The sequence below is a fragment of the Acinetobacter sp. YK3 genome, assembly GCF_001729365.1.
GTDB lineage: Bacteria > Pseudomonadota > Gammaproteobacteria > Pseudomonadales > Moraxellaceae > Acinetobacter > Acinetobacter vivianii.
The window spans coordinates 1-56,404 of sequence record NZ_LZPJ01000068.1 but is presented as its reverse complement, the minus strand read 5'-3'; the positions used below and the strand labels follow the sequence as shown (position 1 = coordinate 56,404).

Sequence of the window (56,404 nt, the reverse complement as noted above, 5' to 3'; positions counted from 1 at the left end):
TTCATTTTAATGCATCATCTGTGAACCTTCATTTTGTAACTTTATGACAGCCTTCCACTCTCTTCATTATTTTTGGTTTTTTAATATTTAGTAAAAATATGAAAAGCTTATATATAAAAACTAAAACACTTTTACATAATTTATTCTACATTAAGCGAAATCTAAAAATAGGGCTTGGCACAGGTCTTGCTAAAACGGATTTATCTAATTTTAGAGTGGCAAACCATCTAGGGGTTCAATAAACAATGAAAAAAGCCAACTTCGCTGCACCAGACTTTACACAAAAATCGGGTAAAACCCTGCTTAAACTCAGTACATTGAGCTTAAGTATGCTATGCCTGACCATGGCACATGCGGCCGATACGGAAACCACCACTGAGGAAAAACCAACCAAGGTTGTTAAGGTCGCCGTAACAGGATCTTCGATCAAAGGCGTTGCGGCACAAAGCGCCTCGCCTATTACAATTATTAAAGCCGACGACCTTGCCAAGCAAGGGGTGACCACTGTTGAAGAAGCTTTAACCAAAGTCAGTGCTAACCAAGCTGGTTTCGCAACCGCCCAGAATGTGGGGGCAAGTAACACCGAAGGTTCATCGGCCAATTTACGTGCCTTAGGGACTGATAAGACCTTGATTTTATTGAATGGTCGCCGTTTAGCGTATAGCCCATTTAGTACATCAACGACTAACCTGAATATTATTCCAATGGCGATGGTTGATCGTATTGAAATCCTCCGTGATGGAGCTTCTGCAATTTATGGAGCAGATGCGATTGCAGGTGTAATCAACTTCATTACCAAAAAGTCCTTTGAAGGATTAAATATCAGCGCAGGTTTAATCCAGCCTGAAGAAAGTGGCGGTGATAAACAAGATGTCTCAATATTTGGTGGCTATGGGGATTTGGAGGAGCAGGGTTTTAATGTGATGGGCGTTATTGATTACCGCCGTTCAAATGACATCATGGCAAGTGATCGTAAAGCCAGTAAACGAGGCGGACTTCTTCCTGAATTAGGAATTGATGCAAGTTCAGCCAATGGTTTTCCAGCCAATTTTCGTGATCCAAAAACAGGAAAACTAGGCAATCCTTATGCAAATACTCAATGTAATAACGCTCCAAATACCGTTTCAGATGGTGAGCTGTGCTATCTAAATACGCAAGCATTGATCGGTATCGTTCCAAAATCAGAAACAATTTCTGCACTCGGACGCGGCACATTCAAATTAAATGATAATTTTAATGCCATTGGCGAATATATTTATTCACGTAACGAAGTGACCACTTCTATTGCTCCTGATGTTTATAGTCGTTCGGTTACACTTCCCTCAACAAGTCCTTATTACCCAGGAAATGGTATTACTCCTGCTGTCAGTGGTTTAAGTGGAGAACCTTTAGAACTTTATTTACGTTCACAAGCGGGCAATCGTATATCCAATCCTGTCAATGAATCACACCGAGCGCTACTTGCTTTAGAAGGTGAAGCGTATGGATGGGATATCAACACAGGTATTTCTTATGCCCGCAGTGAAGCAACAGATGGTTTTGCTGGTGGTTATCTCAATCAAAGCCAAGTACAAGCTGCTTTAAATGCAGGGAAACTGAACCCATTTGGTCCAAGTGCAGATCAAAATATATGGCAATCATTCGAAGTTAAGGGAGATACCAATAAAGGTACCCTAACTGCAACGACATTTGACTTTAATGTCAGTCGTCCAATTTATACCCTTCCCGCTGGCGATGTTGGTTTTGCATTGGGGGGAAGCTTTAGTTCTCAGGACTGGAAAGCAAATGTTAACTCAGAGATTGTGAGACAAGTTCCTGGAAGTGGTATTGATCCAGATAAACCAGAAAGTAAGGGTAAACGCGATATCACCGCCCTCTTTACTGAGCTACATATCCCTGTTACCAAAACACTAGAAGCCCAACTTGCTGCTCGTTATGACAAATACAGTGATTTTGGTGATACTTTCAATCCCAAAGTAGCTTTCCGTTGGGAACCTTTAAAACAATTAATGTTCCGCACCTCCTACAGTACAGGTTTCCGTGCACCAAGTTTGTATGACATCAATGCACCTCAAAGTAAAACCTATACAGGAGCAAAATACGATGATCCTGTGCTTTGCCCAAATGGACAAGCAATCTCAGACCAATATAAGACTGAATGTAATACGCAATTTTATCGTACTCAGGGCGGAACCAAAGGCTTACAACCCGAAGAATCTACCTCGATCACGGCTGGTTTTGTAGTAGAGCCGATTAAGAATCTGGTTTTCTCTGCCGACTATTACAACATCAAAATTGACGGTCTGATTAATAGTATTGGTGAAGCCATGATTTTTGGTGATCCAGAAAAATATGCAGATCGCTTCATTCGTGGAGAAGATGGCCGTCTCCAATATATCAATAGTGCATTAACCAATATGGGTGGGGTTAAAACCCAAGGGATTGACCTTGCCCTAAATTACCTCACTCCAATGACGGTAACAGGCCGCTTTGGCTTCGGAATCGATGGTACTTATATTATTAAATATGACCGACAAGAAGAAAAAGGTGGCGTTTGGGACAGCTATGCAGGCAAGTACGATGACCCTGCGATTTTACGCTGGAAGCATGTTGCAAATATAAATTGGAGCTATGAAAACTGGAAAATGGTATTCGAGCAAGAATTCTATCGAGGTTATAAAGACCAGAATGAAACGGGTGATGATAAATATGACAACCACCGTGTCAGTGACTATACCTTGTACAACGTTTCAGGAACCTATAAAGGCTTTAAAAATCTAGAGCTTACCGCAGGTATAAAAAATATATTTGATGCAGAACCATCAGCATCGAATGTATTAGACAACTTCCAATATGGTTATGACCCTCGCTATAGCGATGTAACAGGTCGAGCATATTTCCTGAGAGGCACCTACAAATTTTAATAAGTTTCTCCACTGCAACATAAATTGCTTATGTCGCAGTGGTTCACCGTAATCCTCTGATTCATCAAAAATTAAAGTGGTCTGCATCAGTTTTTGAATTGATGCTCTCCTCCAAACAACGATGAATCCATGATTGCAATTTCAGGAGTAATTATGGGCATCCCCTTTTCTGAGAATGAAAATCAACCTACCAAACGCCTGGTTGGCATTGGTCTGGTGTTATTTCTACATCTCATTATCGCCTATATTCTGATGACAAGTTTAGCGACCGACTTTACCAAGCCTGTCGATAAGCCTGTAGAACTACAGATTATTCAGGACATCAAACCACCACCCCCTCCAAAACCAGAGGAACCAAAACCAAAAGAAAAGCCACCTGAACCACCGAAAATGGTAGAGAAAGTGGCAAAAATGCCAGACCCACCAAAGCAGGTGGAGAAAGCCGCGCCTGTGCAAAAGCCGGCACCAGCGCAACCTACCCAACAAACAGCAGTTGCAACACCAACGCCTGCCCCCGCAGCAACAAGCCCGAGTCCAGTTGCAGCGCCTGTAGCATCAGCCGCGCCTACAGCTCCTGCCAAACCCACAGGGATTTCACGTGGTGTTTCCGAAGGTGAAGCGGGTTGTCAAAAACCTGAATATCCGCGTGAAGCCTTGATGAATGAGGAAGAAGGCACCGTACGTATTCGTGTATTGGTCGATGCCTCTGGCAAGGTGATTGACTCAAAAGTGAAAAAATCGAGTGGCAGTAAAAGTTTAGATAAAGCAGCGATTAAAGCCTATAGCCTGTGTACTTTTAAAGCAGCGATGAAAGACGGTGTACCACAACAAGAATGGTACGAAATCGAATATCCATTCACGATTTCCTAAATAAATGCATTGAATAAACAAATTTTTGGAGAATTTTAAGATGAAAAACACAGCAAAACGTATCTCACGAATCGCAGCAATTGGCCTCATCGCAGGTACCACCTTACTTCCAGTTACAACAGTGTGGGCAGATGAAACCACGCAAACCACAGCCGTCACCAGCGTCAGTACAGATGCTACAAACCAAGCGGCACCGACACCACCGCCATTACCAGCAACAGCTGAAAAAGTACACAACCCTTATGGTTTAGAAGCACTTTGGCGTGAAGGTGATTTAGTTGCAAAAACGACTTTATTTATCTTGGTACTGATGTCGATTGGCACGTGGTACATCATTCTGTCTAAAGTCTTTCAGCAAAGTAAAATCAAACGTCATGCCACGGAAGCGGAACGTAACTTTTGGGAAGCGGAATCGTTAAATAGTGCGGCCGACAGCTTAAATGCAAACAGTAGCTATCGATATATTGCAGAAAAAGGTATTCGCTCGACCAAACACCATGACGGCACTTTATTAGAACGTATTGATTTCAATACATGGGTGACCATTTCAATTCAACGCGCCATTGAAAAGGTGCAAAGTCATCTCAGTAATGGCCTAGCTTTCCTTGCAACAGTAGGTTCAACAGCGCCATTTGTTGGCTTATTCGGAACGGTTTGGGGAATTTATCACGCCCTTACTGCCATCGGTATTTCAGGCCAAGCGTCCATTGATAAAGTGGCTGGCCCTGTGGGTGAAGCATTAATTATGACTGCGATTGGTCTTGCAGTCGCGGTTCCTGCTGTACTGGGCTATAACTGGTTAACCCGTCGCAATAAAGCAGTCATGGACAATGTCCGTTCATTTGGATCAGACCTACACGCCGTCTTACTCAGCGGTGACTTAAACGGCAATCACCCAAACCGTGATTCTAAATAAGGAACATCATTATGGGCATGATGATAAATTCAGATCAAAGTGATGATGATGTTATTGGGACAATTAACACGACACCATTAGTCGACATCATGCTGGTGCTGCTGATTATCTTTTTAATCACAGTGCCAGTGGTCACACACACTGTTCCGGTAAAACTACCTGAAGAGAAAAATACGCCTTATGCCACGACACCACAAAATATTCAGCTTTCAGTGAATAAAACAGGCGATATTTTCTGGAATGAACAACATGTTGCAAATAAAGAAACTTTACTTGCTCGTTTACAGGCTGAAGCGCAAAAACGTCCACAGCCTGAAGTTCATATTCGTGGCGATCAACTGACCCATTACGAAGCGATTGATCAGGTAATTAGTACAACTCAGCAAGCGGGTATTGGCAAAATTGCATTTGTCACTACCCCACCTGCAACTTCGCCATAACAGGAGCAATCACACATGGGTATGAATGTGGGTTCAAAAAATGATGAAGAAGATGTGATGCTCGACGTCAACATGACACCTTTGATTGATGTCATGTTGGTGCTGTTGATTATGTTCATTATCACCATCCCGATTCCGAACAATGCCATTAACATCAACTTGCCAAATGGTACACCGCCGCCGCCAACAGATCAGAAACCACCAGAAACCATTAACCTACGTGTCGACGCACAAGGGCATATTTTCTGGAATGATCAAGCGGTGGCTGATCATCAGGCACTTAAGGTTTTATTCGAATCTGTGGCTCAAAAAGCCGATCAGGATCAAATTAAATTTAAACCTGATGCTCAAGCAGAATATAAAAATATTGCGATGGTGATGGCATTAGCTCAACAAACCAATGTCACTAAAATCGGCATTGTCAGTAATAACTAAAAAACGAGAACAATAAATTAAATCCAATAACCACAAACTTACTCCTACGCTAACAAGTTCGCTTGTTGGCTTTTTTTATTTTATTTCACTGATCACAATAGGAATCAACTTGCTGCTGACTTTATAGCCTTGTGGTTTGTTATTACAGGCATTGCCTGTGACTGTAGTCTGAACAACATAAGGCGAATAAGGCATCACATTTAAATAGCCTGAATTATCCCGACCAGTTCGGCAATCCTCTGCACCTAACTTGTCATCATAACGTCCTTCATAGGAAGATTCTTCGACCTCTGCAATCAGCTTACTCGCCCATTGATTTAAATAAACCAGACTTTTACTCGATTCAACTGTCCCCTGACCTGAACCTGCACTTTCAATTTCCACCAACTGAATCGGTTTACCTTTATACACGGTGGAATATACTGTGAAGCTATTCGATTGACCACCAAACGCTTTTAAGATTCGCGCCTGCTTGAATTTCGGACGGGTTAATACATAACCTCCCCAAAAGTTACGCCCTGCATTTTCAAAACTTACACCAGATAAATAAGCTTCTTCTCCTGAGATCAACTTCACTGCTTCAGTAGAATCAATTTGAATGGCTTGAGGTGGACTGGCATTTGAATCTTGTAAATTAGTAATCCAACTAATAATAGTTTTATCACTAGGTACAGCAGCATGGGATGCTGAGACTGTCATCAAAAAACCAAATAGAATAGATAGAGCAAATTTATTTTTCTTTTTCATTTGAGGCCTTACTTTTATTTAATCGAAACTCTCACATAAAATATGATACTCGGAAACGTCATCCACAACCTGCGTGAATTTTGCAATATATTATTTCTGCGAGATAATAAAAACAAAACCAAAAAGAGAACAGGTTTTGTGGATGACAATGCCTTTGCCTACTTTGGGCGAAACCAAAGTAGGGCGAACCTGAACGAAGTTGAAATATATTTCAACTGAAGCGCAAGACACAGTGGTTTATCCCTAACCTTAGCTTGAACTCGGCATGACTCCGTGAAGAGCCACTATTTTGATTCGAAGTGAAATTTAAGTTATTTAAACTTTTCCAATTCAATCCATTGAGCATCAGGAAAATGCTTTGCCAAATAAGCTTTTAGATAATCAGCCGTATCTTTTGAAATAATCGGGTCTTTCGACTCATCCTTTAAGTTATACACCAAAGCATGCAAACTCAAACCACGCTGCTTTAAAGCCTCTAAACTCAGTAAAGTATGATTGATACTTCCTAAACGCCCAGAAGTCACCAAAATCACAGGAAATTGATGCTGCACAATATAATCAATGGTCAACAGTTCAGTGGTTAAAGGCACCATCAAACCACCCGCACCTTCCAAAAGTACCACATCAAAACGCTGAGCAAGTTGTTTAGTCGCAGCTTCAATCTTGGCAAAATCTAAATCTCGCCCATCCAGACGCGTCGCTAAATGGGGCGAGGCTGGATACGTAAAAATTTCAGGCATGGTCAACTTTTCATGGTCTTCCTGAAACCAGCCACTGCCCATAATTTCACGATGTTTTTCGATATCTTCCGAGATCTCGATATTACCCGTTTGCACCAACTTTTGGGTAATAACGCGCTGCCCCTGTTCTGTCCAGAGCTTGGCGAGATAGCCTGTGGCATAAGTTTTACCAATCTCAGTATCAATACCACTGACAAAATAAATTGCTGCACTCATGCTGCTCTCCGCGCGATCACATAAATCGGATGATAAGTCAGGTGAAAACCCTGCTCATCATGAAACTGTTCATAATCTAAATAAAATTGTTGTAAGGATCGCTTGGTCCAGCGATGCGACTTTGCGGTTGCCGTTACACCTGTTGCCTTTAAATGCTGCAATATGGATTTGGGATGATCAAAATAACGCTGCTTATGATCTTGGTGCATGAACAGCACTTCAAAACCTTGTTGTTCAAGCTGCTGTTGCAAAGTATCCAAATCGTCATAATTTAACCCCTGTCCTGTTAATTGCTTAATTTCGGTTAAATTGTCAGGGCCGAAGGTAGAAAAACAAAAATAGGCATTCGGTTTTAACGCAGCATGAATCCGTTGTAATAAAGCAGGTAAATCAATCATCCATTGCAAAGCAGAACTTGAGATCACCGCATCTAATCCACTAGGTAATTCAAGCTGTTCAATATCACCGATTAACCAATTGATCTTGTCGACGCTTGAAAAATGCTGCTCAACATCGTCATACAAGTCATTTAAAAACAGTTGTTCAACTTGAAAATGAGACTGAAACAGATGGGTTAAATTGCCTGAACCACAGCCAATCTCAAGTACAGAAGCTAAAGATTGCGGACAATAGACTTTGAGATATTCAAATAGCTGTGCACTAATCTGCTTTTGTATGACCGCATGCTCAACATAGCTTTGTCCTGCTTTGGCAAAACGCTGCGCAACCAGTGCTTTATTGATGCTCACAAACACTCCACCAATTGTTCCAATTCATTTTTTTGTACCATAGACGTTAACGAGATACGTAAACGTGAACTATTCTGCGGTACGGTTGGTGGTCGTACTGGCATGGCATAAAAACCCTGTTGCTGCACATAGCGAGCTTTTTCAATTGCAGCTTGGCTTTCCCCGACAATAATCGGAATGATATGGCTGCTGGATGGACTTGAGAAACCTTTTGCAATCACTGCCTGCTGCAAATACTGACTGATTTCAGCCAAGTGCTGACGCTGTTGTTGCATGTTCAGCACTTTATTAAAGATAAAATCAGACCACGCCATTGAAATTGGCGGCAATGCGGTACTAAAAATCAGTGGACGCATTTTATTGATGAGATAGTCACGGATAATTGGATCACAAATAAGATAACCACCCACCGAAGCAATCGCTTTACCGAAAGTTCCCACCAGAAAATCAATCTGATCCAGTACGCCATATTGTTCGGCACAGCCAAGTCCTTGCTCACCTCTTACGCCGATGGCATGCGCCTCATCCACATACAACATGGTTTTAGCAAAGCGTTGTTTTAGCTGAGCCAATGCCGCTAAATCAGTCTCGTCACCATCCATACTAAAGATACTTTCAGTCACCACAATAATGCGTTCAATTTGCTCATCTTGATGATACTTCTGCAATAATTGTTCCAGATGCTGCAAATCATTATGTCGGTAACGTACATATTGAGCGGTTGATAATCGAATCCCATCAATCATACTGGCATGCACTAATTTATCAGCCAGAATCAAAGTTTTACTATCCGCCAAAGCAGGTAGGATGCCGATATTCATGTGATAGCCACTGTTGAATAATAAGGCAGCACGACCAAATGCTTTGCTTAGGCTATTTTCAAATTGTTCATATTCTGCAAAATTGCCAGTCAGTAAGCGCGACGAAGATGAACTAAATAGCGCTCGTTCGATTTTCAATGTATCGAGAAATTCTTCTCTTAAACTTAAATCTGCGGCCAAGCCCAAATAATCATTGGATGCCAAATTCAACATGGTCCGATCTTGGATGGTAATCCACTTTCCCTGCTGTTGATTTGAAGTAAATTGACGAAAATTCCCTTGTTGTTTGAGCTGGTCAAGCTGCTCGGCATAATGATCAAGCAAGGACATTGGCATTATCTCCCTGCATGCTTTTCACTACTTCAATCAGCTGTGCTAATAAATAGTGTAGTTCATCATTGCTAATCACATACGGCGGCATCACATAGACCAATTTTCCAAATGGTCGTACCCAAATGCCACGTTCTACAAACTGTTGCTGTAAGGTTTTCATATCAACATTGGCGGTTAACTCCACCACCCCAATCGCACCTAAAACCCGTACATCTGCAACATGGTCAAGCTGAGCTAAATCCGTTAATTGTTCAGCCAGAATCTTTTCAATCCGTTGAATATTCGCTTGCCAATCTTGCTCTACCAATAGTTGAGTACTTCTTAAAGCAACCGCACAGGCCAGTGGATTTGCCATAAAGGTTGGGCCGTGCATAAATACACCCGCTTCACCACGACTGATGGTTTCAGCTACCTGCTTGGTGGTTAATGTTGCGGATAATGTCATATAGCCACCAGTCAAACCTTTACCGATACACATAATATCGGGTTCAACTTGTGCATGTTCCCAAGCAAACATTTTACCTGTACGCCCAAAGCCTGTTGCGATCTCATCAAAGATCAACAATAAATTATATTGCTCACATAAAGCTTTGGCTTGACGTAAATATTCAGGATGATAAAAACGCATGCCGCCCGCACCTTGTACAATCGGCTCAATAATCAGTGCAGCAATGCTATGATGATGCTGTTCAATCTGTTGTTTCAGTTCCTGAATATCTTGAGGATTCCATTCTCCATCAAATCGGCTTTGTGGCGCAGGCACAAAAATTCGATTCGGTAAACTTGTACCAAAAATCTGATGCATCCCTGTGACTGGATCACACACCGACATCGCATTCCATGTATCGCCATGATAACCAGAACGCGTGGTAATAAAGTTAGTTTTGGCTGGTTGATTCAGTGCTGTCCAGTATTGAACTGCCATTTTTAAAGCGACTTCAACTGAAACCGAGCCTGAATCTGCGTAAAAAATCTTATCTAAACTTGGTGGCGTAATCTTTAATAATAATTTGCCTAATTCAATCGCTGGTTCATGAGTCAGACCACCGAACATGATATGCGCCATTTTCTGTAATTGATCTGAAACCGCTTGGTTCAGTTCAGGATGGTTATAGCCATGAATCGCACACCACCATGATGACATGCCATCAATCAAGGTTTTTCCATCCTCTAGTTCGATGGTCGCACCATAGGCACGTTTGACTTTAAAGGTTGGCAGTGGATTTAACATCGAAGTATAAGGATGCCATATATGTTCTAAATCAAATAAATCGGTCATCCTTTACCTCATTTGCTGCTATTTCAAAATTTACCATTTGCCTGATCACACTTTTCGATACTCGGAAATGTCATCTGCAACCTGAGCAAGCCAAAGCGATTAAAGCTTTGGCATAGCGCAAGACAAACGATGTGCATAGTTCACACTTAAGCAAAGCTTTCGCCTTGCGGTACTGCAAAGATTCTTAATCTTTGCAGTACCTCAGGTTTTGCCTACTTTTCCCAAAAGAAAAGTGGGTCGCCGAAGGCATATCCTGAAAATGGATGAGGACTCGGCACGATTCCGTTAGATCTATAAAATAGGTTTTATCTTAAACTTGTCAAAATCTAAAATAAATTGCGAGAACTCTCAATTCAAACAAGATTAAACCTTCTCATTCAGAAAATCCTCAATTATTTGCACAGTCCGCTCAACCATAAAGCATGGAAAACCATGCGAAGCCCCTTCAATAGAAACAACAGATAAATTCTTTGCAGCTAAATTATCAACATTCTGCACAACTTGGTAAGGAACTAATGCATCATGCTCAGCAAACACATGCAACTGTCTACCCTGATTATTTTTATACATTTCAACCAGATTTAATTGCTCCAGCAACTGTAACCCATCCCGAAGCGATGCAATCGGTTGTGGATGAATCAATTTTTGCATTGCCAAGAAATCTTTTTTTGCCGAACTTGCGCCTTGACACACCAATAAGCCAAATCGTTTTAAAGTGCTAATCGCATCCTGTTCAAATGACTGCTTGAACTGCATAAAGGTTTCTACAGGCATGGCTGCCGACCAATCCGGTTGAGCAACAAAACATGGATTCGAGGCTAAAGTGATTAAAACTTTCTGTTGAGCATATTGTTGTTGTATCTGATTGACCAAGATGGTTGCCAGTTGCCCGCCCAGTGACCATCCAATAATCACATCAAATTTCACTGCAAGTTCGACATGCTGTTGCAACATGTCATCATCCAGCGCATTAAAGATATTAATCCGCCCAACCACATGTCCCTGTTTCTCTAAAGCCTCATGTAACGGTTTTAATAATTCGGCACCACCGCCCCATCCTGTAATCAGTAAAATCTTTTGTTCCACACTGTTGCCTAATTATTCAAACTTGCTCCGAAGTATAACCTGTTTCTTTCTCATCATTATTTTCCAAATCGATCAATAATCTTGTTGGAATGACTTGTTCCCAATGCTGTTTAAATTGCTGATGATATTTATCAACTTCAAATGAACTATTTTTCGCGACCTGTTGCGCCTGAGCAATATCTTTAGCTCGCGTATAGGCAAGTAAATAATGTTCTCCATTCAACTCAAGTTGAAACCACGATTCCACTTTCACACCTTCAGCTTGAAGCGTTTGAATTGCTTCTGCTTTGCGTTTTTCAATTTCTTGCTGCCAAGCCTCAACCTCTGCCTGTGTATTTGTTTTTAATTTAATAAGAACCGCACCAACATCCATTGATTTTCCTTTTCTTTTTAAATAATCATTCGATTTCAATATATAAAACAGATCAAAATCCTGTAAAGAATTTTCTAACACATACAATTTCTAAATTTGCTAAAGTAGATGCTATTACACTTTGAGATCAGCACAATGAATACGATAAAGTCCAAAGTTCTTGTTCTATGCAGTTCACTTTTTTTATTAAGTACGCCAAGTCTAAGCAACGCACAAAGCACTTTATTTTCAAAGCAGGATACTGCTCAAAAAGAATGGGTTGGACAATCAGCTCCTGACTTTAGACTGCAAGATCAAAGTGGCAAATGGCATACCTTGAATCAATATAAAGGCAAATGGGTGGTGCTGTATTTCTATCCTAAAGATAATACAGCAGGCTGTACGCAGGAGGCCAATCAGTTTAAATCACTGTATCCACAATTTTCAAAATCAAATGCTGTAGTACTGGGTGTCAGTCTGGATGATGTCGCATCCCATCAAAAATTCTCAGAAAAACTCGGTTTACCGTTCCCAATTCTTGCAGATGATAAAGGCGAACTTGCAACTAAATTTGGTATTGTTCGAAACTTGGGGATTGCTAAAATTGCCAAGCGGGAAAGCTTTTTAATCAATCCTCAAGGCGCGGTGATGTATCACTACACCAGCGTTAATACACAGACCCACGCTGATCAGGTATTGAAAGATTTAAAAACATTACAAAGCAAATAATTGCTTCAAAGATCTTGAGTCAATTTCTGGATTAATCCTATGCCTAGTTTTTTTAAAGACTAGGCATTTTTATACGCATTTAAAAATCAATCCCAACCGAATCATCAATGGGGTTCTGATCAAGTGTAAATACAGTCCGTTGATATGGAATACCTTCCAGATCATAGACCTGATAAACACAATCAAATAACAGCTGTAAGTCTTCGCTACGATCCATTGCCCGTGCAGTCAGAAAAATTGGGCTGACCGCGCCATTGTCCAGAATCGGAATATAATTTAAATGAGGAAAACGAATAGTATCGGCACTGGCAGGAATCACACACAAGCCTTCACCCGCTGCCACCAGACCTAAGGCCAGCTGGATTTCACGCACTTCATGCATATTTTTCGGCACCAAACTATGCTCGGCAAAGATATTCAGCAGTTGAGTCGAAAAATTAGGCTTTGGAGAGGTAGGATACATAAACATCTTTTCATCAATCAGATCAGCCAGATAAACCCCTTCCGTCCGCTGCGCTATCGGATGGCTGGTATGTGCTGCCACAACCAAGCGCTCTTTACGCAACAAAATCCGCCTGACTGCTGGATCACTAATCCGCAAACGCCCAAAGCCCACATCAATTCGACCTTCTTTTAAAGCTTGCAACTGCTCCGTGGTGCTCATTTCCACCAGTTGAATATTTAAATGCGGTTGTTGCTGCCGAAACAAATAGATGATTCGGGGTAACAATCCATACAGTAACGATCCCACAAAACCAATCGTGACACTGCGATCGATCAGTCCAATGCGTTTCGCCATACTCTTAATTTCTTCAGCATTAGACAAAAGTTTAACGGCGTGCTGATAAAAGAAATGCCCAGCAGGTGTGGTCTGTAAGGGGCGACTTCCTCGCTCAAACAATTGAATACCCAGCTCACCTTCCAGATTCTGGATCTGTCGGCTCAAAGGCGGTTGAGCAATAAATAATTTTTCTGCTGCTTTGGTAAAGCTTTGTTCTTCAACAACGGCAACAAAATACCGTAAATGACGTAATTCCATGCGGTTTCCATACCTTTAAGATATATAAAAATATAAATTCAGTCTTAGACAGAGTTTACTCATTCTTTTAAGGTATAGACAAGAGATAAACCGATGAAATATGAATCGCCCCCGCTGAGATTGCTGCCCCGTATTCATCATTATCGGTTCAAGTGAAAAGACTCTCACAGAATTTAACCCTTTAGGATATCGAGATACTTTCGAGAGCATCTCGATGACTTCCACAGATTTGGAAAGTCGGAGAACGGACATGCCACGTATTCCTGTAATCAATACCAGCCACCTTGACCGTATTGATGAGCTACTTGTAGACAATATCGACACAGGTGAATTTAAACTTCATCGCTCAGTGTTTACCGATCAAGCCTTATTTGATCTCGAAATGAAATACATCTTCGAAGGCAATTGGGTTTATCTTGCGCACGAAAGCCAGATTCCCAATAACAACGATTTCTACACCACCCATATTGGTCGTCAACCGATCATTATTGCCCGCAATCGTAATGGCGAACTGAATGCCATGATCAATGCCTGTTCACACCGCGGCGCACAACTCTGTCGTCATAAACGCGGTAACAAGGCAACCTATACCTGCCCTTTCCACGGTTGGACCTTCAATAACTCAGGCAAATTACTCAAAGTCAAAGATCCAAGTGAGGCAGGTTATTCAGATTGCTTTAATCAGGATGGTTCGCATGACCTGAAAAAAGTCGCACGTTTTGAGAATTACAAAGGCTTCTTGTTTGGCAGCCTCAATCCAGATGTACCTTCGCTTGAAGAATTCTTGGGTGAAACCAGCAAAATCATCGACATGATTGTTGATCAATCTGATCATGGTTTAGAAGTGCTACGCGGCACCTCCTCTTATACCTATGAAGGTAACTGGAAACTAACCGCTGAAAATGGTGCTGATGGTTATCACGTTTCAGCAGTGCACTGGAACTATGCCGCAACCACGCAACACCGCAAAGAAACCCAAGCTGCCGATAACATTCGTGCCATGAGTGCTGGCTCTTGGGGCAAACAAGGTGGTGGTTCTTATGGTTTTGAAAATGGTCATATGTTGCTATGGACACAATGGGCCAATCCTGAAGATCGTCCAAACTTTCCGAAGGCAGAAGAATATACCGAGAAATACGGCGCTGCCATGTCGAAATGGATGATCGAACGCTCGCGCAACTTATGTCTCTATCCAAACGTGTATTTGATGGATCAGTTCGGTTCACAAATTCGTGTATTACGCCCTATTTCAGTCGATCGCACTGAAGTGACGATTTACTGTATCGCACCGAAAGGTGAAGCCCCAGAAGCACGCGCACGTCGTATTCGCCAGTATGAAGATTTCTTTAATGCCTCAGGCATGGCTACCCCTGATGATTTGGAAGAGTTCCGTGCCTGTCAGGCAGGTTATGCAGGCATCACGCTGGAATGGAATGACATGTGCCGTGGTTCAAAACACTGGATTTATGGCCCTGATGATGCGGCCAATGAAATTGGTCTGAAACCGATGTTGAGCGGAATCAAAACCGAAGATGAAGGCTTGTATCTGGCGCAACATCAATACTGGCTGCATACCATGAAACACGCCATTGTCGCAGAGAAGGAAATCGCAGCTCAAGGAGAAAACGCATGAGCAATCAAGACAAAACCAGCTTGGAAAATATTGCCCAGTTTCTCTATCGTGAAGCACGTTTTTTAGATGATGAACAATGGGATGACTGGCTGAATTGCTATGCCCCAGAAGCCAGTTTCTGGATGCCCGCTTGGGATGACAATGATCAACTCACCGAAGATCCGCAGTCAGAAATCTCACTGATTTATTACCCAGATCGTCAAGGTTTGGAAGACCGCGTATTCCGTATCAAAACTGAACGCTCCTCTGCCACCATGCCTGATACCCGTACTTGCCACAATATTGCCAACGTTGAGATCGTAGCACGCGACGGAGATAAACTCACGGTTCGCTTCAATTGGAATACCTTGAGCTTCCGCTATAAAACTACCTATAGCTACTTTGGCATGTCACGTTATGTGATTGATTGTTCGGGTGAGGAAGCAAAAATCCTGAGCAAATATGTGGTGCTTAAAAATGACTATATCAATCAAGTGATTGATATCTATCACCTCTAAAAGAATAGGTCTCCTCAGTCAAACGGACTGTTGGCTGAGGTCCCAAATTTAAATTATTTTTGTAGGATCTCTCATGTCAAACCACAATGTAGCACTTCAATTTGAAGATGGTGTGACACGTTTTATTAGTGTCGCTCAAGGTGAAACCCTATCCGATGCAGCTTATCGTCAAAAAATTAATATTCCTTTGGACTGCCGTGACGGTGCCTGCGGTACCTGCCGTGCCTTCTGTGAATCTGGCAGTTACGACATGCCAGAAGAAACGTATATTGAAGATGCCTTGACGCCTGAAGAAGCGGAACAAGGTTATATTCTGGCATGCCAATGTCGCCCAAACTCAGATGCAGTCTTTCAGATTCAGGCCTCCTCTGATGTCTGTAAAACTGAAATTCATAGTTTTCAAGGGACTTTGGCCCGCATTGAAAATCTATCTGATTCCACTATTACCTTTGATATTCAACTGGATGAAGGCCAGCCTGATATCCATTTCCTTGCAGGACAATATGTCAATGTTGGCATTCCAGCAACAGGTGAAACCCGTTCATATTCCTTTAGTTCCAAGCCGGGTAACCGTTTAACAGGCTTTGTGGTTCGTAATGTCCCAAACGGCAAAATGAGCGACTTCTTGAGTAAAACCGCACAAGCTGGCGACAAGATGACCTTTACAGGACCATTCGGTAGCTTCTATCTGCGTAATGTAACTCGTCCTGTACTGATGCTCGCAGGCGGTACGGGCATCGCTCCCTTTATGTCGATGTTGCAGGTACTGGAAGAAAAAGGCTCAACCCAACCAATCCGTTTAGTGTTTGGCGTGACCAACGATTTTGATCTGGTGGCTTTGGAAAAACTAGCAGAATTACAAGCGAAATTCCCTTGGTTTGAATATCGTACGGTGGTTACACATCCTGACAGTCAACATGCGCGTAAAGGCTATGTCACAGGACATATTGAGACTGAATGGCTAAACAAGGGCGATGTCGATATTTATCTGTGTGGCCCTGTGCCAATGGTCGAAGCAGTCCGTGGCTGGTTAGATGCTGAACAAATCAAACCTGCCAATTTTCTGTTCGAAAAGTTCTCTGCGAATTGATGATTACTGGAGAATTAACTTATGTCTCAAGCACAAAGATTTAAGCATAAAGTGGTGATTGTGACTGGCAGTGCTCAAGGCATTGGCCGTGGAGTTGCATTACAACTGGCTGCCGAAGGTGCGCAACTGATTCTGGCAGACCGTTCTGATTATGTCGAAGAGGTATTGACTGAAGTAAAAGGATTGGGGGCTGATGCCATCACCATTCAAACCGATCTTGAAAGCTTTGCGGGTGCACAAAACATCGTTACCAAAGCAATTGAACATTTTGGTCGAGTCGATGTATTGATCAACAATGTCGGTGGCGCGATCTGGATGAAACCTTTTCAGGAGTTTTCGGAAGAGGAAATTATCAAGGAAGTGAATCGCTCGCTATTTCCAACACTTTGGTGTTGTCGAGCCGTAGTGCCCGAAATGATCAAGCAACAGGCGGGTGTGATTGTAAATGTTTCATCGATTGCGACTCGCGGGATTAACCGTATTCCCTATTCGGCAGCTAAAGGCGGCGTCAATGCACTGACGGCATCGCTGGCCTTTGAACATGCCCAAGACGGGATTCGCGTCAATGCCATTGCCACAGGTGGAACTGAAGCACCGCCTCGCAAAGTGCCTCGCAATAACAATCCACTCAGTCAAAATGAAAAAGACTGGATGCAACAAGTCGTCGACCAAACCATAGACCGTACATTTATGGGCCGTTATGGCAGTATTGAGGAACAGGTAAAAGCCATTGTTTTTCTTGCATCTGATGATGCATCTTATATCACTGGCAGCGTCATCCCAGTGGGAGGTGGAGATCAGGGTTAGTCCTGATCTTTTTCGTTTCAGATGTGCAAGGAGGCCATCATCGAATGACAACTTTACTCAAAACATTAAAACAAGATTGGTCTATTTCAGCTACGGTTGCAGGCTTTCTTGCCGTGCTAATTTCTTATTCTGGCCCACTGATCATTTTCTTTCAGGCAGCGCAACGCGCCAATGTCTCCACCGAAATTATGGTTTCATGGATTTGGGGCATTTCCATCGGAGCAGCAGTTGCAGGGATTTATCTCTCCATTAAATATAAAACACCCGTTATTACCGCATGGTCTGCACCGGGGACGGCGTTATTGGTCACGTTATTTCCTGACATTTCATTGAATGAAGCAGTCGCGGCCTATATCACTTCTGCAATTGTGATTTTTCTGATTGGCATTACAGGCTATTTCGACAAACTACTGAAATGGATTCCTCAAGATGTTGCTGCGGGGATGATGGCAGGTATCCTGTTCCAGTTCGGAATCAATCTATTTACTGCTTCAGATAGCATGCCTTTGATTGTGTTTAGCATGCTGATTGTATTTCTGATTGCAAAAAGGCTGATGCCTCGCTATACCATGATCTGGGTATTGGCAGCTGGGATTTTACTCAGTTTATTTTTGGGAAAAATGAATCCTGTTGAAGTCAGTTTTGATCTGGCGATTCCACAATGGATCAGCCCAGAATGGTCATGGAACTCCACCTTAAATCTGGCCCTGCCCTTGATTCTGGTCAGCCTGACAGGTCAGTTTTTACCAGGTATGGCGATCATGAAACTGAGTGGTTATGACACGCCAGCCAAACCCATTATCAGCGCAACCAGTATTGCCTCTTTAGCGGTTGCCTGTGTTGGCGGTATTACCATCGTCCTCGCCTCGATTACCGCGGCTTTGTGCATGGGCAAAGATGCACATGAACTGAAAGAAAAGCGTTATATCGCAGGGATCGCCAATGGGATTTTTTATATTCTGGGCGGACTGTTTGCTGGCAGTATTGTCATGCTGTTTAGTTTATTGCCAAAAGAACTGGTTGCAGCTTTGGCAGGCTTAGCCTTACTGGGAGCGATTGCAACCAATATCATGGCTGCGATGCAAAATCCTCAACACCGTGATGCTGCACTGATTACCTTTCTCGCTACCGCTTCTGGGATGCATTTTCTAGGCTTAAGTTCGGTGTTTTGGGGGATCTGTATTGGCGTTATTGCTCATCTTATTCTCACACCAACCAAGCATGCAGCTTCGACTTAACAACTAAATTACACTTCTTACGCTCTATTTTTCCAGAAAACTCAGCTTAGACGTTTTCTGGATTTTTGCATTTAAAAAGCAAAACTCAAAAATAATTAATCCGAAGATAAAACGAATTTCATCCAGTATTTTAACGCTTGATAAAATAACCCGATCATTGAATAAAAACATTATTTATTCATTAATGATTATTCATCCAAAAATATCTAAAAACACCACTTTAAAATGACCAGCATTCTCGTATTTTAATATTTCACACCAATTTACCATTTTATATGTCAGCATAAAAATAAAAACTAAAACCAATATTTTTCAAATATTTAAGCAATATAAATCACAATACTTTAATGACATAAAGATATATCAATTAGGTTTTTGACTCCGACCCAATAACAAAATAGCTTAATAAAAAATAACCTGTACTTCACAAATCGGAGGTGAAGCAATGGATACAAACAAGGTCAATATTAATGACATTATTGATAAAGCCCGTTTTTCGGCTTTTCATTGGAAAGTCTTAATTTGGTGTTTAATCATTATTATTTTTGATGGATACGATCTGGTGATTTATGGTGTGGCACTGCCCTTACTGATGCAGCAATGGTCACTGACTGCCGTGCAAGCTGGATTGCTAGCCAGCGCAGCCTTATTCGGAATGATGTTTGGTGCCATGATTTTTGGCACACTCTCAGACAAACTGGGCCGTAAAAAAACTATTATGATCTGTGTCACCTTATTTAGTGGATTTACCTTCCTCGGTGCTTTCGCCAGTAATCCAGTTGAATTTGCAATTTTACGTTTTATTGCAGGCTTAGGTATTGGAGGTGTGATGCCAAATGTCGTGGCTCTGATGACCGAATATGCACCTAAAAAAATTCGTAGCACTTTGGTCGCACTGATGTTTAGCGGTTATGCCATTGGTGGTATGAGCTCTGCCTTACTTGGGGCGTGGCTGGTCAAAGATATGGGCTGGCAAATCATGTTTTTAATTGCAGGCATTCCACTGTTACTGTTGCCTGTGATCTGGAAGTTCCTGCCTGAATCTCTGGCATTTCTAGTGAAATCGAATCATCACGATCAAGCCAAAATGATCGTCACTAAAATTGCACCTGAAACTGAATTAACCAGCAATACACAACTGATTCTCAATGAAAGTACCACCACCGAGGCACCTGTCCGTGCACTGTTTCAACAAGGTCGTACCTTTAGTACTTTCATGTTTTGGATTGCCTTCTTTATGTGTTTATTGATGGTCTATGCCTTGGGAAGCTGGTTACCAAAACTGATGTTACAGGCAGGCTATTCTTTGGGTGCCAGTATGTTATTCCTGTTTGCACTGAATATTGGAGGTATGGTGGGTGCGATTGGCGGCGGTGCACTGGCAGATAAATTCCATTTGAAACCTGTAATTACCAGTATGTTCGTGATCGGCGCAGCTGCCCTGATCCTGCTTGGTTTTAATAGTCCACAATTTATTTTATATAGCTTGATTGCGATCGCTGGTGCCGCAACCATTGGCTCACAAATTCTCCTGTATACCTTTGTCGCTCAATTCTACCCGACGGCATTACGCTCAACAGGTATGGGCTGGGCTTCAGGCATTGGACGAATTGGTGCCATCATTGGCCCTGTCTTAACGGGTGCCTTGCTCACCTTTGAACTGCCTCACCAAATGAACTTTCTCGCGATTGCCATCCCGGGCATTATCGCTGCACTTGCCATCTTTATGGTCAATTTAAAAGCCTCAGTGGCAGCACAATCTGCACCGAACTTTAATACACAAGCTTCACTGACTCAGCAATAAAAATAAGTGCGCCGAGGACTGGCGCACCAACATTGGATATGGATTATGACTTTATTACCACGCTTTAAACCATATGGCTTAACAGTCTCTACACTACTTGTGATGGGGAGCTTTTACAGCCCGCTACTCGCTGCCGCAGAAGCGACTCAAACTGCTCAAGATGAATGGAAGTTTACCCTGAAGAATGCTTATATCAATCGAGACTTTGATAATCCTAATCTCAAAGATACAGGCAGTTGGTCACAAGCAGCATCCTTATTTTATAAATCCAAAATGCAGGAGACACCACTTCAGATCGCAGATAAGCCGATCACCATTGGTGCAGATGCTTCGGTCCAATATGCAGTGCGTTTGAGCCAAGATAAACATGTCGCTGATACAGTCCTGCCCTTTGACGTTCAAACACAATCACAGGCATCTGACTATTTAAAATATGGCGCAACCCTGAAACTAGGTTATGACAAAACCTTATTAAGTGTGGGCGAACTCTGGCTAGACTTACCTGTAACTGCGGTGGATGCCAGTCGCCAGTTACTCACCTCTTATTGGGGGACAAATTTAAAATCGCAAATTTCTGATCAGTTGTATGCGGAAATCGGTCGGGTTGAAAAAGTGTCACCCCGCAACGAAGAAGATTTTAAAAAGTTCTCCTTTACCGCGAATGGCAAAACCGTTTACTCGGATGGTCTAAATTATCTGGATCTACGTTATCAAATCACACCATCATTGAAGGCAGAATACTATTTTGGCAATTTAGAAGACTTATACAACAAGCATTATGTTGGATTAGAACATCAATGGAAACAGCCTAATTTTAGTCTCAGTTCTAAGTTTAAATATTTTAATGCCAAGAATGATGGTCACAACTTCGATATCGATGCTCAAAATATTGGTTTGCTTGAAATGCTGAAAGTGAATAACCAGTCTTTTGGTTTAGGTTATCAACAAATTATTGGTGAGTCGGCTTATCCCTTGCCTGATGGTTTTCTGCCTGAAACCTATTTTATCAACTGGAATGCGACGGGTTTCTTTAAAAAGAATGAAAAGTCTTATCACCTGATGTATGGCTATGATTTTAAAGATTATGTGCCGGGCCTAAATGCAATGGTGAAATATGTCTATGGACATGATTTTAAAGCTGCCAATGGTGAGAAAAATCATGAATCTGAGTCCAATCTCATTCTCAACTATGCATTCCAACAACCTTATCTTAAAGGTGTTTCGCTACAATACATCCGTATTGATTATGATGTAAAACATGGCAATGACTTTGGTGAAGATCGCCTATTTGTGAACTACAGTAAAAAGTTTTAAACCTTCATTTCAGCATTTTTTCAGATCAACATAAAAAAGGGAACTTTATTGCAAGCTCCCTTTTTAATTACTGCATGTGCAGCAATTTATTAGATTTGTGATTGAATATAATTTTGTAGACCAATCAATTCAATTAAACGTAATTGCTTTTCTAACCAATACGTATGATCTTCTTCTGTATCAGAAAGCTGCTGGCGTAACATATCACGGCTGATAAAGTCGCCTTTCTCTTCACACAGTTTGATACCTGTCGCAAGTTTTTCACGTACATGATATTCAAGTGCTAAATCTGCCTTTAAGCAGCTCACAACATCTGTACCGACATTGATATCTTCACGATTCATATTCGGTTGAGCACCTAGGAACAAAACACGACGAATGATTGCGTCAGCATGAGATGCTTCTTCTTGCATTTCATGGTCGATACGCTCATAGATCTTGTTCAGCCCCCAATCTTCGTACATTCTTGAATGAATTAAATATTGATCACGAGCAGCCAATTCACCGCCAATGAGCATATTTAAATAGTCGATGACTTCTGGATTGCCACGCATAATACTTACTCCTATCGAATGACAACATTATGGTCAAGTTAGAACAGAATTGCAAAAACAAATATGTGTAAGTTTATGATTTTTATAGAATTAAAATGAGAAACATACGCATTTACAGTTCGAATTGACTGAATTTATGTAAATAAAATAAGCCTTTGCATATCATTTATCACATTAAAAAGAGATAATTCCATTGAAAATCATTTGTTTGATTTTTTGTAACCATTAGCAATGCTTCTTATTTCGCCGATGTTTTAATCAAAAAATCATAAAAAATGACTGCTCAGCTGTTGTTTGTTTAATCGAAATTCGGTAAATAACAGCAATCACAAAAACATAATGTGGAAACCACAATGGATAAAAGCAAACCAATTTTGGTCACTGGCGCGACGGGTTATATTGCAGGCTGGATTATTGAACGTCTGTTGAATCAAGGTCATACAGTTCATGCAACTGTACGTGACCCATCAAAGAAAAATAAGATCCAGCATTTATATGATCTGGCAGAGCAATCAGCTGGACAAATCCAGTTCTTCAAAGCAGATTTGCTTGAATCAGGTTCATTTGATGAAGCGATGAAAGATTGCGAGATCGTGATTCATACCGCATCGCCTTTCGTTGTCACCAATTATAAAGATGCCGTTAAAGATATCATTGAGCCTGCGGTGAAAGGCACAGAAAATGTTTTGAACAGCGTTAATCGCACTGAGTCAGTTAAACGTGTGGTACTTACTTCAAGCATTGCCTCAACCTATGGCGATGCAGTTGAGATTCAAGACACTGCCAATAATGAGTTTAATGAAAATCACTGGAACACAACCAGTAGCGAAACACACCAGCCCTATCCTTATTCAAAAGTCATGGCCGAGCGTAAAGCATGGGAAATGGCCGAGCAACAAAACCGTTGGGATCTGGTATGCATTAACCCGGCTTTAGTCATGGGGCCATCCCTGACCGATGCCAGTCAGTCAGGTAGTATTGAAGTACTACAACAGTTCGGTAATGGCACCACCTTATTCGGTGTTCCGCCAATGTGGAATGGGATTGTCGATGTTCGTGATGTTGCCGATGCACACGTCGCTGCGGCATTAAATCCAAATGCACATGGCCGCTATATTATTTGTGGTGGAACATTAAGCTTATTGGATATGGGCAAGGCACTTACTCAGAAGTTTGGCTATAAATTTCCATTCCCGCACTTTACTGTGCCAAAAACAGCCTTTTCTTTTGTCGCACCAATCCTCGGACATTCACGTCAATTTGTAAAATTGAATATGGGTTACCCCATCTATTTTAATGCGCAGCGTAGTGAGAAAGATTTAGGAATCCAATATCGCGATGTGCGTGAAAGTGTCTGTGAACATTTCCAACAATTGTTAGATGATGGTATTGTGAAAAAATATATTTGATAGAAGAAAAGGCGGCATTGATGCCGCCTTTTTATCAATTCGCACTGATTCAAAATTTAAATCAAGAATTTACGCTTCATACTGTTTCAAAAATTCCAAGAACTCTTGCTCATTCAAGACTCGAATGTCTAACTTCTGCGCTTTATCCAGCTTACTACCCGCTTTCTCGCCTGCAACCACACATTTGGTTTTGCTAGAAACACTACCACTCACACGAGCACCCAAGGCTTGAAGCTTTTGTGTCGCCTCATCACGTCCCATGGTTTCCAGCGTTCCAGTCACGACCCAACTCTCACCATTCAACGGTTGGCGTGTTGGTGCTGTTGGTGCATCCCAATGAATACCTGCTGCCATTAAACGATCAAGTACCTCAATGTTATGTGGTGCTTGGAAGAAATCAGCAATCCATTCAGCAGTAATATCACCGACATCAGGGGTTTTCTTGAGCGCTTCAATATCCGCTGATTTCAGAGCCTCAAGCGTCTGGAAGGTATTCGCCAGCATACGCGCTGTGGTCTCACCCACCCCACGAATCCCCAGAGCATAAATAAAGCGTGCCAAAGTAGTTTTCTTGCTGGCTTCAATCGCATCAATCAGGTTCTGAACCGATTTCTCACCCATTTTTTCAATGGTTAATAAAGTGTCACGATGCTCATGCAAATGATAAATATCAGCCACATCTTTGAGTAAGTTGAGATGTAGAAGTGACTCCACCCAACGATCACCTAGACCTTCAATATCCAAAGCTTTACGCGAAACAAAGTGACGAATCGCTTCAATACGCTGTGCCGCACAATATAAACCGCCCGAACAACGTGCCAATGCCTCACCTTCTGGCATGACCACGGGCGAATCACAGACTGGACAATTTTCTGGAAGATGCACCATCTCGGCATCCACAGGACGAAACTCCGCCCAGACCTTCTCGACCTTTGGAATCACATCGCCAGTACGGTAAACACTTACGGTATCGCCAACACGTACATCTAAACGGTGAATTTCACCAATGTTATGTAAGGTCACATTCGATACCGTCACCCCACCAACAAAGACTGGCGCTAAACGTGCAACAGGCGTTAGTGTGCCTGTACGACCCACTTGCCAGTCAATATTTTCCACTTTGGTGAGTGCAGCCTGTGCTGGGAATTTATAGGCCGTTGCCCAACGCGGTTCACGACTCAAGAAACCCAATTGTTGTTGCTGTTTAAGGCTGTCGACCTTAATCACCATGCCATCAATTTCAACCTTGAGATCTGGACGTTCTTGTTGAATCTGTTCATAGCGTTGTTGTACTTCTTCAATCGAAGCACACAGGAACTGACGTTCTGCAATTTCAAAACCAAACTTGGTCAACCAATGCAGACTATCGTGCATAGTCTCAAGGCCATGATTCGGTACACACTGCGCAATCCCATAAGCATAGAACGCCAATGGACGTGAGGCTGCAATATTCGGATCGAGCTGTCTTAAGCTGCCTGCCGCAGCATTACGTGGATTCGCAAAGGTTTTATCGCCTTTGGCTTCCTGATCGGCATTGAGCTTTTCAAAGCCTTGCTTCGGCATCAACACTTCGCCACGTACTTCTAGAAACTGTGGAATCGCCTGATGCTGACTCGACAATACTTTAGGTAAATTACGAATGGTTTTGACATTCTGGGTAATATCTTCGCCTGTTTCGCCATCGCCACGAGTGACACCACGAACCAACACACCATTTTCATACCACAGTGAAATCGCTAAACCGTCCAGTTTCAGCTCTACTTCATACTGGACTTTCTGGTTCGGTAAACGTTCATCAATACGACGGGCAAAAGCAAACAAGTCTTCCTGATTAAACACATTGCCTAATGACAGCATTGGCACTGCATGAGTGACACTTTCAAATTTTGATAAGGCTTGACCACCGACTTTATTGGTCGGGGTATCCGCCTGAATACAGTCTGGATATTGTTGTTCTAAAGCTTTCAGCTGATGAAATAAATGGTCATATTCACTGTCTGAAATGGAAGGTTGATCCATCACATAGTAAGCATGATTATGTTTTGCAATCAGTTGAATTAACTGACGCATTTGCTCAATAACTGAGTTGTGTTCCATTTAAATTTCACCATATAAAAGGGCGGAAAAACCGCCCTATAACTTTTCACTGAATTTATTATAAAAGATTCATTAAGCTGTTGCTTGATTTGGACGATAATCAATCACGTGATGACGCCAATGTTCTTTTAACTGCGGCGTAAATTCCAGATTATTTTCATCATAGACCTTACCATCGACTTCACGCGCAATTAAACCCGCAATACTGGTCATCATGTCATAACCCGTAACGGCCTTGCTATTTGGTAATGCCAAGAAGAATGCAAGACCTTGCACCTGCTCACCAGATAAGGTTTCCAAATCAAAACCAGCTGGGCCATTATCCGTCATACGCAATACCGAGAACATCAAGGCACTTGGTTCATCGGTATTTTCATAACGATGGAAGCACGACATTTCACCGAAACGTAAGCCATATTTTAATAAAACTTTGAGCGCTTTATCGCCAGATAAGGCACGGCGTGGATTCGGATAAACATTCAGAGCAATGATCTGCTCTGCGGTGGCTAAAGCACTTTCATCGTCGTAGCGTTGCTGTTCGTGTAAATGCACATCCAGAATATTACTTTCGCCATCAAATTCTTCAATTGCGACCGTTTCGATATTTGGGTTCAAGCTGAGTTCTGCTTCGGTTTTATTTTCCTCAGCTTTCTCTGTCGCTTCTGCATTTTCAGAGAGGACTGTTGTCTCTGCTTCAGCAGTCACGGTCTCATCTTTTTGAACAGTTTCAGTTTCTACAACCGCTTCAACAGTTTCTTCTTTAGCCACTTCTTCTGTTGAAACCACAGCTTCAGTTTTTTCTGTGGTATTTGCAGGCTCAACTGTTTTTTCTACTGGGGTCTCTGCCGCAACCGCGTCTGTATTTAGACTTGGTTCAACACGTTCAGTTGTGGTGACCACTTCATCTGGTAAAACTTGATCTCGTACATGACGAGGGATGACAGGCTGCTGACTTTCAGGATTAATATATAAATCCGCTTCTAATGACGGCTCGACTGGTTTCGGTTTTCTTAAAAGCATCATTAAACCAACGAGCATAATCACAACGGCGATAACAATGCCTATTATTGTATTCATTTCCATACTATGACTCCGCAACTAACCCGTATTCTTTTGCCTGCTCTAAATCGACAGTCACTAATTTTGATGTGCCTGGCTCTGGCATGGTCACTCCCAGTAAGTCAGTTGCCATTGTCATCGCCAATTTATTATGTGTAATGTAAATGAATTGCACCTGTTCAGAAAGCTCTTTTACCAAATTACAATACCGCTGAACGTTGGCATCATCCAAAGGCGCATCAACTTCATCCAAAACACAGAATGGTGCTGGGTTTAATCTAAAGATCGCAAACACCAGCGCCAATGCGGTCAAGGTTTTTTCACCACCCGATAAGAGAGCCAATGAACTGTTTCGTTTACCTGGTGGACGCGCCATCAATTTCACACCAGATTGCCAGTCATCTTCAAGACTTAAGCTCGCTTCCCCGCCATTAAAGACTTTAGGGAAAAGGACTTGCATCTCTTGATTGACCTGATCAAAAGTGGTCATGAATAACTTACGGGTTTCCTGATCAATACTTTTCATGGCATCTTTCAGTTGATCAACCGTATTCTGCAAGTCCTGCATCTGATGACTGAGTTCATCAAAACGCTGTGATACTTCCTCATATTCCTGTGAAGCTGCCAGATTGACCGCACCAATTTTTTCGAATTGCTGCTGCGCTTTTTCCAGTTTCTGTTGATGATCTTTAATTTCAATCGACAGATCAGATAAAGCTTCTGCATTCAACTCTTTCAGTTGTTCCAGATAATGTTCACGATCCGATTTGGCTGCCTGCCAAGCCAAACGCTTTTGCTCTAACTGTTCACGCACCTGCTCATCTTTTTGCTGAGCTTGATGACGCTGTTCAGTCAACTGCTGCTGTTTCTCTTGAATCTGATTCAGCTCAAGTTGCCATTCATTCCAGTTTTTTTGCAATTTTTCAGTTTGATGAAATTGTTCCTGAAATTGTGACTCTAAATTTGGCAGTTCCAGTTGAATTGGATCAACAAATTTCTTTGCCTGTTCAATTTGTTCAATAATTTGATGATACTGCGTTTTTAAGAATGAAATATCTTTCTCTAACAGCTCAATTTGCTGATTGGCCTGAGATGTTTGGCGACGTAGACTTTCACGTTGCTGTTGCTGCTGAAGCAACTGTTGTTGTTGTTCGTCCAGTTGTTCATTCAGGTTTTCTACCTGAAACTGCAAGGTTTTATAATTCGGCAATACCGCTTCTAATTTGAGTGCAAGCGCATGTAAATCAATTTCCAGATCATCACGCTGCATCGCATCTTCTTCAAGCTGTAGATCCAGTTGTTTGAGTTGATCTGCCAATTGCTGTTGCTGCAATACAAAAGCCTGCGCTGTACTTTGCAATTTGGCAATTTGCACATCTAACTGTTGCAGCTCTTTCTGTTTTTGTTTCAGACTTTGCTGCTGTTGCTGTAACTGTTGTTGCTGCTGTTGCAAGGTGTGCTGCTGTTGAGAAAATTGCTGTTCCAGCTCAAGCAGCTTGGGTTGTTTCTCCGCAAGTTGCAGCTCAATTTCCTCTAAACGCACTTGATGGCTCAACATACCTTGCGCACTTTGGCTATCTTCATCGTAATGCAGACCAATCACCCAATCTGCGCCAACATGATAACCATCCAGCGTTAAAATCGACTGTGTCTGCTGGAGTTCTGCTTGATGCGCTAAAGCGATTGCCAGACTCTCAGCCACAGCAACATTTGCCCATAATGAAGATTGTGGGGCTTCAAGCCAGTCACTTAGGCAGGTCAAATGTTGAATTTGAATACGTTGTTGCGTCGCTGACTTTAATTGTCGAGCTACGCCTTCTTGAAATGACTGTTCATCATCCAGTAAATGCGCTTGTAACCATTTGGCTAAGAACTTTTCAATGATACTGGCATGGCTTTTACCTTGCGCGGTTAAACGTAGGCTTTGCATCAAGCGAACCGTATTCTGCTGATGTTTTGGACTTTGTTTTGCCACCAGTTGATTCAAATTCTTTTGTTCAGCCAGTAAAACCTGTATTTCGGTTTTAAGCGTTTGCACATCCGCCTTATCCAGCTGTTGTTGTTCTTGTTGCGCCTGTAAATTTTGCTGTAGTTCTTCAATAGCGGCTTCCAGCTCAACGATCTCTTGATGAAGTTGTTGCTGCAATTGTTCCAGTTGTGCCTGTTCTTCATCTTGAACCTGCGCTCGGATCTGACCACTTTGCGATTGTAGCGTTTGCTTTTGCTGTTCGATTCGCAACACATTTTTGGCAAGCTGCTCAATTTGCGCGGCCATCTGCAACTTTTGCTGTTGTTGCTTATCGACCTGTGCTTTGAGCTGTTCAAACTGCTGTTGTGCTTGCTTTTGCTGGGCTTGAACATCACTCACGCTTTGTTCAGCGGTTTGTGTTTGCTGTTCTAATGCCAGCAATGTTTCATTTTGCTCATCAAACTGGGCAGATAAAGTTTCGATCTGGAGTTCAGACAACTGTAAACGTTCTTTGGTCTGTACTTTCTGCTGTTCAAGCTGTACCAGACTACTGCTATTCTGCTGGAATAGGCTCTGCTTTTGTTCCAGTGTCATCTTCAACTCAGCCAGTTTTTTCTCTGCCTGCTGCCACTCATGTTGCAATGGCGAAGACTGCTGAATTAAGCGCTGAAATAAAGCACTTGTCGCTTCCAGATCATGTTCAATCGTCTGTGATTCAGAACGAACCAATTTAAATTGTTCGCCCAATGCCGTCATTTCAACGGTATATTCTTGTTGTAATTTTTGGCTTTGATTGGCTTGGAAAGACAGAATCTCAATTTTTAAAGTACGGATCTGACCTTCTAAGGTTTTGTATTGAATCGCAGCTTCAGATTGACGCTTCAAGCTTCTCAGCTGTGATTTTAGTTCCGCGGCAATGTCATCTAAACGTGCTAGATTTTGTTCAGTATGTTCTAAGTGCTGTAAAGTCTCGCGACGACGTGCCTGATAACGCGATACTCCAGCGGCTTCTTCAATAAAGACACGCATTTCTTCAGGCTTGGCATCCACCAGACGGTTAATCATGCCCTGTTCAATCACCGCATAAGAGCGCGGCCCTAAACCTGTGCCCAAGAAAATATCGGTAATATCACGACGGCGACAACGCGTACCATTCAGGAAATACTCCGATTTCCCTTCACGCGTCACCTGACGACGGACGGCCAGCTCATTATAGGCGTTATATGCCCCACCCAATTTGCCATAGGTATTGTCAAAACGAAGTTCGACACTGGCGACACCAACAGGTTTACGCTTGGCTGTCCCTGTAAAGATGACATCCTGCATACTGCCGCCACGCAATTGACGTGCGTTGGACTCGCCCATGACCCAGCGAATCGCATCAATAACATTGGATTTACCGCAACCGTTCGGCCCCACAACCGCAGTTCGGTTCGCCTTAAAATTTAATGTTGTACTATCGGCGAAAGATTTAAAGCCTGAAAGTTTTAAACTACTTAAACGCATACTGCCCTAACTAGCGGCGTGAGCGTCTAGCCCAGGCCAATTCAATCTGTTTCATACGTGTCAGAGATTCCAACACAAGGTTACGCAAGTGTCGACAAAAATCTTCCATAAATAAAGCAGCTTGTTGTGATTTTCGGATCAAAATAGCATCAATCACCAGCTTAAATAGCGTAAATGACTCTTGTAGCTCCCGACGCGAGGTATTTAAGGTGAGAAAATAGCTACGGCGCAATGAAGGCAACAGTTCTTTATAAAATTGCATGAGGTATGGATTTGCCACCATTTCATGTTGTTCAGCTAAATATTTAAAGATTGCATCGTAAAATTTTTCAATGTCACCAGCCCTGACGAACTCAACCAATTGATCCAGTAAAGCTTGTAAATGCTCAGCTTCATTGACACGCCAAGTTTCACTAATGCGTTGCACGATATGCCCCAGAACCATCACATTGGTATCAAACAATGCTTTGACCTGTTGCGCCGACATTTCAGATACAATCGCACCACGTCGTGGAAAAATCTCAATTAAATATGTACGTTCCAGTAATAACAATGCTTCACGGACAGAACCGCGACTGACATCTAATTCTTTCGCAATGCGCAACTCTTGAATACGTTCGCCTTCAACCAGCTCACCGCTAATAATTTGTTCACTAATATATTTTGCAATCTGTTCAGAAAGACTATCAGCCTCTTCGAGATTCATGAGCGCCTCGCTATCTTTGTTATACGCATTGTCCAATGCTATTTACGCTTTTTTGTTTTAACTGATCTCACCCTATAAATTCTATATCATTGTCTGACAATTTTATTGCTTTTTAAGCCAATCGTCCTGAAAAAGCCCCCATCCATTCTCAAAATAGATAAAAAAATCATTTTTTCTATTTTTATTATCAAATATTTATATTTTCCATGAGTCGCCAACCATCCATCTGATCGGAAAATAACTTTATGGAATAAATCACAAAAAATATTATTTATATTAAATCAATCGCAATTTAATCATGGATGAATACACACATAAGCATCTTCATCCATTCTTGAAGTTCATGACTAACGAAACAAATTAATATCTACATCAACCCTTTGTAGATGAAATAACACCCAACCACCACCAGCAAGCCTGCAAAGCATTTTTTCAACATGGCTGGCGATAACAGATGAGCAACCTTGGCACCAAATTTCGCGGTGATAAAGCTCATGACACTAATGCCCAAAAACGCATAAACATGCACATAGCCAATGGTATTCGGTACTTCGATCTGCTCTTTAGCCCCAAACCACATAAAGCCCAGTGCACCAGCTACAGCGATCGGCAATCCACACGCTGCCGAAGTCGCTACCGCTTTTTGCATCACCACACCATGACGATTCAGATAAGGAACGGTCAAGCTGCCACCACCGATACCAAAAATCGCCGATGCCACCCCAATGCCACCACCCGCAGCCAGTTGTAACGGTGCTGATGGTAAGTGTCGATTTGGATCAACCACGGCATTGGCCCCTTTAAACATCTTATAGGCCATCCAGACTGCAAATACACCGATCACCAGTTGCAAATGCTGCCCTGACATCAAGTCGGCAATACCAGCGCCCAAAAATGATCCTATCACCAACCCCGGTGCAAGATTACGGAACACAGGCCAGAGCACTGCACCTTTCTTATGATGGGCCGTTACTGAACTGATTGAAGTCACAATAATGGTTGCTAACGATGTACCCACTGCAATATGCATAATGACATTCGGGTCATAATTCATTTGCGTGAAGACAATATATAAAATCGGCACAATAATTAAGCCACCGCCCACACCAAATAGCCCCGCAGCAAATCCGGCAATTGCACCAATCAGCAAATATATGATTAACTCCATAAACAAATGACCACGCTACTTGTAAAAATGATGGATGATTTCGCAACCCGCCAGCTTCAACAATTATTGAACGCAAAAAATCAGTTTCCCGAAGTGGTTTTACTCAAGACCACCACGACATCAACCAATGATGATATGCGTGAAATTGCAGAAAAAGGCATTACGACAGGACTGGTTTGCAGTGCGCAGCAAACACAAGGTCGAGGTCAACATCAACGACCATGGTCCTCTCCTGAAGGAAACATTTATTTAAGCACACTGATCCAGACCAAGACAGCATTAGACGGTCGTCTGGCATTGGAAATTGCGTTAAATATTCTACAGATGCCGAGCTTACACGGTCTTCAACTACAAGTGAAATGGCCCAACGATTTATATAGTCCTCAAGGGAAATGGGGAGGCATCCTGGTAGAGCCACTTTCGACTCATCAAGCCATTATTGGGGTGGGCATCAACTTAACCACGCCACCTGTGGAAAATGCTGACCAGCAAATTACCTCATTACAAATGCTCGGTTTAGATCCAATCGACCGAATCGGGTTAATTGCTGAACTCTATACGGCAATCCAACAGGCGGCCCAGTGGTTTGAACATGGCAGTTATAATCTGGCAGAACGTTTTAACCACCATGCGATTTGGCTCAATCAGCACGTGGAATTTGAGCATACCCAAGGCAAAGTTCAGGGACTCTTCCAAGGTATCTCCAATGAAGGCGCGGTATTGATCAAGACCGATCAAATCCAGCAATTCTATCAAGGTCGCTTACGTCTCGCTTCAGTTTGAGAATAGGAAGAGCTCATGAAAAGTTTATGGCTTGATATTGGAAATACCCGTTTAAAATACTGGATTACACAGAACGATCAGGTGCTTGAGCACGCAGCCGAGTTACACCTGCAATCGCCTGCCGATTTATTGCTGGGTTTAATCCAGCATTTTCGTCATCAGAATCTGACGCAGGTTGGTATTTCTTCGGTTCTGGATTCAGAGAATAATCAGCGTATCCAGATGATTCTCAATATACTGGATATTCCGATTATCTTTGCCAAAGTTCATGCAGAGTATGCTGGTCTGAAATGTGGTTATGATGTACCAAGCCAGCTCGGGATTGACCGCTGGTTGCAAGTCTTGGCAATGGCAAAGCCAGCTGAAAATTTTTGTGTGATTGGTTGCGGAACTGCCCTAACCATCGATTTGATTGAAGGATTGCAGCATCTCGGCGGTTATATTCTGCCAAATCTCTATCTGCAACGGGATTCGCTGATCCAAAATACCAAAGGGATCAAAATTCCAGACTCTGCCTTTGATAATTTAAAACCAGGTCATAACACGGTCGATGCAGTCCATCACGGTATATTGCTGGGTCTGATCAGTACCATTGATCAAATCATGCAGCAATCCCCGAAAAAGTTAATCTTAACAGGTGGTGACGCCGCTTTATTTGCTAAATTCCTCAGTCATTATCAACCTCAAGTTGAATCGGATTTATTGCTACAAGGTTTAAAACACTATGTTCAGCTAAATTCAGCTTTGAGCAAGGTTTGAAGTGCCTGTAATAACTGTGGAAACTCCTTAAAGCCATCTTCTGCACGAAAATGCCCAGCCTGAGCGACCTCAATCAGCTGGGCATTGAGCAGGTTTGAAAATTTAAACATCAATGGCACAGGAATCACGGGATCATTACTGGAAAAGAAAACCAGACGTCGCTGAATATTCGCTCTCAGAATGCCGCTCTCAAACTGAGCTTGTTGAATAAAAGCATTAAATTCTGGATGTTGAGCAATCGGGTCATTAAAACCAGCAATAAAAATTCCTGCTTTGATGGTCATTTGCTTCAATTTCTGAGCCAAAAATCGTGAGAGTGCTACACAGGAAAGCCCATGTGCTACCACGATACTCCGCTCATTCAGCCCTTTTAATTGTGCTTCCAGACAAGTTTGCCAAATCTCTGCTTCTGGATGACTGGCATCTGCAAGAAATACACGCTCAACCCTAAGCTCATCGCTTTGCAGTTGTTGTTCTAACCAGCCATACCAATGCTGATCTGGATCGGCATTTTCACAATGCAGAATAAATACGCTATTTTTTGAATTATGTGACATGTTTAACACTATTTTTCAATAAAAACATAAACTTAGAAATATATATTGCGCTTTTTTAATTATTCTTAACATTAATATTTTGTATCAATTTTATACAACACCACTCAAAATATAGGCATAGAAAAAGGCGCATTACGCGCCCTTTTAGGAAGTCGATAGAACTTACTTTTTCTGGTCATTACTACCAAATAAAGGGCCCATACCACCACCGCCACCAAATTGTTTTTGCATATTGCCCAATGATTTCAGCATTTTGCTCATACCTGATGGATTCGCAAATTTCTTCATCATTTTCGCCATTTGTGCCTGTTGCTTGATCAGTTTATTCACTTCAGCAACGTCCATACCACAACCAGCAGCAATACGTTTTTTACGACTTGGGTTAATCAAATCAGGGTTACGACGCTCTTTAATCGTCATTGACTGAATGATGGCTTCCATACGCTTCACTTGCTTTTCAGGATTGGCTTTTTCAATCGCGTCCTGAATACCCGCATTGCTCATGCCTGGTAATTTGTCCAGGAAGCCCATCATGCCGCCCATTTTGCTCATTTGCTCAAACTGCATCAGCATATCTTCAAAGTTGAAGTTGCCGCCTTTTTGCAGTTTTTTCGCCATTTTCTCGGCTTTTTCTTTGTCGATTTTGCGTTCAACTTCTTCGACCAAAGAAAGGACGTCACCCATACCCAAGATACGTTGTGCAACACGATCCGGATGGAATGGCTCAAGTGCATCCAGTTTTTCACCAATACCTAAGAACTTGATTGGCTTACCAGTAATGGCACGAACAGAAAGTGCTGCACCACCACGTGCATCCCCATCAGTTTTAGTCAGAATCACACCAGTTAAAGCCAAAGCATCATTAAACGCTTTTGCAGTATTGGCAGCATCCTGACCTGTCATTGCATCAACAACGAATAAAGTCTCGGTTGGTTTCACCGCCGCATGTAATTCTTTGATCTCGTCCATCATGTCTTCATCGACATGTAAACGACCTGCTGTATCGACAATCAGAACATCAGCAAACTGGATTTTCGCCTGCTCAATCGCACGATTCACAATATCAATCGGCTTTTCAGATGCTTCAGATGGAATGAAACCAACACCGACTTCATTCGATACTGTTTCTAACTGCTTGATCGCTGCTGGACGATAAACGTCGGCAGACACCGTCATTACTTTTTTCTTTTGGCGTTCTTTTAAGAAACGTGCCAATTTTGCAGCAGTCGTGGTTTTACCTGCACCTTGCAAACCGGCAAGAAGCACAACAACTGGTGGTTTTGCACTTAAATCTAATGTTTCATTTGCCTCACCCATCATCTTGGTGAGTTCATCATAGACAATCTTTACAAATGCCTGACCAGGAGAAAGCTGAGTCATGACTTCTTGACCGAGCGCTTCTTCCTTAACCTTCGCGATAAATTCACGAGTTACAGGTAACGCCACATCGGCTTCAAGAAGTGCCATACGTACTTCACGTAGGGTATCTTTAATATTGTCTTCGGTCAGCTGCCCTGAGCCAGTAACATTTCTTAAACTCTGTGTGAGTCGTTCTGTTAAGGTATCAAACATTGCGAAATCCGCTTAAAATGGCTAGTTGCAAAAAAATCTTTCTTAAAATAGAAAATTTATGCATAAGATGCTATAGGATACTGTAGTTCGAAGCGAATTTATATCTTATATGGTGAATATTATTCATCCTCCTAAAAAAGGTTTGACATGATCAGTCTCCCCTTGGTTTACACAATTTTGGCACTTATCGCCTATACCAGTTCATTCTGGTATTTGTTTATTCGTTTAATGTCAAAACGTACTCCAAATCTTTGGTGTTATGGCTTGATGGTCGGTTTAGGACTGGTGCTGCACGCGACTGTCCTTTCCCAAGACATGCTGACATCTATTGGGGTGAATTATGATGTATTCAACCTGATGTCCTTCACTTCTGGACTCATGTTGGCACTCAGTCTGATCCTAAGCTTGATTCGCCCAATCCTGCCATTGAACCTGATTGGAACACCTGTAGCCGCTTTTGGTTTAATTCTCGGCTTCGCTTTTAGTCAGCCAAATCAAATTATTGAACAACATAGTTTTGGTCTGGACTTACATATCATTTTGTCCCTGTCTGCTTATGCTGTGCTGCTCATGGCAACCATTCATGCTGTTCTGCTCTGGTTTCAGGATCGGGAACTAAAAAAGAAACAAAAACGTCGTATCTGGGTGAATTTGCTTCCACCATTTCAGGTCATGGAGTCATTATTATTTGACTTGATTATTACTGGATTTGGCCTGCTTACAGCCGCATTATTGTTCGGCTTCTTTACCATTGATAACTTTTTTGCCCAACATCTCGCACATAAAACTGCATTTAGTATCATTTCATGGTTCTTATACGGCGCATTATTGATCGGACATTACAAGTTTGGCTGGCGTGGACGCAAAGCAATTCGTTTCACCATTACTGGTTTTGTCTTGCTAGCAATAGGCTTTATGGGCAGTAAATTTGTTTTAGAAATGATATTAGGACGTTAAGCTTTTCTACGCTAATAAAAACTAGACAGCCTATCTGAAAATGCGTATAACGCTGTTTTCGCTTAACTAGGTAAAAATCGTGAAACTTGTACTCGCTCCGATGGAAGGTCTTACTGATCCAATCATGCGTGATGTGCTCACCCATGTTGGCAGTTTTGATTGGTGCGTGACCGAGTTTATCCGTATTACCGATAGCATTCAGCCTGATCATATCTACTATAGCTTTTGTCCAGAACTGAAAAATGGCGGTAAAACCGCAGCTGGCACGCCTGTACATGTGCAATTTCTAGGCAACAATCCTGAGATGCTCGCTGCCAATGCAGCCAAAGTGGTTGAACTGGGTGCACCTGCGATTGACCTGAATTTTGGTTGTCCTGCCAAAACAGTAAACCGCCATCGTGGGGGTTCTGTGTTACTGGATGAACCAGAAACCGTACATCTCTTAGTCAAAGCCGTTCGTGATGCTGTACCTGCACATATTCCAGTTTCAGCAAAAATGCGTTTGGGCTATCTTGATGAAAATCACACTTTGGATAATGCCCATGCCATTGAAGATGCAGGTGCGAGCTGGCTCACCGTACATGCACGCACCAAAGCAGATGGTTATACCCCACCCGCCTATTGGGAAAAGATCCAACCGATTACCGAAGCATTAAAAATCAATGTTATTGCCAATGGTGAAATCTGGAACAATGCCCATGCCAAAGCCTGTCTAGAGCAATCTCATTGTCAGGATTTAATGATTGGTCGGGGTGCGGTGACTACACCAGATTTAACCTTATGTATTCGTCAAAATATGGATCAGGCGATGCTGTCTTGGCCTGAATTGGTTGACCTGCAGCTACGCTTCCTAAGCGGACAATACAAGACCGAGATTGGCATGGTTGGACGTTACAAGCAATGGCTCGGTATGATGACCAAGGCGTATCCTGAAGCCCAGCAACTCTGGGGACAGGTGAAGAAGATCAAACAGCTCGAAGACATCCTTCAGTACTTAAAGCAAAGCTAAGGCTGAAATTCGATTTTAAATTAAAAAAAGCGGCCTAAGCCGCTTTGGAAAACCCAAAATCAATTCAAGATTACATTCCACTCACTTTCATTTTTAAATTCGTTACGGAAGCCCCTGTCATACCAATATTTCCAATCGAAGCATTTGGTAAATTATTAAAGACACCTGACTGTTGGGCTGCATTTGAGCCCAACAGGACATTATTCAACTGTAAATCAAACTTGTCTGTTGTACCTGCATTGCCAAAAATAATCCCGCCCTTATCAGCTCCCTCTGTACCATATACGCCAGCATAGAAACCTTTAAGCCCAAAAGGACTACCATTATGTCCTGTCAATTTAAAGTTAAAACTTGCACCAACAGCGGTCGTTGCTGCATTTCCAGAGGTTGTATAATCAGAAACCAGCATAATATTACAACCATTCCCTGAACCACAGATGGACTCAATTGCGCCATCAAACATAATCATATGCCCTTGTGGTGCCGCGCCCAGCTGGATATTCATACTTGGTTTATTTGATGCAAAAACGATATCGATGCCACCTACACGCAACAGTTCTTTAACATCACTTTTAAGTAAAGTCCCTGCCGTAAAAATGGAATTACGTGTATAGCTACTTCCATTTAAATTAGAAAGCGAATTTGATCCGGCGGTATAAATAGAGAAAGGTGAGATTCGAAGTCCTGTAATACTATTATCGAAAGTCAAACCAATATTCGCAAAAGCGCCCTTTGCAGCAGCATTCCCCTTATCTGTATCAATGGTTGCTTTCAAGCCGAAAGTGGTCTCGGTACTGCCATTTAATCCCGATACTTTTACAGGCGCTGCAACAGCTTGTCCTGCTACACCAGCAATCACCAGACCTGCACGACCCGTATAGCCACCACTTGGCAGACCATCATTATCAATGATTGCCATTTGATTGAACTGGACATTGGACTGTACACCAATGGTCAAACCGTCTTGTCCAGTCATTGCTGAAAGACTCTGATCATCCATCGGCTGCATCGCCATTGTTAATGGACTTAACAATAATAATGACAAACACGCTAGTTTCTTGTTTTTATTCATTGTCCTCATCCATAGACAAATGTTTAAAATATATACTACAGCTTAACATAACCCACTCACCGCACAATCACTTTATCGTTAGACAGATAAGTGGAAGCATCTACTGTTACACCATCAAATGCCTTAGTTTCGAGGCATAATTGAAAATTGGCTGGTTAAGCGTCCACCAGTAATTGCCATTTCACCTAAACGCTGAGCACCTCCACTCGGGCCATAAAGGTTAATATCTCGAGTTCTAAAGACACCGTCAGTGGTACGATTCGGGTTAAACGTTAGCCCAGCATTAAAGCTGGCTACCCCTTCTCCTGAACTATCTCGACTGATCTTAATGGCATTGTTAAATGCAACATCACCCTGAATATTATCTAGGCCTAAAGTTGAACCATCCACAGGATCACTAATTTGAATCGTGTTATTGCTTGCTGCATTTAATTTAAGATCACCGACAATATTCAAGGCATTGCCTGTGCCATCCGCTTTATATTCGTTATTTGGAATAAGAGACAGATTCATATCTCCACCAATACGAAGTTTTAAACCAAATAAAACATCATTACTCAGTGCAAAGTTATTATTTGGTGAAACGCCACCAGTATAAGTTGCACCTGGTAAGTAACCCGCGGCGACTTCTGCTGCCATCACGATGAGCATATCTTTGAGGGTTGCGTTAAAACTGCCATTTTCGAGGCCGAGGCTTCCCGTTCCTTTTAATAACATATCAATATTACGCAATCCCATGTAATAGTTTCGAGCGCCATCAATCACCAGAATAGAAGTGGTTTTATTTCCCAAAGCCTTGTAGTTGCTATCACGATCTACACCTGTGGTACTCATACCCAATGAAAAACCCAATCTTGGCGTTTCACCAGTGCTTCCAACACTATGTTTCGCACCATTTTTATCAAAATAGAAAGCCTCATTGGCATTTACCTTAGTCCCATACATTGCCATATTGGCATTCAAGTTATAAAAAGGTAATGCTAAGCCCCAGTTATTATCCGTGTGATTGGTGATTGGTGCATATCCACTTTCAGGATTACTGGTTGCACTGTTGGTAAAACGTCCACGTCGAGAAATTGCCTGAAACTCTGCGCCCCGAATTGCCACAAGCAGACTATAAGGATTTGTGGTACCTGTTTGGGTATGAAGACTTTGCGTATAGTCCACATCTCGGGTTAAGAAACTGCCATTACCAAATTTAGAAGTCTGGAAAACATAGTTTGCTGGTAGAAATACCGAACGGGCATCCACCAGATTAATATAGACATTCCCTGTATCAAATGAGCCTCGGCTACCTAACTGTAAACCCGTTAAATTACCGAATTCAAAACCATAGGTATTTAATCCTGCACCGCCAATTTCTAACGTTGTCGCCTTTCCGTCACTCCCCAACATGGAGTCATTATCTTTAGTAAATTCAGCCTTCATACGGAATGCAACACCCGTTTTCCCCATAATGGCATTTCCGTCAGTGGTGCTGCCGAGAATATTGGTTCCCTCAGGATTGCCATAGCTGCTTCCATAAGCAGGATTCGCTGCATTACTTGCATTGATACCACGTAACTGTAGAGAACCATTAATCATACGACCATTGGCTCCGACACGAATTAAACCTTTAGCCTTATTATCAGGACTGGCTTGCTGATTTAACGGCGTATTGGTTGCATCCAGCGTATAAGGTGAAGCTGGATTTGCTTTTTTATTCAATAAAAATTCTAAATTTAATCCAGCATTGGTCGCTACGCCGCCATCTGCGTAGGTTCCAGCTGTAACATTGCCTGTATCTTTAACACGCGTAAAATCGACATAACCATAATCAGTCGTCGGCGTCTGGGTCAATGAAGCATTTGCTGCATTACCAGTAAGTAATGCATTATTGGTTTGTAGCTTGATCCCTTCAACAGAATCGACAAACATCACGCCTTTGCCCAAGAAGTTAAAATTCAGATTTTTCAGAACCAGTTGATTCAACTCACTATTTGAAGTCTGACCCAAATAAATATTGGCATTTTTAAGGCCCAACTCTAACGAAGCCTGACTACTTTTACTAAACAGTCCGTCCGTCGTTTTAAACTTCAAGTCCAGCGGTGATGTTGTTTGAATGGCTAAATTACCAATATCACTACTACATCTATTGGTGTCGCAAATCTGAAATGAATCAATCGTAATAAGAGACGGATTTGAGGAAAGCTCTATGTCTAGACCCGTTTTATTGCCATTGCTACCAGTATTCAGCTTATAGGTTGTCCCAAGTGGATTGCCTAACGCATTTTGCTGAATGTTAAAATTATTAGCGACTGCTTTTAAGGTCGTGCCCGCTGCATCAGAACTTCCTCGTCCTGCATCATCTTGCCAAAAAAACTGATCTACATGGATCTTGTCATAGGTGGTTTCAATATGAACACCATCTTGTCCATTTACACTACGTAAGGCACTATCATCCAACGCTTGTAAGGCATAAGCAGAATGACTAATAAAAAATATACTTGCAGCTAAAGTATTGAGTGCAAAACTTATATTCCTAGCATTTTCATTATTTTTTTTCATCGCTTCAATCCTTTGAAATTTATATCCGGTTAGCAACGTGGATGGCTTGCATCGCAAGAAAACATCATTACATTTCCTTGAATCGCCAAATTACCATTCATTTTTAACCCCATAAATCCCGTTTCTTTATTACGGTCATACACGGAAGGATGATCAGCAGCGTATGTCGGTGCTTTTAAATAGCCATAGCCATTTGCTGGCGGTGTAGTCGGATTATTCCCTTCGACCAGTTTTCCATTACTATCATAGTAACTGGTAAAATCATCTTGCTCGATGGCAAGGGCATTAAAACCAAAATTACGGATCAAAATCGGCTTGGTTGGGTCAAAGCTTAATTGCATTGCTGGTTTAGTTCTTGCAGCTCCGCCATCATCGTTATAAATCAGGTCGACACCATCCAGACCTAACTTTTGCAGATCAATGGTTCCTTGTATTCCTTTAAAGACCAACCAGACTTTATTCGCTGGATTAGCTTGTGTCGGATCACTGACTGGTTGATTGCCATTTCGGACAAAACGTTTATTAACTGAAATCCCAAGATGACAAAAGGCCAAGTTTTCACACACACCACCCAGACCATTATCAAACTCGTATTTTCCAGTGGTACTGTTATAAATCTGGTTCAATGATAATTTGAGAGATAAATCCGCCCCTGCCTGACCTTCAACAGCCTGTAAAGCTTCATTATCCAGACTTTGTAATTCGGCATGCGTTAACGTTGTGGCTAATACAAGAAGTAATGTTGTGATTTTTTTCATCGTATTACTCCTTTTATAGTCCAGTTGTCGTAATTTTAAGATGCTGAATCAAGACACCATCAATCACAGCCGACCCCATATTATTTAATGGTGAAAGTGCAGGTGCAGACACAGGTATCGTTGGTGCAATACTTTGTGGATTATTGGTATAAGTTGAACCTAAGAAATCTTTGAATCGCTGATTAGCTGTAGGATATGCAGAATTATTTGGATTCATCCAAACTGCGGGATTACCACTTGCTGTCCAATTTCTGTTATTAAGCGTAGGCTCACCTGCTGAAGCAGGATTATTATTACCAGGTACAGGTTTCCGGTCATACTTTTGAAAACCACTCCATCCCTCAGAGGTGGAATCCGTCCCTGTTCCATTATAATAAACCCAATCATACATCGTATAAGTCGTTCCGAAGCATGCGCCAAGAAAAGGGTTTGAAGAACACCAAGTACCTAAGCTACCGCTCTGTTGGCGATACTTATACTGATATTCAGTATAAACCTTAGTCAAATCATTGGTTCTGTTATTCAGCTTACCAAAGGAAATACCGAGTGCATCTACTCCTTTATATGCTTGTAGCGTTTTACCGCCATCATTACTATAAACACTACCGATACTGATACTACTATGCGTTGCATTTGAACCCTGATAGGTTTTTCCACCCAAACTGATATTGGCACCACATTGATAAACGTTACAGGTCGACCCTTTATAGCTCGTATCTGCGCCGGTGTAATCTGTATAAATTTGCTTATAAATACTTTCTTTATTCGGAATACGTGCAACTTCCAGACTAAAGTTCTTACCATCTGAACCTAAGATGACAGGTTGATATAAATTACCCAACACAAGATTGGTATTTAAGTTATAGATAAAAATTCCTTCGTTCGCATCAAAATTAGGTGCATTGCCACCTTGAATCGCAGGCGTGGCTAACCGATCAGTATCAGCTGTTTCTCTCGTACTCAATCGCAGTACTTTATTATTTAGATTACTAGGAGCAACCCATGTACTTCTTGTCTGTTGAGTCGTTTCTCTTTTTTGAATATAGAAACTACATCCAGAGGTATTCCCACCATAATTTGGTGCACCCCCACCATTATTACATGATGAACCAGACCCACTTGGCTTAGTCGGATCAAATGTTGCATTTGTTCCATCATGAATGGTACTCCATGCGGAGGTTGAGTTTTGAACAACTTCCTGATTAATAGTCGCTTTGAAATCAGCACCATCTCCACTATTTAACCGAAATACACCAGCCAAGCCCAATGTATTATTATAAAAAGGGCTGAGTCCACCTGTACTGCCTGCGCCATTTAAAGTCTGAAATATCTTTAAATTGCTTCCATTTAGGCTAAAACCATTCCAAATTCCCTGTAGGCGTAAACGATTCGCACGATTCGGATCAGTATCGGATCCAGTTCCAACTAAGCCAGCACTATTACCATATTGAAACTGATCAATTGCACCATTAACTTTATTGGGATTACGAACAAAAGCATCAGCCCATAAACCTAATTTTAAATTATAAGCATCAGCACCAGCTGAATCAGCGCCTGTTTTAATTACAGTTGGAGCACCCGAACCTGTTGCATTATCATTATAATATTCATACAAAGGCGCTTCTAAAGCCATATAAGTGACTTGCCCTGTATCGGTATTCGGTGTACTGCCATCTGGCGTAAAGGTAGGAACATTGGCTTGCGACTGAACCTTTAAGATCCATGGATTAGTTGCTGTGCCCCAGCTACGAATCGCATTAATTGCGGTTCCAGCAGTATTTAACCCGACTCGTTCATTATGATTATCTGCACGTTCTGTATTTGAAGCTGAAAGCGCCAATCCATATAGAAATAAATCAGCTTTACCAACTGCGCGGTCTCCCGCATCTACACCACCACTTTTATTTGTGTCTGTTGCTGCGAGTGATAAAGGTCCGACTGGAACATAATTAATATAACCAGTATCTAATTGACGATTAAGTAAGTCGGTGCCAGTCGTGGTATTTTTTTCTCCCTGAAAAATCATATATGTATTTTGTGGGAGTAATGCGATACCTTCACCAGTTGTTTGGCTTAAACCTTCATCAGAGAGTTCTTGTAATGCAAAAGCAGATTGACTGATACATAGTCCAATAAAACTTGCTAAAACAGTCTTTTGAAATGAATCCATATGGAGTATAGCCATCTTGACCTTCCTAATTAACCGATGCTCCGCACCTACGTTATATTTTTTCTTTCGTCCCTCTGAGTGATTAAAAAACTGCTTCCTAGCATCACTCAAGCTATAGACAAAACATGTCTATCTCATCACAATTTATTATGCCGAATAATTACACAAATGCAAAACAAACTGGCTAAAAGTTACATTTTTCCGATGAGTGCATAAAAGCAGTTTGATTTTTTTTAAATGACCCTAGCAGAACTTTAAAGTCCCGTAACAGTTCGGCGTAAAGTTTTGAGTAGCCAACTGCAAATTGGTTAAAGCCATTTGTGGACGTGTTGCATTAATTAAATTCACGGTTCCTGTAGGGATTGTGTCACCCAAAAGACAGTTTAATACACCAGCAGAACCACAATTAATCGGTTGAACATTGGTCAAATAATTAGATACTTGTGAAAAAGCCTCATTCAATGTTGCTTTGGGAATATCCACATTAAATGTAGGTTGAATAAAACCGATATCAATAGGGTTAGTAAATTCTAACCACCAGCCATTTTCAGAAATAGATTTATTATTGGTCCATTGAATATTCTGTGACTGTAAAGACAGCGATGCTGCGGTACCGTTGAGATTTGCTTTATGGAAATAACCTAGATCCTCACTGATTGCCACATCTACATTTAGATTTTGAATCGTACCAGACACCAGCTTGTTTAAATCCAAAATCCCAGCGGCTCTAGCGACAATATTTCCACTTAAATCAATATCCCGAACCTTTGCAGTAGCAGTTAAATTAGCAGTGGTAATTCGTTTCCCCGTAATAGGTTGTTGACCTAAAACCAAATCCCCTTTTAAGATATTGCTCCCCGTCGCCTTATCCCGTAAATTAAGGGCATAGGATTGAGTATTAAATCCAATATTTGTAATATTATTTGGTGTACATGATCCTAGCCCCGAACAGACCTCGCCAGAAATCGCATTATAACCATCTGACTGATTTAGAGTTCCTCTTGCTGCCTCTCCTGATACCTGACTTGTCCCAAAGCCATTAACATTGGCCAGACCTGTCGTGGCCGCAATTTCCATATAACCACTAAGTGAGTTAATCCCGCTTTTCCCCGCGCCATTTTCCAGACCAAAGGTAATTAAACCTAAAGCCTTTTCTGCGCTTAAATTCAGCCCAACAATTTGACGTGTCGAGGCCTTATCTGGGTTTTTGATTGCAAATTCGATAAATGGATTGGTTAAAACTGCAGATGAACCTGCCCGAGCAGCACGATCAGCAGCACTATCTGTATTTGATGTGGCAGAATTACCTAAGCCACTTAAACTCAAATAATCAATATCAATATCACAACCGCCAGCGCCATTGACACCACCACAACCTAACTGGAGTTTTTTAATGTTGACGTTGAGTTCCATTTCAGCTTCTAGGCCTAGTTTATAGAAACCAATGGTTTTATCACCACCATCTCGTAGTGCTTCTTTATTGGCTAAATCAGTGGGTGCGATATAGGACAAACTCATCAATGCCTGTCCTGTTGTTGCAGACAGTTCACTGTCAGTCATACTTTTCAAAGTATTTGGAAGTGCATAGGCGACTGAATTTAAACCTAAACTGCCTAACAAAAGCATTGCTAGATGAAGTGACTTAAGCTGTCGCATAACCGACCTCCATGTATACCAATATCCATAACTCATTATTTTTATAGTTTATTTACAAGATCACTCAATAGATTACAAATCTAAGGTTCCTGTGATTTTGTACAAAAACAAATCAAATCTACTAGATTGTATCCTATTTTTTTTAAAATACTAGGTTCATTCGTCTGAACAATTTAGACGATTAAAAAGTAAATAATTTTTAGAGTCCATTAAGAAAAACTCACCATATATATGGTGAGTTTTTAAAAGATAATCAGGTCTTCGGCAATGTCACACCGGTTTGACCTTGGTATTTACCACCACGATCTTTATATGAAGTTTCACATACTTCATCACTTTCGAAGAACAACATTTGTGCAACACCCTCACCCGCATAAATACGCGCTGGCAAGTTTGTTGTATTCGAGAATTCCAGTGTTACATGACCTTCCCACTCTGGTTCTAACGGCGTAACGTTTACAATAATTCCGCAACGTGCATAAGTTGATTTACCAAGACATACGGTTAACACATTACGTGGAATACGGAAATATTCAATCGTACGCGCTAAAGCGAATGAGTTTGGCGGAATGATACACACATCAGACTCGATATCAATAAAGCTTTTATCATCGAAGTTCTTAGGATCTACGATTGCCGAGTGGACATTGGTAAATACCTTGAACTCACGTGCACAACGGACATCATAGCCATAGCTCGATACCCCGTAAGAAATCAACTTTTCACCGTTTTTATCAAAACGAACTTGATTTTCCGCATAAGGTTCAATCATGCCGTGTTTTTCGCTCATTTCACGAATCCAACGATCAGATTTTATAGCCATGACTTTTTATCCAAAGACGAAGTTAATAATTGGCGAGTACTTTAACTTAAAATGGTATTAATGAAAACAACACCTCTAGCCTTAGCGTCAATAGAGGTGTGAATTTTATAAATTGCTGAGTGCTGAATAGCTAATCGGGATCGCAAAACTGACCAGCACGATACATGCGGTACGTTGTAATTTCGCTTGAGAGAGCCAGTTCACTTTATTGGTTGCCAGCATTGCACCAACAGAGATCCAGAATAAAGCTATCGGAAGAATAAGCCCGACAAATGTGCTCATGTGTGCCATATAAATGTCCTGACTTTTCCATGCAGCAGCAGGAAAAATAGCTGAAGCAAATAATAAAGCCTTAGGATTGAGTAAGGTTGCACAAAGCAATTCTTTAGGGCGAATGGTCGGTTGGTTTAAAACCACGTCCTGATTCGCTGTACGCCACAACTTTATTGCAAGAAAAACGATATAAGCCGCACTCAATAATTTCAGAAATATGGGTAATAAAGGTAAAGTCGCTGACACTTTGCCAATCAGCATTCCCCATGCAGTAATGGCAATAATATAACCGACAGCTTCCGCTGGAATAAGCAGTAAAGATTTACGTAATCCGACCTGAATCCCTGAAGATGCAAGTAAGGTATTGGTTGGACCAGGAGTCAGCAGAATGGTTATCACTAAACCAATAAAAAACCATGAAATCATTGAATGACCTCACTAAGAGAGATTTTCAGATTAATCCAATTACACAGCTATAGCAAAAAAATAACTGTAAGGACTTATGACTAAACCCCACATAAGCTTTTATTTTATCTATATTTTTAAAATTACAAGTAGCATTAACTCAACAGTCACGGCGATAAGTCGGGATATTTAAGATTCAAATTTTAGAGACCGCTTGATTATTGTCTCAACCACCCTCAAATAAACAAGGACATTATTTTAAGTTTTTGCTAAGCAATTAATGTTATTTTATATGCAATTCCCTTCTCTTTCTTGTTACCTCTCCATGATTTATGCCTAAGCAATTTTTTCATAAGTGGCTGCCTTCTTCGGAAAAAGTCGCTCGTCTAAAATTTATGAAGATTTTTGGTGAACGCACCTTAAATCCATTGCTTTGGTATGTAAATCGCCGCTCTATTGCAAAAGCCATGTTTATTGGTACTTTCTGGGGCATTTTACCTGTTCCGTTTCACAGCGTGTTTATTATCCTGACTGTGCTCTGGCTTGAGGTCAATTTACCCATTGGATTGTGTATGGCGTGGTTAACCAATCCCTTTACAGTCGTACCGATTCTTTATTTAGGGTTCTGGTTTGGGAGTAAGATTTATCACGTCAATATGATCAATAAAGATATGTTGCTTGGTGTTCTGCATCAGATTCTAAACTGGATCAAAAATTTTGGGCATGGACATATTGATTTTAGCCTTGCCAAAATTCTGGTTTCAGGGCTCATGATTGAAGCCATTTTATTTGCGGTTTTATTTTATGCGGCGACACACTTACTCTGGCGTTGGAGTGTGATTCGAAGCTGGAAAAATCGTGAGAAAGAGAGAAAAGAAGAAACCATCTAAATGGTTTCTTCTTAACAAGAATATTTATTTGGCTGCTGCTTTGGCTTTCATATATTGCTCAGCCACATCAAGTGCGTATTCCTGACATGCTTCACCTGTCGCAGGGTCATAGCCACCATTATTGGTAATGTTATTGGATAAGATACGAATGCCGAGGAATGGTACTTCGAATTGATGTGCAATCTGTGCCACTGAAGCAGCTTCCATTTCTTCTACCGAAGTGCCATAAACTGTATGGAACTGCTTGATGCGATCAAGCTCGTTGTTCCATGTATCTGCCGAACCAATCGTACCTTCTACCACTTGCCCTTTAGTGTAATTAGGTTTTGCCTTATAAGCAGCAAGCAAAAGTTCTTTGTCCCCTTCAAATTTACGAATCGCAATTGGCTCAGGATCATATTCATCATCGGGTAATACATCAAAAGCTTCATTCCACTCTAATGCATTAGAGCCTCCACCAATGGGCTTATTCGGTGTTTTAAATGCACCGATATTGGTGGTGTATTTGCCTAACACAATATCAAACACATGTAAGTCTGGATCATGACCACCGGCTGTGCCCTGATTAATAATCGCAATCGGTTTGTAATGCTGAATCGCAAGTGCAGTCGCCGCAGCAGAATTACTCATACCCATACGTGTCTTGGAAATTACCACTGGATAACCTTTATAGGTACCCTTCCAGAACACCCACTTACCGATAACTTCTTCTGTCACATTGTCTAATTTTGATGCCATTTTTTTTGATTCGACAGGTAATGCACCTTGAATCACGATCGGCTGTAATTTCGCTTGCTCTTGAGGTTGAGTCGAATTTGAATTGCCATCACCATTACACGCACCTAAAAATAGAGCCGTACATACACTGACAATACCGATAAAATATTTAACTTGCATCATTAACCTGTCTTAAAAAAGAAACCCTATACAAAGCAAGTAACGTACCTACTTTGCTATTAAGGTGAGTTTTGAAATGGTCTAAATAAAAAGTGATTTGCTTTAGAAAGCAAAAACCCAACATGCTGATGTTGGGTTTTTGGTGTAGTTAGAAAATACGTTTATCGTCTTTCTGGCGTTTTGGCAGCTTATCCATTTGTTGCAACACCGCTTGTGCAATATTGAGATAGCTTTCAGCAGCCGCATCTTTTGCCACTACGCTTGGCGTTCCTTGGTCTGCATGCTCACGAATTTTCGCATCTAAAGGTAAGCGTCCAAGTAATGGAATCTGATATTGCTCAGACAATTGATCTCCGCCACCTGTACCAAAAATCTGTTCTTCATGTCCACAATTCGAGCAAATATGGGTCGACATATTTTCAATCACACCAAGAACAGGAATATTCACCTTATTGAATAGCTCAATCCCTTTAGTCGCATCCATTAACGCCACATTTTGTGGTGTCGTTACAATCACCGCACCTGTTACCGGAATACGTTGTGCCAAGGTCAATTGAATATCGCCAGTGCCAGGTGGCATATCGATCACCAGCACATCCAGATCAGGCCATAAAGTCTGGTTGAATAACTGCATCAATGCACCCGTTGCCTTTGGCCCACGCCAAGCGACAGGTGTATTGTGCTCACCAATTAAATGGCCAATTGACAATACCGCCATGCCATATGCATCTAAAGGCACAAAGTTTTCATTTTCAATCAGTGGCGTTTTGCCTGCATTGCCCAGCATCGTTGGAATACTTGGGCCATAAATATCGGCATCTAGCACCCCAACTTTTAAGCCGAGCTGCTGTAAAGCCAATGCAAGGTTTACTGTTGTGGTTGATTTACCAACACCACCTTTACCTGATGAAACCAGAATCACATTCTGAATACGTGGATGTGCTGCCACATCGCGCTGTTGCGGTGCAGCTTTTTGAATTGGAGGATTATTTGGATCTACTTCTGCTTTTGGTGAAGCATCCATCACAGGTGGTAGATTGCTATTTTCTGCTTTTGGCTTTGATGAGCAGCTATGTCCCGCCTCACCATGCGCTGCATGTTTTTGTTGAATAATATGTAGGTTTAATTCCTGAATACCACATTTTTCCAATGCTTCTGCAAGCTCATCATGAATCTGTTGTAAGTGGTCTTTTTCTTGGGGAAAGGTATTCATCGTCAGCTGTAAAATACGACCTTGTACATTGACCTGACTAATGCGGTCTTTGAGTGCATTGTCTGAATGCGGTAACACATAATTTTGTAGAACTGTTTGAATCTCGTCTTCCTTCACTTCTTGCGCTGGTGAAAAAACAGATTTTAAGGAAGAAAGCCACGACATTTTGTTTACTCCAAAAACAGATCAACATAGCATTGAGTTCGCTTAGTTTAGCAGTATTGAAGAATCCACGCTCCTTTCAAACCAGATAATTGCTCATTTTTTATAGTAACTTTTCTGCTTTAGATTTCTCTGCCCGACAACGCAGGTTTTTTGGAAGGAAAAGCTGATATTGATAAGCGTATGACTGGGTCATCCATCTCATGGTGAACCATATTGGACAATTTTAAATCCCTTTAAATAAAAAATCCCCAAACATCGCGTGGATATGTTTGGGGAAGTCTTTCATCCTATTCAGAGATTAAGACTATTAACCTTTGAATTTATTGATGGTATCCGTCGCCGCTTTCTTTAAATCGTCCAGCTTGTGACTGGCCTGAGCTTTTAAATCATCAAATTTTGCCGCAGCTTCATCTTTCAATTCAGCGGCTTTGGCTTTGGCATCATCCAGTTTATGGCCTGCTTCTTCTTTAAAGTGATCAAATTTGTCTTGAACCGCATGCTGGGTATCTTCAAGCTTGGCTTTAATATCATCCACTTTATTTGAAACAGCTTCTTTACCTTCAGCATTTTGTTCAGAAACATCTTTCTTTAAATCATCAAGGGCTTTTTCGCCTTTTAACTTCAATTCCTCTGCGGAATGCTTTAAGTCATCAACTGCTTTTTCACCTTGTAGCTGAGTTTCTTTTGCTTTGTATTTTAAGTCATCGCCCAATTCAGCAGCTTGGTTTTTTAATTCATCAAGTTTTTCATTTGTCATGGTATTTCCTCACTATAGGTAAAAAAAACATATCGTTTGGAGCAATCTTAGTTATACCGCGTTTAAAACTGTTTTTTGCTGATCGCTGCAAATTGAAACAAATGAAATACAGGAAGATTCAAATAATTGCCGAACGATAAATTATTTTATTTCTAGATATAAAAATCATATAAATGAATAACATCCTGTCTAGCGAATAAAATCCTTCTGCAAAATCTCGTAGAGTACATGCCAACTGAGCGGATGATCTTTAGCTAAAGCAGGATGCTGAAATTGAGTGACGTATTTCATGTTTAATTTTTGCATGACCTTTTGTGATTTCGCATTGTCCACCGTGGTAAAGGCCACCACTTTTTCCAGTTTTAATTGATCAAAAGCAAATGCAAGCGCGGCTTGAGCAGCTTCGGGTGCATAGCCCTGCCCCCAATAGGCCTGATCGAGCCGCCAACCGATTTCTACACAAGGCGAAAATGAAAATTGTGTCGGTTGATCATGCAACCCCGTAAAGCCAATAAACTGCTGATTGTGCTTTAACTCAACCGCCCAGAAACCCCAGCCTTGCCTGTCGATTATTGATTTCATTCGATCAATCATGGCATCACTTTCTGCTCGGGTCAGAAGTTTGGGGAAATACTCCATCACTTGTTGATGAGTACCCATTGCGGCAAAGGCTGTATAGTCCTCTGCTCTCCACTGTCTGAGACGTAATCGGGCTGTTTCGATCATTTTTAGAACCAATAAATGTGTATTAAAAAGTATTAACAATATAAGGAGATAGATCGGATATACTGCTGCAAATATCTCAATCATAGACCTTGTCGTCAAAATTGCCTATATGAATGAAAATGAACTTCTAGAAATTCAACAGGAACTTCAGGCCCAAGAAAAACGCTTGAACTATATTCTTTCAAGTAAAAGAAGAATCCAGAATATGATTCTGTCTTTTGAAAAGGATCTGGCTGAACAGTTAATTCCTGTTATTGATCAAATCAGTGATGATAAAGCGCCAGTTGAAAGCAGTTTAGCGCTGACCATTTGCTGGAAATTTTCGAAAGCCGAGTTTCCTAAAACGGAACATTGGTGTAGCGAACTCAGCATTACTGACCTCGAAATCAAAGATCAATTTACTGTGGCATTAAAAGCACAGGCATGGTTAGGTATTTTGGGTAGTGATGAACTTTGGCAAACGCCGATGTGTGCTGAGATTACGCTTGATCCAAAAACAGATGGTTTAAAGCGTTATCACATTCATTTCCTTTCCAAAGGAAAAGTCATTTCGTTAAGAAAGAACTCCAAGCACAGCGTAACAGTCAAGCAAATGCAAAGTATGTAATCCTTCGGGATACATACTTTTTTTATCTAGAATACTGTTATAAAAACGCCGTTTATTAGAATAAAGTCCCCTTAATATACTGATATCTCTTAAAAATAACTATTCTTTATCTCCTCCGTACTCATCCATTTAAATGATTTAAATACAAATAGAGAAAGCTTGACCAATCCAAGCATTAAGCGGCTGAAAAGATTTCACTGAATCCCTTGTGCAAGTCGGGGTCAAGTCATGTAAAATCATCTGCCTTGCAAATACGAATGAGAGAACAATATCCGTGCGTAAAATTTTAGTCACCAATGCCCTACCTTATGCCAATGGTCCTATCCATATGGGTCACTTACTCGGTTATATCCAAGCAGATATTTGGGTTCGTGCAATGCGTGCAATGGGCCATGATGTGACTTATGTATGTGCGGATGATGCTCATGGTACAGCGATCATGCTACGTGCTGAAGCCAATGGCATCAGTCCGGAACAGCAAATTGCCAATGTTCAGAAAGAACATATCCGTGACTTTGATGGTTTTGGCGTGCATTTCGATCACTATGATTCAACCAACAGTGATGAGAACAAAGCACGTTCAAAAGAAATCTATATCAAAAACCGTGAAGCAGGCAATATTGCGATTCGCCCTGTTACCCAGTTATTTGATCCTGAAAAAGGTATGTTCTTATCTGACCGTTTCATTAAAGGCACATGCCCGAAATGTAAGGCTGAAGATCAATACGGCGATGCCTGCGAAGTCTGCGGTACAACGTATAATGCAACCGAATTAGAAAACCCACGCTCAACCTTGAGCGGCGCAACACCGATTGAGAAATCATCGGATCACTACTTCTTTAAACTTCCGAATTTCTCAGAATATTTACAGAAGTGGACGCGTGATCAAGGTCGTTTACCTGTTTCGATTGCCAATAAGCTCGATGAATGGTTTGAAGCAGGTTTATCGGATTGGGATATTTCTCGTGATGCACCTTATTTCGGTTTTGAAATTCCAGATGCGCCAAACAAATATTTCTACGTTTGGGTTGATGCACCAATTGGCTATATGTCAAGTTTTGAAAACTACATCAAAACCAAACGTCCAGATTTAAGCTTTGATGATTTCTGGAGAAAAGACAGCGATAAAGAAGTTTATCACTTCATCGGTAAAGACATTGTTTACTTCCATGCGCTGTTCTGGCCTGCAATGCTTGAAGGTGCGAACTACCGTACCCCATCAGGTTTATTCGTAAATGGTTTCTTGACCGTGAATGGTCAGAAGATGTCGAAATCTCGCGGTACCTTCATCAAAGCTGAAACCTATTTACAGCACTTAAATCCTGAATATTTACGTTATTACTTTGCGTCTAAGCTTTCAGACAAAGTCGAAGATTCAGATTTGAACCTAGATGACTTCGTTCAGAAAGTGAATTCTGACCTCGTCGGTAAAGTAGTGAATATTGCCAGCCGTTGTGCAAAATTCATTAACACCAACTTCAATAATACGTTGTCGAACACATGTGCAGAGTCTGAACTGGTTCAAAGCTTTATTGATGTAGGCGATTCAATTGCACAAGCTTATGAAGCACGTGAATTCTCGGCAGCAATCCGTGAAATCATGGCGTTGGCTGACCGTGCCAATCAGTATATTGATGAGAAAAAACCGTGGGCACTTGCGAAGCAAGAAGGTCAAGAGCAACAAGTACATGATGTGTGCTCGGTGGGTATTAACTTATTCCGTCAACTAGCGATTTACTTGGCTCCAGTCCTACCAACGCTTGCTGCACAGGTTCAAGCCTTCTTACAACTTGAAAGCTTCGACTTTGCATCACGTCAGCAGATCTTGGTTGGTCATGAAATTGCGCAATTCCAGCCTTTAATGCAACGTGTTGATGCCAAAGCTGTTGCTGCAATGGTAGATGCATCTAAAGATTCTTTAGCTGCGGCGGCAGAAGCGCCAAAAGCAGAGAAGAAAAAAGAAAAGAAAAACGAGAAAAAGCCTGAGCCAAAAGTAGGTGAAGCTGAAATCATTGGCATTGAAGATTTCATGAAAATTGATCTTCGTGTAGCAAAAGTATTGGAAGCTGCAACTGTTGAAGGTTCTGATAAATTGTTGCAATTGACTTTGGATGTGGGTGAAGCTGAACCGCGTAATGTGTTTAGTGGTATTCGTGAGTTTTATCAGCCAGAAAACCTAAAAGACAAATTGGTGGTGATGGTGGCTAACCTTGCACCACGTAAAATGCGTTTTGGTATTTCAAATGGTATGGTACTTGCCGCAGGTAATGGCGAAGGTGTTTGGGTGATTTCACCTGAATCTGGCGCGAAACCGGGAGATAAAGTGTCTTAAACTTATAGAATTTGATGGGAAATTAAATTTTCCCATCATTTTTCAAATAATGCGCTAATCATAAAAACAAAGCTCTAGTTTAAATTAATGCTTTGAAAGTTATCGACCATCTAAAAAGGTAAATCTGCATCTAAATCCGAAATAATATCATCAAGAGCATCATCGACCCCATAGACTTTTTCTTTTATCAAATTATACAATTCAACAAAACTGAGTTTTGCCTCTTTAGTTCCAATTTCTTTATCAGAATAACGAATCATTGGAACACTTTGCCAATCGGATCCTAAAGTTAAATGTATCAATTGTTGTAAAGACTCATTCCCCGGATAAAACCACAAAATAATTTCATCTTCAATGCGTTTTATAGACCACTTATATTTTGATTTATATAAGAAGAAATATTCATTATCTTCTACCATCACATCTGTTATAAGCTTAGAATTACTAAGCATCGCATTAACTGCTTGGACAATTTTTGACATTTATCACTCCAGATTAGATGTTAAAGAATTAACTTCGAGATTTCGTAAAATCTCACGAATTTCACTAGTAAGTGCTCTTTTTTTATATTCAGTAATTCTGTTTCCAGAAGAGAACCTCTCAACTTTCATGATAAGCTCAGGAGCTTGTTGATTCAATCGACTATTGCCTCGAATTTGTCCTGCAATTTCATGAAGAATATTTCTAATCTCTTCAATTTCATCACTATTATTTGCATTATATTCATTTAATCTCTCAACCTTAGACTTAAGATCTGTCAAGGTTAATTGAAATGACCAATTTAACATCAATTTAAAAGCGAGCTTTATTTCTTTTGACTTAGTAAGAAATAACCAAATCGCGATACCTGATGCAAAAATTGTAAATAAATTAGCTATAACTGAGATTAATTTTTCTAAAAATAAATACAAAGTCATTACTCACTTTAGAACCTTAATTTTATTTAGCC

Annotated in this window: 50 protein-coding genes; 21 read left to right on the top strand and 29 right to left on the bottom strand. The window is 41.4% G+C overall.

Going from position 1 to position 56,404, the window contains the following annotated elements:
• The first annotated feature begins 245 nt into the window (after positions 1 to 245).
• The 5 genes from A9Z07_RS05975 (at position 246) to A9Z07_RS05955 (ending at position 5,585) form a co-directional block, all read left to right on the top strand.
• Positions 246 to 2,924 (top strand): TonB-dependent receptor, encoded by a 2,679-nt coding sequence (locus tag A9Z07_RS05975; RefSeq protein ID WP_069577624.1) that lies wholly within the window; start codon positions 246 to 248, stop codon positions 2,922 to 2,924.
• 153 nt (positions 2,925 to 3,077) lie between these two features.
• Positions 3,078 to 3,794 carry an energy transducer TonB gene (locus A9Z07_RS05970; RefSeq protein WP_069577623.1) on the top strand — a complete coding sequence of 239 codons (717 nt, stop codon included), beginning with the start codon at positions 3,078 to 3,080 and terminating at the stop codon, positions 3,792 to 3,794.
• Positions 3,795 to 3,834: 40 nt separating this feature from the next.
• Positions 3,835 to 4,710 (top strand): MotA/TolQ/ExbB proton channel family protein, encoded by an 876-nt coding sequence (locus A9Z07_RS05965; protein WP_069577622.1) that lies wholly within the window; start codon positions 3,835 to 3,837, stop codon positions 4,708 to 4,710.
• A gap of 11 nt (positions 4,711 to 4,721) precedes the next feature.
• Positions 4,722 to 5,150 carry an ExbD/TolR family protein gene (locus A9Z07_RS05960; protein WP_005151095.1) on the top strand — a complete coding sequence of 143 codons (429 nt, stop codon included), beginning with the start codon at positions 4,722 to 4,724 and terminating at the stop codon, positions 5,148 to 5,150.
• Positions 5,151 to 5,165: 15 nt separating this feature from the next.
• Positions 5,166 to 5,585 carry an ExbD/TolR family protein gene (locus A9Z07_RS05955; protein ID WP_069577621.1) on the top strand — a complete coding sequence of 140 codons (420 nt, stop codon included), beginning with the start codon at positions 5,166 to 5,168 and terminating at the stop codon, positions 5,583 to 5,585.
• A 75-nt stretch (positions 5,586 to 5,660) separates the two neighbouring features.
• On the opposite strand, the gene A9Z07_RS05950 is transcribed toward A9Z07_RS05955, so the two are convergent.
• The 7 genes from A9Z07_RS05950 to A9Z07_RS05920 form a co-directional block, all read right to left on the bottom strand.
• A complete protein-coding gene (locus A9Z07_RS05950) occupies positions 5,661 to 6,332 on the bottom strand; it encodes a hypothetical protein (RefSeq protein ID WP_069577620.1) in 672 nt (223 codons plus the stop codon).
• 311 nt (positions 6,333 to 6,643) lie between these two features.
• Complete coding sequence (gene bioD, locus A9Z07_RS05945; RefSeq protein ID WP_069577619.1) at positions 6,644 to 7,288, bottom strand: dethiobiotin synthase; 645 nt, start codon at positions 7,286 to 7,288, stop codon at positions 6,644 to 6,646.
• Positions 7,285 to 8,037 carry a malonyl-ACP O-methyltransferase BioC gene (bioC, locus tag A9Z07_RS05940; protein ID WP_069577618.1) on the bottom strand — a complete coding sequence of 251 codons (753 nt, stop codon included), beginning with the start codon at positions 8,035 to 8,037 and terminating at the stop codon, positions 7,285 to 7,287. Before bioC ends, bioD begins: the two co-directional genes overlap by 4 nt.
• Complete coding sequence (locus A9Z07_RS05935; protein ID WP_069577617.1) at positions 8,034 to 9,188, bottom strand: 8-amino-7-oxononanoate synthase; 1,155 nt, start codon at positions 9,186 to 9,188, stop codon at positions 8,034 to 8,036. Before A9Z07_RS05935 ends, bioC begins: the two co-directional genes overlap by 4 nt.
• Entirely contained in the window at positions 9,175 to 10,470 is a 1,296-nt protein-coding gene (gene bioA / locus A9Z07_RS05930) for an adenosylmethionine--8-amino-7-oxononanoate transaminase (protein ID WP_069577616.1), read from the bottom strand. The genes A9Z07_RS05935 and bioA overlap by 14 nt, the downstream gene beginning before the upstream one ends.
• A 363-nt stretch (positions 10,471 to 10,833) precedes the next feature.
• A complete protein-coding gene (locus A9Z07_RS05925) occupies positions 10,834 to 11,556 on the bottom strand; it encodes an alpha/beta fold hydrolase (protein ID WP_069577615.1) in 723 nt (240 codons plus the stop codon).
• 16 nt (positions 11,557 to 11,572) lie between these two features.
• Positions 11,573 to 11,929 carry a DUF6176 family protein gene (locus A9Z07_RS05920; RefSeq protein WP_069577614.1) on the bottom strand — a complete coding sequence of 119 codons (357 nt, stop codon included), beginning with the start codon at positions 11,927 to 11,929 and terminating at the stop codon, positions 11,573 to 11,575.
• 135 nt (positions 11,930 to 12,064) lie between these two features.
• Here A9Z07_RS05920 and A9Z07_RS05915 point away from each other — a divergent pair, with 135 nt between their 5' ends.
• Positions 12,065 to 12,637 (top strand): peroxiredoxin, encoded by a 573-nt coding sequence (locus A9Z07_RS05915; protein ID WP_069577613.1) that lies wholly within the window; start codon positions 12,065 to 12,067, stop codon positions 12,635 to 12,637.
• Between the two features lie 79 nt (positions 12,638 to 12,716).
• Here A9Z07_RS05915 and A9Z07_RS05910 read toward each other — a convergent pair whose 3' ends face one another.
• A complete protein-coding gene (locus A9Z07_RS05910; protein WP_004770853.1) occupies positions 12,717 to 13,676 on the bottom strand; it encodes a LysR family transcriptional regulator in 960 nt (319 codons plus the stop codon).
• 250 nt (positions 13,677 to 13,926) lie between these two features.
• Here A9Z07_RS05910 and benA point away from each other — a divergent pair, with 250 nt between their 5' ends.
• The 7 genes from benA (at position 13,927) to A9Z07_RS05875 (ending at position 22,059) form a co-directional block, all read left to right on the top strand.
• Positions 13,927 to 15,309 carry a benzoate 1,2-dioxygenase large subunit gene (gene benA / locus A9Z07_RS05905; protein WP_069577612.1) on the top strand — a complete coding sequence of 461 codons (1,383 nt, stop codon included), beginning with the start codon at positions 13,927 to 13,929 and terminating at the stop codon, positions 15,307 to 15,309.
• Positions 15,306 to 15,806, top strand: a complete 501-nt coding sequence (gene benB / locus A9Z07_RS05900) for a benzoate 1,2-dioxygenase small subunit (RefSeq protein WP_069577611.1) — start codon at positions 15,306 to 15,308, stop codon at positions 15,804 to 15,806. The genes benA and benB overlap by 4 nt, the downstream gene beginning before the upstream one ends.
• A gap of 73 nt (positions 15,807 to 15,879) precedes the next feature.
• The gene (gene benC, locus A9Z07_RS05895; RefSeq protein ID WP_069577610.1) at positions 15,880 to 16,896 is read left to right on the top strand and encodes a benzoate 1,2-dioxygenase electron transfer component BenC; all 1,017 of its coding nucleotides are present in this window, start codon (positions 15,880 to 15,882) and stop codon (positions 16,894 to 16,896) included.
• Between the two features lie 21 nt (positions 16,897 to 16,917).
• On the top strand, positions 16,918 to 17,703 hold the full coding sequence (gene benD / locus A9Z07_RS05890) for a benzoate diol dehydrogenase BenD (RefSeq protein ID WP_069577609.1): 786 nt from the start codon (positions 16,918 to 16,920) through the stop codon (positions 17,701 to 17,703).
• Positions 17,704 to 17,747: 44 nt separating this feature from the next.
• The gene (gene benE / locus A9Z07_RS05885) at positions 17,748 to 18,941 is read left to right on the top strand and encodes a benzoate/H(+) symporter BenE (RefSeq protein ID WP_069577608.1); all 1,194 of its coding nucleotides are present in this window, start codon (positions 17,748 to 17,750) and stop codon (positions 18,939 to 18,941) included.
• Between the two features lie 445 nt (positions 18,942 to 19,386).
• Entirely contained in the window at positions 19,387 to 20,745 is a 1,359-nt protein-coding gene (locus A9Z07_RS05880; RefSeq protein WP_069577607.1) for an aromatic acid/H+ symport family MFS transporter, read from the top strand.
• 45 nt (positions 20,746 to 20,790) lie between these two features.
• On the top strand, positions 20,791 to 22,059 hold the full coding sequence (locus tag A9Z07_RS05875; protein WP_069577606.1) for an OprD family outer membrane porin: 1,269 nt from the start codon (positions 20,791 to 20,793) through the stop codon (positions 22,057 to 22,059).
• Positions 22,060 to 22,148: 89 nt separating this feature from the next.
• Here A9Z07_RS05875 and ftn read toward each other — a convergent pair whose 3' ends face one another.
• Positions 22,149 to 22,613, bottom strand: coding sequence for a heteropolymeric bacterioferritin subunit Ftn (gene ftn, locus A9Z07_RS05870; protein WP_047430990.1), 465 nt, complete (start codon positions 22,611 to 22,613; stop codon positions 22,149 to 22,151).
• Positions 22,614 to 22,966: 353 nt separating this feature from the next.
• Here ftn and A9Z07_RS05865 point away from each other — a divergent pair, with 353 nt between their 5' ends.
• Positions 22,967 to 24,022, top strand: coding sequence for an SDR family oxidoreductase (locus A9Z07_RS05865; RefSeq protein ID WP_069577605.1), 1,056 nt, complete (start codon positions 22,967 to 22,969; stop codon positions 24,020 to 24,022).
• 69 nt (positions 24,023 to 24,091) lie between these two features.
• Here the strand turns inward: A9Z07_RS05865 and ligA are convergent, their stop codons facing one another.
• The 5 genes from ligA to A9Z07_RS05840 all read right to left on the bottom strand — a co-directional run bounded on the left by ligA (position 24,092) and on the right by A9Z07_RS05840 (position 32,527).
• Entirely contained in the window at positions 24,092 to 26,119 is a 2,028-nt protein-coding gene (ligA, locus tag A9Z07_RS05860; RefSeq protein ID WP_069577604.1) for an NAD-dependent DNA ligase LigA, read from the bottom strand.
• A gap of 72 nt (positions 26,120 to 26,191) precedes the next feature.
• A complete protein-coding gene (locus tag A9Z07_RS05855) occupies positions 26,192 to 27,202 on the bottom strand; it encodes a cell division protein ZipA C-terminal FtsZ-binding domain-containing protein (protein ID WP_069577603.1) in 1,011 nt (336 codons plus the stop codon).
• A gap of 1 nt (position 27,203) precedes the next feature.
• Positions 27,204 to 30,653: a chromosome segregation protein SMC gene (gene smc / locus A9Z07_RS05850; RefSeq protein WP_069577602.1), complete on the bottom strand. Its 3,450-nt coding sequence runs from the start codon at positions 30,651 to 30,653 to the stop codon at positions 27,204 to 27,206.
• 10 nt (positions 30,654 to 30,663) lie between these two features.
• A complete protein-coding gene (locus tag A9Z07_RS05845) occupies positions 30,664 to 31,359 on the bottom strand; it encodes a GntR family transcriptional regulator (RefSeq protein ID WP_004770835.1) in 696 nt (231 codons plus the stop codon).
• A gap of 367 nt (positions 31,360 to 31,726) precedes the next feature.
• On the bottom strand, positions 31,727 to 32,527 hold the full coding sequence (locus tag A9Z07_RS05840) for a sulfite exporter TauE/SafE family protein (protein ID WP_062846443.1): 801 nt from the start codon (positions 32,525 to 32,527) through the stop codon (positions 31,727 to 31,729).
• Between the two features lie 6 nt (positions 32,528 to 32,533).
• Between A9Z07_RS05840 and A9Z07_RS05835 the strand changes: the two genes are divergently transcribed.
• Both A9Z07_RS05835 and A9Z07_RS05830 read left to right on the top strand, forming a co-directional pair.
• Positions 32,534 to 33,310, top strand: a complete 777-nt coding sequence (locus tag A9Z07_RS05835; RefSeq protein WP_004770833.1) for a biotin--[acetyl-CoA-carboxylase] ligase — start codon at positions 32,534 to 32,536, stop codon at positions 33,308 to 33,310.
• A 15-nt stretch (positions 33,311 to 33,325) separates the two neighbouring features.
• On the top strand, positions 33,326 to 34,069 hold the full coding sequence (locus A9Z07_RS05830) for a pantothenate kinase (protein WP_069577601.1): 744 nt from the start codon (positions 33,326 to 33,328) through the stop codon (positions 34,067 to 34,069).
• Here A9Z07_RS05830 and A9Z07_RS05825 read toward each other — a convergent pair.
• Both A9Z07_RS05825 and ffh read right to left on the bottom strand, forming a co-directional pair.
• Positions 34,039 to 34,626: an RBBP9/YdeN family alpha/beta hydrolase gene (locus tag A9Z07_RS05825; RefSeq protein ID WP_069577600.1), complete on the bottom strand. Its 588-nt coding sequence runs from the start codon at positions 34,624 to 34,626 to the stop codon at positions 34,039 to 34,041. The genes A9Z07_RS05830 and A9Z07_RS05825 overlap by 31 nt on opposite strands.
• Positions 34,627 to 34,788: 162 nt before the next feature.
• Positions 34,789 to 36,198: a signal recognition particle protein gene (ffh, locus tag A9Z07_RS05820; RefSeq protein WP_004770827.1), complete on the bottom strand. Its 1,410-nt coding sequence runs from the start codon at positions 36,196 to 36,198 to the stop codon at positions 34,789 to 34,791.
• 147 nt (positions 36,199 to 36,345) lie between these two features.
• Between ffh and A9Z07_RS05815 the strand changes: the two genes are divergently transcribed.
• Together A9Z07_RS05815 and A9Z07_RS05810 are read left to right on the top strand one after the other, a co-directional pair.
• Complete coding sequence (locus A9Z07_RS05815) at positions 36,346 to 37,155, top strand: inner membrane protein YpjD (protein ID WP_005256228.1); 810 nt, start codon at positions 36,346 to 36,348, stop codon at positions 37,153 to 37,155.
• 79 nt (positions 37,156 to 37,234) lie between these two features.
• Positions 37,235 to 38,164, top strand: coding sequence for a tRNA dihydrouridine synthase (locus A9Z07_RS05810; protein WP_047430964.1), 930 nt, complete (start codon positions 37,235 to 37,237; stop codon positions 38,162 to 38,164).
• 70 nt (positions 38,165 to 38,234) lie between these two features.
• On the opposite strand, the gene A9Z07_RS05805 is transcribed toward A9Z07_RS05810, so the two are convergent.
• The 7 genes from A9Z07_RS05805 to A9Z07_RS05775 all read right to left on the bottom strand — a co-directional run bounded on the left by A9Z07_RS05805 (position 38,235) and on the right by A9Z07_RS05775 (position 47,889).
• Positions 38,235 to 39,236: a DUF6160 family protein gene (locus tag A9Z07_RS05805; RefSeq protein ID WP_047430961.1), complete on the bottom strand. Its 1,002-nt coding sequence runs from the start codon at positions 39,234 to 39,236 to the stop codon at positions 38,235 to 38,237.
• A gap of 123 nt (positions 39,237 to 39,359) precedes the next feature.
• On the bottom strand, positions 39,360 to 41,783 hold the full coding sequence (locus A9Z07_RS05800; protein ID WP_069577599.1) for a DUF6160 family protein: 2,424 nt from the start codon (positions 41,781 to 41,783) through the stop codon (positions 39,360 to 39,362).
• 29 nt (positions 41,784 to 41,812) lie between these two features.
• Complete coding sequence (locus tag A9Z07_RS05795; protein WP_047430956.1) at positions 41,813 to 42,541, bottom strand: DUF6160 family protein; 729 nt, start codon at positions 42,539 to 42,541, stop codon at positions 41,813 to 41,815.
• A 13-nt stretch (positions 42,542 to 42,554) separates the two neighbouring features.
• Positions 42,555 to 44,726, bottom strand: a complete 2,172-nt coding sequence (locus A9Z07_RS05790; RefSeq protein WP_069577598.1) for a hypothetical protein — start codon at positions 44,724 to 44,726, stop codon at positions 42,555 to 42,557.
• Positions 44,727 to 44,954: 228 nt separating this feature from the next.
• The gene (locus A9Z07_RS05785; protein ID WP_069577597.1) at positions 44,955 to 46,367 is read right to left on the bottom strand and encodes a hypothetical protein; all 1,413 of its coding nucleotides are present in this window, start codon (positions 46,365 to 46,367) and stop codon (positions 44,955 to 44,957) included.
• Positions 46,368 to 46,620: 253 nt separating this feature from the next.
• Entirely contained in the window at positions 46,621 to 47,190 is a 570-nt protein-coding gene (dcd, locus tag A9Z07_RS05780; protein WP_002120290.1) for a dCTP deaminase, read from the bottom strand.
• 105 nt (positions 47,191 to 47,295) lie between these two features.
• Positions 47,296 to 47,889: a LysE family translocator gene (locus A9Z07_RS05775; RefSeq protein ID WP_005256212.1), complete on the bottom strand. Its 594-nt coding sequence runs from the start codon at positions 47,887 to 47,889 to the stop codon at positions 47,296 to 47,298.
• A gap of 311 nt (positions 47,890 to 48,200) precedes the next feature.
• Here A9Z07_RS05775 and A9Z07_RS05770 point away from each other — a divergent pair, with 311 nt between their 5' ends.
• Positions 48,201 to 48,758, top strand: a complete 558-nt coding sequence (locus A9Z07_RS05770; protein ID WP_069577596.1) for a DUF2062 domain-containing protein — start codon at positions 48,201 to 48,203, stop codon at positions 48,756 to 48,758.
• Positions 48,759 to 48,782: 24 nt separating this feature from the next.
• Here A9Z07_RS05770 and A9Z07_RS05765 read toward each other — a convergent pair whose 3' ends face one another.
• The 4 genes from A9Z07_RS05765 to A9Z07_RS05750 all read right to left on the bottom strand — a co-directional run bounded on the left by A9Z07_RS05765 (position 48,783) and on the right by A9Z07_RS05750 (position 52,516).
• Complete coding sequence (locus tag A9Z07_RS05765; protein ID WP_171066978.1) at positions 48,783 to 49,658, bottom strand: 5'-methylthioadenosine/S-adenosylhomocysteine nucleosidase; 876 nt, start codon at positions 49,656 to 49,658, stop codon at positions 48,783 to 48,785.
• Between the two features lie 145 nt (positions 49,659 to 49,803).
• Positions 49,804 to 51,033, bottom strand: a complete 1,230-nt coding sequence (gene apbC, locus A9Z07_RS05760) for an iron-sulfur cluster carrier protein ApbC (protein WP_069577595.1) — start codon at positions 51,031 to 51,033, stop codon at positions 49,804 to 49,806.
• Positions 51,034 to 51,340: 307 nt separating this feature from the next.
• Positions 51,341 to 51,790: a hypothetical protein gene (locus tag A9Z07_RS05755; RefSeq protein WP_004770808.1), complete on the bottom strand. Its 450-nt coding sequence runs from the start codon at positions 51,788 to 51,790 to the stop codon at positions 51,341 to 51,343.
• A gap of 189 nt (positions 51,791 to 51,979) precedes the next feature.
• A complete protein-coding gene (locus A9Z07_RS05750) occupies positions 51,980 to 52,516 on the bottom strand; it encodes a GNAT family N-acetyltransferase (protein WP_069577594.1) in 537 nt (178 codons plus the stop codon).
• Between the two features lie 109 nt (positions 52,517 to 52,625).
• Here A9Z07_RS05750 and A9Z07_RS05745 point away from each other — a divergent pair, with 109 nt between their 5' ends.
• The gene (locus A9Z07_RS05745; RefSeq protein ID WP_004770805.1) at positions 52,626 to 53,123 is read left to right on the top strand and encodes a hypothetical protein; all 498 of its coding nucleotides are present in this window, start codon (positions 52,626 to 52,628) and stop codon (positions 53,121 to 53,123) included.
• A gap of 274 nt (positions 53,124 to 53,397) precedes the next feature.
• Positions 53,398 to 55,455 (top strand): methionine--tRNA ligase, encoded by a 2,058-nt coding sequence (metG, locus tag A9Z07_RS05740; RefSeq protein WP_069577593.1) that lies wholly within the window; start codon positions 53,398 to 53,400, stop codon positions 55,453 to 55,455.
• A gap of 110 nt (positions 55,456 to 55,565) precedes the next feature.
• On the opposite strand, the gene A9Z07_RS05735 is transcribed toward metG, so the two are convergent.
• On the bottom strand, positions 55,566 to 55,937 hold the full coding sequence (locus A9Z07_RS05735; RefSeq protein WP_069577592.1) for a hypothetical protein: 372 nt from the start codon (positions 55,935 to 55,937) through the stop codon (positions 55,566 to 55,568).
• A 3-nt stretch (positions 55,938 to 55,940) separates the two neighbouring features.
• Positions 55,941 to 56,372: a hypothetical protein gene (locus A9Z07_RS05730; RefSeq protein WP_069577591.1), complete on the bottom strand. Its 432-nt coding sequence runs from the start codon at positions 56,370 to 56,372 to the stop codon at positions 55,941 to 55,943.
• Positions 56,373 to 56,404: the final 32 nt, after the last annotated feature.

What these genes read in the sequence shown, in the direction of transcription:
- A9Z07_RS05975 (WP_069577624.1), top strand. Translation starts at nt 246, where the DNA reads ATGAAAAAAGCCAACTTCGCTGCACCAGACTTTACACAAAAATCGGGT.
- A9Z07_RS05970 (WP_069577623.1), top strand. Translation starts at nt 3,078, where the DNA reads ATGGGCATCCCCTTTTCTGAGAATGAAAATCAACCTACCAAACGCCTG.
- A9Z07_RS05965 (WP_069577622.1), top strand. Translation starts at nt 3,835, where the DNA reads ATGAAAAACACAGCAAAACGTATCTCACGAATCGCAGCAATTGGCCTC.
- A9Z07_RS05960 (WP_005151095.1), top strand. Translation starts at nt 4,722, where the DNA reads ATGGGCATGATGATAAATTCAGATCAAAGTGATGATGATGTTATTGGG.
- A9Z07_RS05955 (WP_069577621.1), top strand. Translation starts at nt 5,166, where the DNA reads ATGGGTATGAATGTGGGTTCAAAAAATGATGAAGAAGATGTGATGCTC.
- A9Z07_RS05950 (WP_069577620.1), bottom strand. Translation starts at nt 6,332, where the DNA reads ATGAAAAAGAAAAATAAATTTGCTCTATCTATTCTATTTGGTTTTTTG.
- bioD (WP_069577619.1), bottom strand. Translation starts at nt 7,288, where the DNA reads ATGAGTGCAGCAATTTATTTTGTCAGTGGTATTGATACTGAGATTGGT.
- A9Z07_RS05935 (WP_069577617.1), bottom strand. Translation starts at nt 9,188, where the DNA reads ATGTCCTTGCTTGATCATTATGCCGAGCAGCTTGACCAGCTCAAACAA.
- bioA (WP_069577616.1), bottom strand. Translation starts at nt 10,470, where the DNA reads ATGACCGATTTATTTGATTTAGAACATATATGGCATCCTTATACTTCG.
- A9Z07_RS05920 (WP_069577614.1), bottom strand. Translation starts at nt 11,929, where the DNA reads ATGGATGTTGGTGCGGTTCTTATTAAATTAAAAACAAATACACAGGCA.
- A9Z07_RS05915 (WP_069577613.1), top strand. Translation starts at nt 12,065, where the DNA reads ATGAATACGATAAAGTCCAAAGTTCTTGTTCTATGCAGTTCACTTTTT.
- A9Z07_RS05910 (WP_004770853.1), bottom strand. Translation starts at nt 13,676, where the DNA reads ATGGAATTACGTCATTTACGGTATTTTGTTGCCGTTGTTGAAGAACAA.
- benA (WP_069577612.1), top strand. Translation starts at nt 13,927, where the DNA reads ATGCCACGTATTCCTGTAATCAATACCAGCCACCTTGACCGTATTGAT.
- benB (WP_069577611.1), top strand. Translation starts at nt 15,306, where the DNA reads ATGAGCAATCAAGACAAAACCAGCTTGGAAAATATTGCCCAGTTTCTC.
- benC (WP_069577610.1), top strand. Translation starts at nt 15,880, where the DNA reads ATGTCAAACCACAATGTAGCACTTCAATTTGAAGATGGTGTGACACGT.
- benD (WP_069577609.1), top strand. Translation starts at nt 16,918, where the DNA reads ATGTCTCAAGCACAAAGATTTAAGCATAAAGTGGTGATTGTGACTGGC.
- benE (WP_069577608.1), top strand. Translation starts at nt 17,748, where the DNA reads ATGACAACTTTACTCAAAACATTAAAACAAGATTGGTCTATTTCAGCT.
- A9Z07_RS05880 (WP_069577607.1), top strand. Translation starts at nt 19,387, where the DNA reads ATGGATACAAACAAGGTCAATATTAATGACATTATTGATAAAGCCCGT.
- A9Z07_RS05875 (WP_069577606.1), top strand. Translation starts at nt 20,791, where the DNA reads ATGACTTTATTACCACGCTTTAAACCATATGGCTTAACAGTCTCTACA.
- ftn (WP_047430990.1), bottom strand. Translation starts at nt 22,613, where the DNA reads ATGCGTGGCAATCCAGAAGTCATCGACTATTTAAATATGCTCATTGGC.
- A9Z07_RS05865 (WP_069577605.1), top strand. Translation starts at nt 22,967, where the DNA reads ATGGATAAAAGCAAACCAATTTTGGTCACTGGCGCGACGGGTTATATT.
- ligA (WP_069577604.1), bottom strand. Translation starts at nt 26,119, where the DNA reads ATGGAACACAACTCAGTTATTGAGCAAATGCGTCAGTTAATTCAACTG.
- A9Z07_RS05855 (WP_069577603.1), bottom strand. Translation starts at nt 27,202, where the DNA reads ATGGAAATGAATACAATAATAGGCATTGTTATCGCCGTTGTGATTATG.
- smc (WP_069577602.1), bottom strand. Translation starts at nt 30,653, where the DNA reads ATGCGTTTAAGTAGTTTAAAACTTTCAGGCTTTAAATCTTTCGCCGAT.
- A9Z07_RS05845 (WP_004770835.1), bottom strand. Translation starts at nt 31,359, where the DNA reads ATGAATCTCGAAGAGGCTGATAGTCTTTCTGAACAGATTGCAAAATAT.
- A9Z07_RS05840 (WP_062846443.1), bottom strand. Translation starts at nt 32,527, where the DNA reads ATGGAGTTAATCATATATTTGCTGATTGGTGCAATTGCCGGATTTGCT.
- A9Z07_RS05835 (WP_004770833.1), top strand. Translation starts at nt 32,534, where the DNA reads ATGACCACGCTACTTGTAAAAATGATGGATGATTTCGCAACCCGCCAG.
- A9Z07_RS05830 (WP_069577601.1), top strand. Translation starts at nt 33,326, where the DNA reads ATGAAAAGTTTATGGCTTGATATTGGAAATACCCGTTTAAAATACTGG.
- A9Z07_RS05825 (WP_069577600.1), bottom strand. Translation starts at nt 34,626, where the DNA reads ATGTCACATAATTCAAAAAATAGCGTATTTATTCTGCATTGTGAAAAT.
- ffh (WP_004770827.1), bottom strand. Translation starts at nt 36,198, where the DNA reads ATGTTTGATACCTTAACAGAACGACTCACACAGAGTTTAAGAAATGTT.
- A9Z07_RS05815 (WP_005256228.1), top strand. Translation starts at nt 36,346, where the DNA reads ATGATCAGTCTCCCCTTGGTTTACACAATTTTGGCACTTATCGCCTAT.
- A9Z07_RS05805 (WP_047430961.1), bottom strand. Translation starts at nt 39,236, where the DNA reads ATGAATAAAAACAAGAAACTAGCGTGTTTGTCATTATTATTGTTAAGT.
- A9Z07_RS05800 (WP_069577599.1), bottom strand. Translation starts at nt 41,783, where the DNA reads ATGAAAAAAAATAATGAAAATGCTAGGAATATAAGTTTTGCACTCAAT.
- A9Z07_RS05795 (WP_047430956.1), bottom strand. Translation starts at nt 42,541, where the DNA reads ATGAAAAAAATCACAACATTACTTCTTGTATTAGCCACAACGTTAACG.
- A9Z07_RS05790 (WP_069577598.1), bottom strand. Translation starts at nt 44,726, where the DNA reads ATGGCTATACTCCATATGGATTCATTTCAAAAGACTGTTTTAGCAAGT.
- A9Z07_RS05785 (WP_069577597.1), bottom strand. Translation starts at nt 46,367, where the DNA reads ATGCGACAGCTTAAGTCACTTCATCTAGCAATGCTTTTGTTAGGCAGT.
- dcd (WP_002120290.1), bottom strand. Translation starts at nt 47,190, where the DNA reads ATGGCTATAAAATCTGATCGTTGGATTCGTGAAATGAGCGAAAAACAC.
- A9Z07_RS05775 (WP_005256212.1), bottom strand. Translation starts at nt 47,889, where the DNA reads ATGATTTCATGGTTTTTTATTGGTTTAGTGATAACCATTCTGCTGACT.
- A9Z07_RS05770 (WP_069577596.1), top strand. Translation starts at nt 48,201, where the DNA reads ATGCCTAAGCAATTTTTTCATAAGTGGCTGCCTTCTTCGGAAAAAGTC.
- A9Z07_RS05765 (WP_171066978.1), bottom strand. Translation starts at nt 49,658, where the DNA reads ATGATGCAAGTTAAATATTTTATCGGTATTGTCAGTGTATGTACGGCT.
- apbC (WP_069577595.1), bottom strand. Translation starts at nt 51,033, where the DNA reads ATGTCGTGGCTTTCTTCCTTAAAATCTGTTTTTTCACCAGCGCAAGAA.
- A9Z07_RS05755 (WP_004770808.1), bottom strand. Translation starts at nt 51,790, where the DNA reads ATGACAAATGAAAAACTTGATGAATTAAAAAACCAAGCTGCTGAATTG.
- A9Z07_RS05750 (WP_069577594.1), bottom strand. Translation starts at nt 52,516, where the DNA reads ATGATCGAAACAGCCCGATTACGTCTCAGACAGTGGAGAGCAGAGGAC.
- A9Z07_RS05745 (WP_004770805.1), top strand. Translation starts at nt 52,626, where the DNA reads ATGAATGAAAATGAACTTCTAGAAATTCAACAGGAACTTCAGGCCCAA.
- A9Z07_RS05735 (WP_069577592.1), bottom strand. Translation starts at nt 55,937, where the DNA reads ATGTCAAAAATTGTCCAAGCAGTTAATGCGATGCTTAGTAATTCTAAG.
- A9Z07_RS05730 (WP_069577591.1), bottom strand. Translation starts at nt 56,372, where the DNA reads ATGACTTTGTATTTATTTTTAGAAAAATTAATCTCAGTTATAGCTAAT.